The 49,153-nt window shown below is 71.1% G+C and carries 45 protein-coding genes and 3 pseudogenes; 27 read left to right on the forward strand and 21 right to left on the reverse strand.

The annotated features are described in order from the left end of the window. The 5 genes from KBY47_RS30240 to sigJ form a co-directional block, all read left to right on the forward strand. Window positions 1-272, forward strand: a 272-nt coding sequence (locus tag KBY47_RS30240) for a carboxyl transferase domain-containing protein (RefSeq protein ID WP_282108445.1), incomplete at its 5' end; no start/stop codon positions are given. 122 nt (window positions 273-394) lie between these two features. Beyond that, entirely contained in the window at window positions 395-1,900 is a 1,506-nt protein-coding gene (locus KBY47_RS30245; protein ID WP_210926722.1) for an MFS transporter, read from the forward strand. Between the two features lie 33 nt (window positions 1,901-1,933). Beyond that, a complete protein-coding gene (locus KBY47_RS30250) occupies window positions 1,934-2,434 on the forward strand; it encodes an ester cyclase (protein WP_210926725.1) in 501 nt (166 codons plus the stop codon). Next, the gene (locus KBY47_RS30255) at window positions 2,431-4,134 is read left to right on the forward strand and encodes an AMP-binding protein (protein ID WP_210926727.1); all 1,704 of its coding nucleotides are present in this window, start codon (window positions 2,431-2,433) and stop codon (window positions 4,132-4,134) included. The genes KBY47_RS30250 and KBY47_RS30255 overlap by 4 nt, the downstream gene beginning before the upstream one ends. A gap of 20 nt (window positions 4,135-4,154) precedes the next feature. Next, window positions 4,155-5,066 (forward strand): RNA polymerase sigma factor SigJ, encoded by a 912-nt coding sequence (gene sigJ / locus KBY47_RS30260; protein WP_210926730.1) that lies wholly within the window; start codon window positions 4,155-4,157, stop codon window positions 5,064-5,066. Window positions 5,067-5,087: 21 nt separating this feature from the next. Here sigJ and KBY47_RS36795 read toward each other — a convergent pair whose 3' ends face one another. From KBY47_RS36795 to KBY47_RS30300, 8 genes are all read right to left on the reverse strand, one after another. Continuing rightward, the gene (locus KBY47_RS36795) at window positions 5,088-5,387 is read right to left on the reverse strand and encodes a LuxR C-terminal-related transcriptional regulator (protein ID WP_308405346.1); all 300 of its coding nucleotides are present in this window, start codon (window positions 5,385-5,387) and stop codon (window positions 5,088-5,090) included. Then, window positions 5,294-7,147, reverse strand: coding sequence for a hypothetical protein (locus tag KBY47_RS30270; protein WP_210926732.1), 1,854 nt, complete (start codon window positions 7,145-7,147; stop codon window positions 5,294-5,296). Before KBY47_RS30270 ends, KBY47_RS36795 begins: the two co-directional genes overlap by 94 nt. Before the next feature lie 144 nt (window positions 7,148-7,291). Next, a complete protein-coding gene (locus tag KBY47_RS30275) occupies window positions 7,292-8,518 on the reverse strand; it encodes a benzoate/H(+) symporter BenE family transporter (protein WP_210926734.1) in 1,227 nt (408 codons plus the stop codon). Further along, window positions 8,518-9,819, reverse strand: a complete 1,302-nt coding sequence (locus tag KBY47_RS30280; protein WP_210926736.1) for a nucleotide sugar dehydrogenase — start codon at window positions 9,817-9,819, stop codon at window positions 8,518-8,520. Before KBY47_RS30280 ends, KBY47_RS30275 begins: the two co-directional genes overlap by 1 nt. Window positions 9,820-9,833: 14 nt before the next feature. Continuing rightward, complete coding sequence (locus tag KBY47_RS30285; protein ID WP_210926739.1) at window positions 9,834-10,787, reverse strand: UbiA family prenyltransferase; 954 nt, start codon at window positions 10,785-10,787, stop codon at window positions 9,834-9,836. Continuing rightward, window positions 10,784-11,641 carry a class I SAM-dependent methyltransferase gene (locus KBY47_RS30290; protein WP_210926741.1) on the reverse strand — a complete coding sequence of 286 codons (858 nt, stop codon included), beginning with the start codon at window positions 11,639-11,641 and terminating at the stop codon, window positions 10,784-10,786. Before KBY47_RS30290 ends, KBY47_RS30285 begins: the two co-directional genes overlap by 4 nt. After that, complete coding sequence (locus KBY47_RS30295) at window positions 11,638-12,756, reverse strand: DegT/DnrJ/EryC1/StrS aminotransferase family protein (protein WP_210926743.1); 1,119 nt, start codon at window positions 12,754-12,756, stop codon at window positions 11,638-11,640. The genes KBY47_RS30290 and KBY47_RS30295 overlap by 4 nt, the downstream gene beginning before the upstream one ends. Continuing rightward, complete coding sequence (locus KBY47_RS30300; RefSeq protein WP_308405347.1) at window positions 12,753-13,961, reverse strand: DegT/DnrJ/EryC1/StrS family aminotransferase; 1,209 nt, start codon at window positions 13,959-13,961, stop codon at window positions 12,753-12,755. The genes KBY47_RS30295 and KBY47_RS30300 overlap by 4 nt, the downstream gene beginning before the upstream one ends. Window positions 13,962-14,580: 619 nt before the next feature. On the opposite strand from KBY47_RS30300, the gene KBY47_RS30305 reads away from it, so the two are divergent. From KBY47_RS30305 to KBY47_RS30355, 11 genes are all read left to right on the forward strand, one after another. Continuing rightward, entirely contained in the window at window positions 14,581-15,615 is a 1,035-nt protein-coding gene (locus KBY47_RS30305; RefSeq protein ID WP_210926746.1) for a polyprenyl synthetase family protein, read from the forward strand. Between the two features lie 15 nt (window positions 15,616-15,630). Further along, complete coding sequence (locus KBY47_RS30310) at window positions 15,631-16,668, forward strand: Gfo/Idh/MocA family oxidoreductase (RefSeq protein WP_210926749.1); 1,038 nt, start codon at window positions 15,631-15,633, stop codon at window positions 16,666-16,668. Further along, the gene (locus KBY47_RS30315; protein ID WP_210926752.1) at window positions 16,658-17,590 is read left to right on the forward strand and encodes a sugar phosphate isomerase/epimerase; all 933 of its coding nucleotides are present in this window, start codon (window positions 16,658-16,660) and stop codon (window positions 17,588-17,590) included. Before KBY47_RS30310 ends, KBY47_RS30315 begins: the two co-directional genes overlap by 11 nt. Beyond that, the gene (locus KBY47_RS30320; protein WP_210926755.1) at window positions 17,587-18,888 is read left to right on the forward strand and encodes a M20/M25/M40 family metallo-hydrolase; all 1,302 of its coding nucleotides are present in this window, start codon (window positions 17,587-17,589) and stop codon (window positions 18,886-18,888) included. The genes KBY47_RS30315 and KBY47_RS30320 overlap by 4 nt, the downstream gene beginning before the upstream one ends. Then, window positions 18,885-20,126 carry an Ldh family oxidoreductase gene (locus KBY47_RS30325; RefSeq protein WP_308405348.1) on the forward strand — a complete coding sequence of 414 codons (1,242 nt, stop codon included), beginning with the start codon at window positions 18,885-18,887 and terminating at the stop codon, window positions 20,124-20,126. Before KBY47_RS30320 ends, KBY47_RS30325 begins: the two co-directional genes overlap by 4 nt. Beyond that, a complete protein-coding gene (locus tag KBY47_RS30330; protein ID WP_210926757.1) occupies window positions 20,123-21,046 on the forward strand; it encodes a Gfo/Idh/MocA family protein in 924 nt (307 codons plus the stop codon). Before KBY47_RS30325 ends, KBY47_RS30330 begins: the two co-directional genes overlap by 4 nt. Continuing rightward, window positions 21,043-21,480, forward strand: coding sequence for a hypothetical protein (locus KBY47_RS30335; RefSeq protein ID WP_210926759.1), 438 nt, complete (start codon window positions 21,043-21,045; stop codon window positions 21,478-21,480). The genes KBY47_RS30330 and KBY47_RS30335 overlap by 4 nt, the downstream gene beginning before the upstream one ends. Window positions 21,481-21,536: 56 nt before the next feature. Beyond that, entirely contained in the window at window positions 21,537-22,487 is a 951-nt protein-coding gene (locus KBY47_RS30340) for an alpha/beta hydrolase (RefSeq protein WP_210926761.1), read from the forward strand. Between the two features lie 23 nt (window positions 22,488-22,510). After that, window positions 22,511-23,971: an NAD(P)/FAD-dependent oxidoreductase gene (locus KBY47_RS30345; protein ID WP_210926763.1), complete on the forward strand. Its 1,461-nt coding sequence runs from the start codon at window positions 22,511-22,513 to the stop codon at window positions 23,969-23,971. Further along, entirely contained in the window at window positions 23,968-24,624 is a 657-nt protein-coding gene (locus tag KBY47_RS30350; RefSeq protein WP_210926765.1) for a class I SAM-dependent methyltransferase, read from the forward strand. The genes KBY47_RS30345 and KBY47_RS30350 overlap by 4 nt, the downstream gene beginning before the upstream one ends. Before the next feature lie 414 nt (window positions 24,625-25,038). Further along, on the forward strand, window positions 25,039-25,884 hold the full coding sequence (locus KBY47_RS30355) for an AfsR/SARP family transcriptional regulator (protein WP_210926767.1): 846 nt from the start codon (window positions 25,039-25,041) through the stop codon (window positions 25,882-25,884). Between the two features lie 119 nt (window positions 25,885-26,003). Here the strand turns inward: KBY47_RS30355 and KBY47_RS30360 are convergent. From KBY47_RS30360 to KBY47_RS30375, 3 genes and pseudogenes are all read right to left on the reverse strand, one after another. Further along, window positions 26,004-26,150, reverse strand: a pseudogene (locus tag KBY47_RS30360) (IS3 family transposase); the annotation flags it as partial. Window positions 26,151-26,747: 597 nt separating this feature from the next. Next, entirely contained in the window at window positions 26,748-27,128 is a 381-nt protein-coding gene (locus KBY47_RS30370; protein WP_210926771.1) for a phosphotransferase, read from the reverse strand. Continuing rightward, on the reverse strand, window positions 27,125-28,018 hold the full coding sequence (locus tag KBY47_RS30375; RefSeq protein WP_210926773.1) for a hypothetical protein: 894 nt from the start codon (window positions 28,016-28,018) through the stop codon (window positions 27,125-27,127). The genes KBY47_RS30370 and KBY47_RS30375 overlap by 4 nt, the downstream gene beginning before the upstream one ends. Before the next feature lie 262 nt (window positions 28,019-28,280). Here KBY47_RS30375 and KBY47_RS30380 point away from each other — a divergent pair, with 262 nt between their 5' ends. The 5 genes and pseudogenes from KBY47_RS30380 to KBY47_RS30400 all read left to right on the forward strand — a co-directional run. Next, on the forward strand, window positions 28,281-29,894 hold the full coding sequence (locus tag KBY47_RS30380) for a glycoside hydrolase 43 family protein (protein WP_210926776.1): 1,614 nt from the start codon (window positions 28,281-28,283) through the stop codon (window positions 29,892-29,894). 944 nt (window positions 29,895-30,838) lie between these two features. Beyond that, a complete protein-coding gene (locus KBY47_RS30385) occupies window positions 30,839-31,000 on the forward strand; it encodes a hypothetical protein (protein ID WP_210926823.1) in 162 nt (53 codons plus the stop codon). Continuing rightward, a complete protein-coding gene (locus tag KBY47_RS30390; protein WP_210926778.1) occupies window positions 30,997-31,908 on the forward strand; it encodes a sigma factor-like helix-turn-helix DNA-binding protein in 912 nt (303 codons plus the stop codon). The genes KBY47_RS30385 and KBY47_RS30390 overlap by 4 nt, the downstream gene beginning before the upstream one ends. Window positions 31,909-32,071: 163 nt before the next feature. Next, window positions 32,072-32,731 (forward strand): hypothetical protein, encoded by a 660-nt coding sequence (locus tag KBY47_RS30395; protein ID WP_210926780.1) that lies wholly within the window; start codon window positions 32,072-32,074, stop codon window positions 32,729-32,731. Window positions 32,732-33,274: 543 nt separating this feature from the next. Continuing rightward, window positions 33,275-33,601 (forward strand): annotated as a pseudogene (locus KBY47_RS30400) (Tn3 family transposase); the annotation flags it as partial. Between the two features lie 35 nt (window positions 33,602-33,636). Here KBY47_RS30400 and KBY47_RS30405 read toward each other — a convergent pair. Further along, window positions 33,637-34,395 (reverse strand): SDR family NAD(P)-dependent oxidoreductase, encoded by a 759-nt coding sequence (locus KBY47_RS30405; RefSeq protein ID WP_210926782.1) that lies wholly within the window; start codon window positions 34,393-34,395, stop codon window positions 33,637-33,639. 147 nt (window positions 34,396-34,542) lie between these two features. On the opposite strand from KBY47_RS30405, the gene KBY47_RS30410 reads away from it, so the two are divergent. The 3 genes from KBY47_RS30410 (at window position 34,543) to KBY47_RS30425 (ending at window position 37,207) form a co-directional block, all read left to right on the forward strand. After that, window positions 34,543-35,178: a TetR/AcrR family transcriptional regulator gene (locus KBY47_RS30410; RefSeq protein WP_210926784.1), complete on the forward strand. Its 636-nt coding sequence runs from the start codon at window positions 34,543-34,545 to the stop codon at window positions 35,176-35,178. A gap of 530 nt (window positions 35,179-35,708) precedes the next feature. Continuing rightward, window positions 35,709-36,251, forward strand: a complete 543-nt coding sequence (locus KBY47_RS30420; RefSeq protein ID WP_210926789.1) for a hypothetical protein — start codon at window positions 35,709-35,711, stop codon at window positions 36,249-36,251. Between the two features lie 110 nt (window positions 36,252-36,361). Then, entirely contained in the window at window positions 36,362-37,207 is an 846-nt protein-coding gene (locus KBY47_RS30425) for a low temperature requirement protein A (protein ID WP_247695467.1), read from the forward strand. Window positions 37,208-37,281: 74 nt separating this feature from the next. Here KBY47_RS30425 and KBY47_RS30430 read toward each other — a convergent pair whose 3' ends face one another. From KBY47_RS30430 to KBY47_RS30450, 5 genes are all read right to left on the reverse strand, one after another. Continuing rightward, entirely contained in the window at window positions 37,282-38,034 is a 753-nt protein-coding gene (locus KBY47_RS30430) for an SDR family NAD(P)-dependent oxidoreductase (protein WP_210926791.1), read from the reverse strand. 147 nt (window positions 38,035-38,181) lie between these two features. Beyond that, on the reverse strand, window positions 38,182-38,889 hold the full coding sequence (locus KBY47_RS30435) for an SDR family oxidoreductase (RefSeq protein ID WP_210926793.1): 708 nt from the start codon (window positions 38,887-38,889) through the stop codon (window positions 38,182-38,184). Window positions 38,890-39,015: 126 nt separating this feature from the next. Beyond that, window positions 39,016-39,837, reverse strand: coding sequence for a maleylpyruvate isomerase family mycothiol-dependent enzyme (locus tag KBY47_RS30440; RefSeq protein WP_210926795.1), 822 nt, complete (start codon window positions 39,835-39,837; stop codon window positions 39,016-39,018). Further along, entirely contained in the window at window positions 39,834-40,601 is a 768-nt protein-coding gene (locus tag KBY47_RS30445; protein WP_210926798.1) for an enoyl-CoA hydratase/isomerase family protein, read from the reverse strand. Before KBY47_RS30445 ends, KBY47_RS30440 begins: the two co-directional genes overlap by 4 nt. A 121-nt stretch (window positions 40,602-40,722) precedes the next feature. Beyond that, window positions 40,723-41,522, reverse strand: a protein-coding gene (locus KBY47_RS30450; RefSeq protein WP_210920869.1) for an IS5 family transposase whose coding sequence is annotated in 2 segments (ribosomal slippage) — window positions 40,723-41,174 and window positions 41,174-41,522 — 801 coding nt in all. Because the reading frame shifts where the segments join, the coding sequence is not laid out codon by codon here. A 248-nt stretch (window positions 41,523-41,770) separates the two neighbouring features. On the opposite strand from KBY47_RS30450, the gene KBY47_RS30455 reads away from it, so the two are divergent. Further along, the gene (locus tag KBY47_RS30455; protein WP_210926801.1) at window positions 41,771-42,691 is read left to right on the forward strand and encodes a LysR family transcriptional regulator; all 921 of its coding nucleotides are present in this window, start codon (window positions 41,771-41,773) and stop codon (window positions 42,689-42,691) included. A gap of 279 nt (window positions 42,692-42,970) precedes the next feature. On the opposite strand, the gene KBY47_RS30460 is transcribed toward KBY47_RS30455, so the two are convergent. Genes KBY47_RS30460 through KBY47_RS30470 form a run of 3 tightly spaced genes read right to left on the reverse strand, consistent with a single transcriptional unit; the run spans window position 42,971 to window position 46,595 of the window. Further along, a complete protein-coding gene (locus KBY47_RS30460; RefSeq protein ID WP_210926803.1) occupies window positions 42,971-44,395 on the reverse strand; it encodes an NAD(P)/FAD-dependent oxidoreductase in 1,425 nt (474 codons plus the stop codon). Next, window positions 44,392-45,888: a class I adenylate-forming enzyme family protein gene (locus KBY47_RS30465; protein WP_210926806.1), complete on the reverse strand. Its 1,497-nt coding sequence runs from the start codon at window positions 45,886-45,888 to the stop codon at window positions 44,392-44,394. The genes KBY47_RS30460 and KBY47_RS30465 overlap by 4 nt, the downstream gene beginning before the upstream one ends. A 38-nt stretch (window positions 45,889-45,926) precedes the next feature. After that, entirely contained in the window at window positions 45,927-46,595 is a 669-nt protein-coding gene (locus tag KBY47_RS30470; protein WP_210926808.1) for a DUF3556 domain-containing protein, read from the reverse strand. Between KBY47_RS30470 and KBY47_RS30475 the strand changes: the two genes are divergently transcribed. After that, on the forward strand, window positions 46,573-47,454 hold the full coding sequence (locus KBY47_RS30475; RefSeq protein ID WP_210926811.1) for a hypothetical protein: 882 nt from the start codon (window positions 46,573-46,575) through the stop codon (window positions 47,452-47,454). The two genes, KBY47_RS30470 and KBY47_RS30475, sit on opposite strands and share 23 nt — an antisense overlap. Window positions 47,455-48,540: 1,086 nt before the next feature. Next, a complete protein-coding gene (locus KBY47_RS30480) occupies window positions 48,541-48,978 on the forward strand; it encodes a DUF4259 domain-containing protein (protein WP_210926813.1) in 438 nt (145 codons plus the stop codon). Window positions 48,979-49,051: 73 nt separating this feature from the next. Here KBY47_RS30480 and KBY47_RS36800 read toward each other — a convergent pair. Continuing rightward, window positions 49,052-49,153 (reverse strand): annotated as a pseudogene (locus tag KBY47_RS36800) (IS5/IS1182 family transposase); the annotation flags it as partial.

A 49,153-nucleotide genomic window follows, 5' to 3' on the forward strand; every position in this document is an offset into this window, starting at 1 on the left:
ACGAGATCGCCGTGATGGGCGCCGAGGGTGCCGCGGGTGTCATCTTCCGCCGTCAGATCGCCGAGGCCGAGGACCCGGAGGCGATGCGCGACAAGATGGTCAAGGAGTACAAGTCCGAGCTGATGCATCCCTACTACGCGGCGGAGCGCGGTCTGGTCGACGACGTCATCGACCCCGCCGAGACCCGCGAGGTACTCATCAGGTCGCTCGCGATGCTCCACACCAAGCACGCCGACCTGCCCTCCCGCAAGCACGGCAACCCCCCGCAGTAACCGGCGTCCCGCGCCATGTCACAGTTCCTCGCCCGCGTGCGTCGGTCCTGTCAGGAGAGCACCTGACGGACGGCGGACAAGGGGGCCACGGGATGGGCACAGACGTACGAGAAGCAAGGCAGGTGAACCCCTGGCTGGTGCTGGGGGTGCTCTGCGCCAGCTTCTTCATGACCCTGCTGGACACGACCATCGTCACGGTCGCCATTCCGGAGATGGCCGCGGGACTCGACGCCTCGCTCGACGACATCCTGTGGTTCGCCAACGCCTACATGCTGGTCTTCGCGACGCTGCTGCTGCTGTCCGGGCGCCTCGGGGACCGGTACGGCGCCCAGCGGACCTTCGTCGCGGGGCTGGCGCTGTTCACGCTGGCCTCCGCGGTGTGCGGCATGGTCGACACGCCGGAGCAGATGATCGCGGCCCGCGCCGTCCAAGGGCTCGGCGCCGCGGTGATGATGCCGCAGACGCTGGCGCTCATCAGCGCCGTCTTCCCCGCGGAGCGCCGTGGGGCGGCGTTCGGCGTGTGGTCCGCCGTCGCGGGTCTGGCGACCGTCGCCGGTCCCACCGTCGGCGGTGCGCTGGTCTCCGGTCTGGACTGGCGCTGGATCTTCTTCATCAACGTACCGATCGGGGTCGTGGCCCTGGTGGGTGCCGTCCTCGTGGTGCCGGACGTCCGCTCGCCGCAGCGGTCCTCGCTCGATCTGCCGGGTGCCGTGCTGTCCACGGCGGGACTGACGCTCATCGTGTACGCCCTCATCGAGGGTGAGCGCTACGACTGGGGCACCATCGAGTCGTTCCTCAGCATTCCGCTGGTGCTGGCCGCGGGCGTGGTGCTGCTCGGGCTGTTCGCGTTCCAGCAGCGCACCCGGCAGGCGAGCCGTCCGCTGGTTCCCTTCGAGCTGTTCCGGGACCGCCAGTTCACCGTCTCGGCGACGCTGGGCGCGCTGCTGCTGTTCGGGTCCATCGGCGTACTGCTGCCGCTCACCCTCTACCTCCAGTCGGCGCTGGGACTGTCGGCGGGGGAGGCGGGACTGGCGCTCGTACCGGGTCCGCTGGTGTCCCTCTTCGTGGCGCCCGTGGCGGGGAACGCGGTCGAGCGACTGGGTGGCCGCAAGCTCCTCGTGCCCGGACTGCTGATCTTCGGCTCCGGTATCGCGCTCACCGCGCTGATGGCTCAGGCGGACTCCAGTGTGTGGGCCATCGTCCCCGGCCAGATCGTCTTCGGTATCGGCATGGGCCTGGTCTTCGCGCCGACCAGCACGCTCGCGATGCGGAACATCCCGCCGCGGCTGACGGGTGTCGCCTCCGGCATGTTCACCACGTTCCGTCAGATCGGTGCCGTGGTGGGCGCAGCGGCGGTCGGAGCGCTGCTCCAGAACCGGCTCGCCGCCGAGGGCGTACCCGAGGAGGTGCGCCAGCAGGCCGGACGCCTCGCGGACGCGGTGTACGCCGAGGGCCTCACCGACGCCGTGCGCCACGGGCTCTTCCTGACGGTGGCGGTCGCCGTCGTCGCCGCGGGCCTCGCGCTGCTGCTGCCGACGCACCAGCGGCCGAACGCTGTGGAGGCGGACGGGGAGCCGCAGGGCGGCGCGGCCGGGGCCGGGGCGGGCCTCACCCGCGCGGCGGACTAGTCGAAATGCCGGTATTCCAAGGAGGAGTCACCCATGGCTGAGAACACCGAGAACACCGAGAACACGGTCATCCAGCGGTACGTCACGGCGCTCGGCGATCAGGACTGGCCGGTCCTCAAGGACCTCTACGCTCCGGACGTCGTCCTGTACACCCCCTTCGCCTGGGGGGTGAAGGGCGTGGAGTTCCTGCTGAAGTTCTGCGAGGAGGTCCACCGCGCCCACCCCGGTGTCCGGGCCGTCCTGCACGACGAGTTCTACAGCGCCGACGGCACCCGGGCGGCCTTCCGGTTCGCGCTGCACTGGCACAACACCGGACCCTACTTCGGCCACGAACCCACCGGTGAGCGGGGGACGAGCATCGAGCAGCACACCGTACGGCTGGAGAACGGGAAGATCGTCGAACAGGTGGTCGGGGTCAGCGCCCTGCAACTGCACCTGTTGCAGAAGGAGGCCTGGGGGATGGAGCCCGTCCGGGACGTCGTCGATCCGGGACTGGAGATCGTGTCCGCCCCCGCGGCGGGCGGCGCTTCATGACGGAGCCCTTCACCGGGCTGGACGTCGCCGGGCTCCGCGTGCCCGGCGACGTCGCCCGGCGGTTCCGTGAGCGCGGCTGGTGGCGGGACACCTCCGTCCTGCACGATCTGCTGCGGGTGGCGGCGGAACGCCCGGACCATCCGGCGATCGTCGGGTACCGGGCGCAGGAGGGCCGCACGACGACCGTGCGCTACGCCGAACTCGCCGCCCACGTACGGCGGTTCAGTGCCGCGCTGACCTCCCTTGGGGTGCGCCGCGGTGACCGGGTCGCCTTCCAGATGCCCAACCGGTGGGAGGCGGCGGCGCTGCTGCTGGCCTGCCGGTGGACGGGCGCGATCGCCGTACCCCTGGTGCCCACCCTGCGCGCGCTGGAGCTGGAACGCATGCTGGCGGCCGCACGCGCCCAGGTGTGCGTCGTCCTGGACACCTGGGACGGCTACGACTGTGTGGCGGCGCTCGAGGAGATCGCGCCCCGGCTGCCCTGGCTGCGGCACAGCGTGGTCCTGGGGGACCGGGTGCCGCCGTGGGCCGTCGACTTCGGCGCGTACTTCGTGCGCACCCCGCACGAGCAGCGGGTTGCGCCGCCCCGCCTGCCGCGCGGGGAAGCCCTCGACCAGGTCTGCATGATGCTGTTCACCTCCGGCACGACCGGTCGGCGCAAGGCCGTCCTGCACACGGAGAACACCCTGTACGCGGGCACCGGCGCGGGCGGCAGCCCCCTGGAGCGGGGCTGGGCCGAGCGGGAGGTGTTCAGCACCCCGCACCCGATCACGGGCCCCGCCGGGACGCTGTACTGCGTGCTGGGGCCGATCCTGGCCGGGGGCACCGGCGTCTACCAGGACGTGTGGATACCGGAGCGGTATCTCGAACTGCTGTCGGAGGCCTCGGTGACGCAGACCTTCGTGGCCCCGGCCTTCGCCCAGCAACTGGTCGCAGAACAGGCGCGGCGGCCCCGTTCCCTGCCGTCGCTCCGGTTCGTCATGTCCGGTGCCGCTCCCGTGCGGGCCGAACTGGTCCGGGCCCTCTACGACGGACTCGGCGTCCCGGTGCGCTCCTGCTGGGGGATGACCGAGGCGGGCATGGGGTTCAGGACGCGCGAGGACGACCCCTGCGACTGGGCGGCCAAGAGCGACGGCTCGCCGCTGCCCGGCCTGGAGGCGGACCTGCGACCGGTGCCCGGCGACGACGTGTTCCGGCTGTGGGTGCGGGGCGCCTCGGTCGCCGTCGGGTTCTGGCAGCCGGGATCCGACGAGCCGTTCCGCGAGACCTGGCGGCACGACGACGGATGGCTCGACACCGGAGACCTCGTCCGCGCCGACGGCCGGGGCGGCATCCGGTTCTCGGGACGGGTCAGCCGACGGGTCGGCAGCACCCTGATGGTCCCCGTCGCGGAGGTGGAACAGGAGATCCTGCGCCATCCCGGCGTGCGGGAGGCGGTGCTGGTCGGTTACGAGGACGAGGACGGCAACGAGCGCCAGTGCGTGGTCGTGGTGGGCGACGGTGACCGCTGCCCCACGCTGGCGGAGCTGGTCGGCATCCTCGTCGAACGCGGCATGACGCAGTGGTACCTGCCCAGCAGACTGCTGGAGATCGAGAAGGAACTGCCGCGCAACGAGAACGGCAAGATTCGGTACGAGCGGTTGAAAGCCATGATTGTAGACTCGCAGGAACCGTCGGCGGCCGATCGGGAAGGGCGCTGATCCCGATGAGATGGGGAGGCATGGCCGAGGCCGCAGCCGTCTCCGGTGCGTCCGGGGTCTCCGATCCGTTCGAGCGGCACCGTCAGCTGATGTTCGCCATCTCCTACCGGATGCTCGGCAGTGTGGTCGACGCCGAGGACGTGGTCCAGGAGACCTGGCTGCGCTGGCGACGTGTCGACCGGGACCAGGTGGCTGACCCACGGGGGTACCTGGTCCGCGCCGTCACCCGCACCGCCATCGACCAGATGCGCCGCAGCCAGGCCCGCCGCGAGGAGTACGTGGGCCCCTGGCTGCCCGAGCCGCTGCTGGTCTCCTCCGACGTGGCGGTGGAGAAGTCGCTGCTCGGCGAGTCGCTGAGCCTGGCGGTCCTGGTGATGATGGAGACACTGTCGCCGCTGGAACGCGCGGTGTTCGTGCTGCACGAGGTGTTCGGCTTCAGCTTCTCCGAGGTGGCCCGGGCGGTCGACCGCTCCGAGGCGGCCGTGCGGCAGCTCGGCAGCCGCGCCCGGCGCCATGTGAAGGGGCGCAACCGGCGCTTCCGGCCCGATCGCAGGCAGGCCCGGGTGGTCACCGAACGCTTCGTCGCCGCCTGTCTCGACGGGGACGTGGAGTCGCTCATGGAGGTGCTGGCCCCCGACGTCACCCTGTGGGCGGACGGCAACGGGCACGCGGAGACCCCGCGCGTGCCGCTGCACGGGGCGGCCACCCTCGCCGAGTACTTCGCCTCCACCGCGGGCCGCTACCCGGCCGGGCTTGTGGTCCGCATGAGCGAGCAGTACGGCGACGTGCCCGCTGCCGTACTGGCGACCCCCGAGCAGGTGTTCGCCGTCGTCACCGTCGAGCTGGAACTCGTCGACGGACGGCCGGTGATCACCGCGGTGGGCGCGGTACGCAACCCGGAGAAGCTGGGCCGGGTCCCGGTCACCCGCTGAACGGCGCGACCGGGACCCGGGTCACTCGGCTCCGTTCCCCGAGCCGTTGCGGCGCTGCCGGTGCAGCACCCACTGCGCCACATGGATGCGCGAGGGCGCGTCCAGCCGGCGCATGACCTGCCGCACGTGATTGACCACCGTCCACTCCGACAGCCGTAACTGCTGGGATATCTGACGGTTGGTCAGGCCCTGGCTGACCAGCATCGCCACCTCGTACTGGCGGGCGGTCAGCTGCACCGGACGGGACAGCGCCGACGCGGGCTCGTACGAGGGCGGGTTGACGGCGAGCGCCTCGCTCGCGGCCGCGTCGGCGGACAGCACCCGGCCCTCCCGCCGTCCGGCCTCGTACTCGGGCCCGGCCAGCAGCGTGCGGCCAGCTTGCCGCGCATGGCCTGCACCAGCGCCTCGCCGCGCACGTCCCGGGCCCGCATGAACCGCGCGTTGGCCGCGTCCAGCAGATCGGCGGCGAGCTTGACGTCCAGGAGCCGACAGGCCATCGCCAGCTCCAGGGTGGCGCTCGCCAACTGGCCGTCCGCCCCGTCGTCGGCGGTCGCCCGCAGCAGCTGCCGCGCCGCCTTGGTGACCGGCGCCGGACGCGGAAAGTGCTGGGCCACGGCGAGCCGGGCCAGCACGGCCCGCTCCTGGACGTGCTCGCCCTGCTCCTGGAAGGCCGTGGCCGCGTGCCGGAAACAGTCCGCCGCCAGCCGGGTGTCGCCACGCAGCATGGCCAGTTCACCCCGGGCGGCCTCGGCACGCGGGGCGAGGTGCCGGTGGCGCGGGTCGGCGAGGAACGCCGTCGGCGCCCTGGCCAGCCACTGCTCACCCACGCCGAGATGGCCGCGCACCAGCCAGAAGCGGTGCAGGGCGAGCGAGGCCCGGGCGGCGTCGCCGTGGCGGCCACTGGTCTCCAGGTGCGTCAACGCGGCCAGCAGGTCCTCGTGGAGCAGCGCGAGCCGCTGGAGCCACTGCGGCTGCTGCGGCCCCGTCAGATGCGGCTCCGCCTGGAGAGCCAGCGACAGCAGGTGCTCGGCGTGCCGCTGCCGGGCGTCCTGGAGTCCGTCCGTCGACTCCAGCCGCTCCAGGCAGAACTCGCGGACGGTGTTGTACATCGTGAACCGAGGCTCGCCGTCGCCCGGGCTGACCCGCAGCAGGTGGAGGCCGACCAGGGTCTCGACGACCTGCTCGGCGCGATGGGCGGGCAGCCCCAGCACCTCCTGGGCCATGGCCAGGTTCATACAGCCGGTGAAGACGGACAGCCGGGTCAGCAGCGAGCGCTGCTCCTCGTCGAGCAGCCGGAAGCTGCGCTCGGTGATGGTGCCGATGGAACGGTGCAGCGGCGAGCGGGCGACGTGCTCGCCGCCCAGCACCGGCCTGCCCTCGCGCAGCCGCGTCAGCAGGCTGTCCACCCGGAACAGCCGCAGCCGCTCGGTGACGAGTTCGATCGCCAGCGGCAGACCGTCCATCCGCTGACAGATCTCCGCCACCGCCTGCGCGTTGTCCGTCGTCAGCGCGAAGGCCGGATCGATCGCCCGCGCCCGGTCGACGAACAGCTCCACGGCGGCGTAGTCCTGGAGTTCCAGGACGTCCTGCCGGTACGGCGGTGGCGGCGTCGGCAGCGGGAGCACCGGGAACAGCCGCTCGCCGTACACCCGCAGCGGACGCCGTCCGGTCGCCAGGACGCTCAGCCGCGGGAAGCGGTCGAGCAGGGCCTCGACCGCGGCGACGGCGTCGTCGGTCAGCTGGTCGCAGCCGTCGAGGAACAGCAGGGCCGGTTCCTGCGGCGGCCGGACGCCGAGGATCTCGCCGAGTGCCTCCTCGTCGGTGGTGCCGTGCAGGTCGAGACGGGTGCCCCGGGCTCTCTGGAGGTCGGCCACGGCCGCGCCGGCCAGTCTGCTCTTGCCCACGCCCCCCGGACCGGTGAGGGTGACCAACCGGTATGCCGCTTGCCGCAGTTGGGCGGAGAGGGTGAGGATCTCGACGTCCCGGCCCACCAGCGAGGTGGGATGGCCGGGTTCCTGGAACGCGGTGCCGGAGTTCAGCTCCCGGCGCAGCCTGCCGGGGCCGATCGCTTCGGACCTCACGATAATTGTCGGGTTGTGGCCCATTCGCTTTGAGGTACGCGAAGTTCATGTTCCAGCATGAGAATCCCCCTACCTTGCCCGCGGAAATGGCTCAGCAAGTATAGTGTCAACAATGTTGAGAAGTCTTCTGGATATTTAATTGGATCATTTGCGCTCCACCCGTTCTCCAGCGGTTCTCCGGTCCTGATCCGGCCGCCTCAGCACCGCCCGGCAGACGACCCCGAACACCAGGCCCCAGAAGGCCGCGCCCAGGCCGAGCAGCGTGAGACCACTGGCCGTGGCGAGAAAGGCGACAAGCGCCGCGGTACGGTCCTCGGCCTCGGTGAACGCCCCGGAGAAACTGCCGCCGAGGGCGCCGAGGAGGGCGATTCCGGCCGTGGCGGCGATCAACGCGGGCGGCAGTGCCGCGAACAGTCCGGCGACCGTCGTACCGAACAGACCGACGGCGACGAAGAGAATTCCGCAACTGAGTCCGGCCACATAGCGGCGGTCGCGGTCCTCGTGGGCATCGGGGCCCGTGCAGATCGCCGCGGTGATGGCGCCCAGGTTGAGGGCGTGCGCGCCGAAGGGTGCGAAGACGACCCCGGCCACGCCGGTGCCGCGGATGAGGGAGCCCGTGGGCACCGGGTACCCGGCGTCCCGCAGGGCCGCCACGCCCGGGGCGTTCTGTGCGGACATGGTGACGAGGAACAGCGGCAGCGCCAGGCTCACCAGCGCCTCGGCGGGCCACGCGGGCACCGTGAACACCGGTGTCGCCAGGGAGAGCCGGGTGCCGGACGGGGACAGCGAGCCGGTGACGGCTGCCACGGCGACGCCCGCGGCCAGCGGCAGCGCGATGGCGTACCGGGGCGCGGCCCGCTGGCACAGGACGTATCCGGCCAGTACCGCCGCGGCCAGGGCGGGGCTGTCCTCGAGCGCCCGGAACGCGTCGAGGCCGAAGCGCACCAGCACCCCGGCGAGCACCGCGGAGACGACCGCGGGCGGAATCCGCCGCATCAGGGCGTCGAACAGACCCGTCACCCCCACCAGGACGGTCAGCGCGGCGGCGGCCAGATACGCCCCGATCGCCGCCTCGTAGCCGATCTCGTCCAGCTGCCCGACGAGCAGTGCGGCGCCCGGCGTCGACCAGGCCGCCACCACGGGCGCGCGGTGGCGCAGGCTGAGGGCGAGTCCGGTCAGCCCGCTGCCCAGGGAGATCGCCCAGATCCACGAGGACAGCTGGGCCTCGGTGAGGTGCCCGGCGTGCGCGGCCCGCACCACGATCGTCAGCGGTCCGGCGAAGGAGACCATGACCGCGACGGCTCCGGCGGTGACCGCCGACAGGGAGGCGTCCCGCAGGATGCGTCGGGCACCGCCGGAGACGTCCGGCATCACAGAACCTCGACGTTGGCGGCCGGGGGCAGACGTCGCCGGCAGTCCAGGACGTGCCGGGCCTGCCGCTGCACCAGGCCGTAGTCGAAGTCGTCGTGGTCGGTGAGCAGCACCACGGCGTCGGCGGCGGCCACCTCCCTCTCGGTCAGCTCCACGCGCCGCACCCCCGACACCAGCGGCGGGGCCTCCCGTACATGGGGGTCCACCGCCCGCACCTGCGCCCCGGTGCGCACCAGCAGCTCCGCGACCCGCAGCGCCGGTGACTCACGGGCGTCGCCGCTGTTGCGCTTGTACGCCAGCCCGAGCAGCAGGATCCGGGAGCCGTTGGCGGACCGGTGGAGCCGGTTGAGCGCCCGCACGAGACGCTCCACCACGTAGTGCGGCATATGGGCGTTGACGTCGTTGGCGAGGTCCACGAAGCGGAACCGGCGGCCGAGTTCGCGTTCGACCCGCCAGGACAGGTACCGCGGGTCGACCGGCAGACAGTGCCCGCCCACCCCCGGCCCCGGGGTGAACGGCATGAAGCCGAACGGCTTGGAGGAGGCGGCGTCGATCGCCTCCCACACGTCGATGCCCAGCTCGCGCGCGATCACGGCCATCTCGTTGACCAGCGCGATGTTGACGTGCCGGTAGGTGTTCTCCAGCAGCTTGGTCAGCTCGGCCGTCTTCGGGTCCCGCACCGGGACGGTCCGCTCCACGATGGTGCCGTAGAACGCCGTGGCCCGCCGCAGTGACTCCGCGTCCACCCCGGAGACGACCTTGGGGGTGCTCTCCAGCGTCCAGCGCCCGTTGCCGGGGTCGATGCGCTCGGGACTGTAGCCGAGGTGGAAGTCGGTGCCGGGAACCAGACCGCTCTCCTTGTGGAGCAGCGCCCCGAACACGTCCTCGGTGGTGCCGGGATAGGTGGTGGACTCCAGCACGACCAGGGCGCCCGGCCGCAGGTGCCCGGCGAGCGTCAGGGCCGCGTCCTCCACGGCGGTCAGATCGGGTACGTCGTCCAGCAGCGGCGTGGGCACGGTGACCACGGCCACGTCGAAGTCCGCGAGCGAGGCGGCGTCGGTCGTCGGGAGGTAGGCCCCCGACTCCAGGGCCTTGACCAGGCGGGCCTGGTCCACGTCCTCCACGAAGGACTCACCCGCCCGCAGCCGGGCGATCCGGGCGCTGTCCACGTCGTAGCCCACGACCGTGTAGCCCGCCTCAACGGCCCGTACGGCCAGCGGGAGGCCCACATACCCTTGGCCGACCACGGCCACCTTGCGGCCCTCACGCCGCGGGGAGCCCTTGCTCGTCGATGGGGACATCAGGGGTTGCCCTTTCAGCCGTAGTGCACGAGGAGCAGATTGGCGACGATCAGCAGGGCGACACCCCAGCGGTGAATGGTGACGCCCTGCTTGCGGGCCGACAGCACCTGGCCCGCGACCAGCCCGGCCCGCATCTGCCGGGCGCGCAGCACCAGCACCGGGACCAGGAACGCGCAGAACCACAGCGGTACGGCGCCGACCGCCAGCGCGAGCACGATCGCGCCGGTCTCGGCGAGGGAGAGCGCGGCGACGAATCCCCGGTAGGCGCGAGCCGAGACGCTCGTGGCCAGGTTGCGGCGGCCCGCCTCGCGGTCGCCCTCCACGTCGTTGATGTTGGAGTACACCGAGACCAGCAGGCTCCACAGCCCGAACAGGAAGCACTCCAGCCAGGCGGCCCCGGTCATCCCGCCGTTCAGCAGCGCGAACGGCACCAGCACGCTGATGGCCGTGCTGAGCAGGATGACGGCCTCCTGGCCGCCCCGGTAGCTGAGCTTGAGACCGTAGGAGTACTGCACGCTGATGACGGCGGAGAACGCCGCCGCGGCCGGGGCCCACCACGGGTGGTGCGGTGCGACCACCGCGGCCAGACCCCACAGCAGCGCGCCCGCGCCCGCGCACAGCCAGCCGAAGCGCAGGGCCTGCCGGAGTGTGAGCCGTCCGTCGAGCAGCGGCTTGCGGTCGCGGGCCCGCAGGGACTCCCGGGGGTCGTAGTTGCGGGCGTCGCTGCCGTCCCGCACACCGGTGACGTCGTCCAGTGAGACGGTGGCGGCGACGATCCCCACCCAGCCCAGGTCGAACAGGACGAGCACCCACCAGGTCCGGGGCTCGTCCCAGGCCGCCGTGGGCAGCAGCGCGAGCACGACCAGGACGCACAGGTAGTAGTCGTAGAAGGAGAGCTTGGCCAGCTTGGCGTAGGCGCCGGCCCGCTCCCGGACCCCGGCGCCCGGCAAGGCCGATGTCGCCGTCATCGCCGCGTCTCCCCCCGGCCGTCCGCGCCGCCCGGCCTGCGGCCGACCGTGCTGATCAGCACCTGGCTCAGCCAGTGGTGCGCCGGGTCGGCCATCTCCGCCAGGGCCTGGTCGATGCGGGCGTCGTCCAGGAGGCCCGCGTCGACGATGCGCCGTCGCATGAACTCCAGCCACAGCATGTAGTGCCGGGCCTGCTCGGAGCCGCCGCGCACCATCACCGCCCGGCCCTCGGCCGTCGCGTCCAGACCGGCGGCCAGGACCAGCCGCAGGTCGACGTGGCCGCCGCGCGGGTCGTGGCCCGAGTCGCGCATCAGCCCGTACCCGGCGGCCCGCACGTCCTGGAGGAAGTCCTCCGACAGGAAGGAGCGGAAGAGGGTGGAGGAGTCGGTGTCCTCCAGGAAGAGGATCCCGCCGGGACGCAGGGCGCGGACCATGCGGTCCACGGCGGCGGCGCGGTCGGGCAGGTGCTGGAGCACCATGCGGGAGTGGACGAGGTCGAAGGCGGCTTCGGGCAGGTCCTCCTGCCGCAGGTCATGCCGTACGACGCTGACCTGGTCGATCTCCTCGAGTGCCGCCAGCCGTTCGGTCTGGAGGTCGGTGGCGACCACCTGGCCCGAGGGGCCCACCCGGTCGGCCAGCCAGCGGGCGACGGAACCGGAACCCGCCCCGATCTCCAGGCAGTTCCAGCCCTCCGCGACGCCCAGCCGGTCCAGGCGTTCCAGGGTGCCGGGGTCCCAGATCGCCTCGTTGGTGCGCAGACGTTCGGTCTCCTTCTCCCACGCGGGGTCGAAGACGTACTCCTGCGGGGCGAGCGAGCGGGTCATGAGGGTCTCCACGGTGTCTCGGGCGCTCATGCGAAGAACTCGCAGACGCTGTCGGCGATGAACTCGACCTCCGCGTCGGTCAGATGGGGCCAGATCGGGATGGCCAGGTTGCGTGCGGAGACCCGTTCGGCGTTCGGCCAGCTGCCGTCCGCGGGGGCCCACGGCGCGAACGCGGGCTGGCGGGGGAGGGGCACGGGGTAGTAGATGTGCGTGCCGATCTGGCGTTCCGTCAGGTAGGCGCGCAGGTCCTCCCGGCGCTCCACGAGGAGGGAGTAGACGTAGTAGCAGCGGCCGTTGCGGCCCGCGGGCGGAGCGATCACACCGCGCTCGCGCAGTGGCTCGAAGCGCTCGGTGTAGTAGTCGGCGATCCGCGCCCGGCGCTCCAGGCGCGCCGGGAAGCCCGGCAGCCGGTGCAGCTGGAAGGCCGCGATCACCTCGTCGAACCGGCTGTTCTGGCCGATCCGGTGGTGGAGGAAGCGGTGCACGCCGTCCTGACCGTGGTTGCGCACCATCCGGCAGGCCCGGGCCAGTTCGTCGTCGTCGGTGAGGACGCCCCCGCCCTCGCCCGCCGTACCGAACGACTTGACCTGGAAGAAGGAGAAGACCCCGAGGTCGCCCCACCGCCCGGCGGGACGGCCGTCGAGCACGGCGCCCTGGGCGACCGCGGCGTCCTCGATCAGGGCGATCCCGTGCTCGCGGGCCAGCTCCCCCAGCCGTTCCATGTCGGCCATGATCGAGAAGACGTGCGCGGGCATCACCGCCTTGGTGCGCTCAGTGATCAGCGACTTGGTGGCGTCCGGGTCCAGGACCATCGTCCAGGGGTCGACGTCGGCGAAGACGGGCGTGGCGCCCACGTTGGCCACGGAACTGGCCACCGGCTGACAGCAGAAGGCCGGGACGATCACCTCGTCGCCCGGCCCGATGCCCAGGGCGCGCACGGACAGCTCCAGGGCCCCGGTGCCGCTGCCGCAGGCGATGACGTGGCCCGCGCCGGTCGCCTCGCGCAGCGCCTCCTCCAGCTGGGCGGTGCGCTCGCCCAGGATGAAGCGCTGACCGGGGCCCGTACCCAGCTCGAAGACGGTCGACAGCAGGGCCTCGCGGTCCTCCTCGAAGAGGTCGGGAGGGAAGAAGGGCAGAGTCCTCATGCGGCGGCCCCCGTGTAGAAGCGGCGGACGGTGTCGCACACCCGCTCCACCTCGGTGAGCGCGAGGTCGGGGTGGAAGGGGAGGGCGACGGTGCGTTCGCAGGCGGCTTCGGCGTGCGGGAAGTCGCCGCGCCGGTGGCCGAGTCCGGCGAAGCAGGGCTGGAGGTGCAGCGGGGTCGGGTAGTAGACCTCGGTGCCGACGCCCGCGCGGGTCAGGTGGTCCACGAGTTGGTCGCGCCGCTCGACCTCGATGACGTACACGTAGAAGACCGGCTCGGTCCCGGGTCCGCGCCGGGCGACCGTGGGCAGCCGCAGCACACCGGGTACGTCCCGCAGCCGCTCGGTGTACGCCGCCGCCAGCTCCGCGCGGCACGCGATCGCCGCGTCCAGCCGGGGCAGCTTGCCGAGCAGCACGGACGCCTGGATGTCGTCCATCTTGCTGTTGGTGCCCGAGGCCCCGGAGAGGTTGGAGATGCCCGCGATGTGGTCGACGGTGCGGCCCATCCGGCCGTGGTGGCGCAGGATCGCCACGCGTTCGGCGATCTCCGGGTCGTCGGTCAGCACGGCCCCCGCGTCACCGAGCGCGCCCAGCGTCTTGGTGGGGAAGAAGGACAGCACGCCGCCGTGGCCGAGCCGTCCGGCGTGCACGCCGTTCCAGCGCATCCCGATCGCCTCGGCGCTGTCCTCCACGACCTTCAGACCGTGCCGCCCTGCCAGGGCGCCGAGCGCGTCCATGTCCGCCAGCTGCCAGAACAGGTGCACCGGCATGATCGCCCTGGTGCGCGGGGTGACCGCGGCCTCGGCGGATGCGGGGTCGAGGGCGTAGGTCTCCGGGTCGATGTCGGCGAAGACCGGCTTGCCGCGGGCGAGCGCCACCGAGGACGCCGAGGCGACGAAGCTGAAGGCCGGTACGACGACTTCGTCACCGGGCTCGATCCCGCAGGCGCGCAGCAGCAGGACCAGCGCGTCGGTGCCGCTGTTCACCGCGACCACGTGCCGTGCTCCGGTGTATTCCGCCAACGCCTTTTCCAACAGGGCGACCTGTTTTCCGTGGGAGAATTTCCCCCGGTCGAAGAGGCCATTGAGGTGGCGACTGATATCCGGCCAGCACTCCGTGAAGGTGCCCGCCTGAGTAAAAAAGGGAACCGGCGGTTCAGTTTCCGATTCCTCGGTGCTGCGTTCGGTGCTCCGGGTTGGTGAGATCACGCGGTGGTCCTCCGTGTGCCGAGACGGAGATATGGATGGCCGCAGCTAAGCCCGGTCCGCATTGCAGCGGCAATAGCAAACCCTTGCCAGGGCAGGCGGTGGGGACCAGGCAAACATCTGTCATGTATCAACCAGACAGGCCGGAGAACCCCAGGTCAGGGCCAGGGGGCGGGGGAGCGTCCGGTGAGCTGCCCCAAGGGAGGGCGCTTGACACGGCGAGCGACCTGCCCGCAGGTTTGCTCTGGGCCGCCGCCCCGCCGTATTTCGTCCGGCACCGGGAAGCCGGCCTTCCGAGCCGGCCGCCACGCCGTATCCCGCCGTATTCGTCCGCCGGACGCGGGGGGTCCCAGAAAACCTCGACCAGGCCCATGTGTGTCTGCTGAGCGGATGACGGAGGATGTGCTGTCTTGAAGACGTTGGGTAATGCGGGCGCTCCGACCGAAACGGCCGAGGACCGCGGAAACGAAACGGCCGAGGACCTTGGAAACGAAACGGCCGAAGACTACCGAAACACCGGAATCCGCACCGCACCGCGCCGCCCCCACCGAGGCGCGCGACCGGCCACCGCGTTCACCGGCGGGCGGACACCGGCCGGAACGCTCCAGAAGCGCGGCCCGGCATGAGCGACACCCCGGACCTCCTGTCCCGGTCGCTGGACGCCGTACAGCGCCGCATCGACGCCGTCCTGAGCGCGGAGAACGCGCGCTGGACCGCCGTCGACCCGCGCTGCACCCCGTTCGTCGACACCGTCACCGCGATCACCACCGCCAAGGGCAAGCTCCTGCGCCCGCGCTTCTGCCTCCTCGGCCACCTCGCCGCCGGCGGCGACGCAGCGGACCCCCGTGTCCTCGACGCGGCCGCCGCCCTCGAACTCCTGCACAGCTTCGCCCTGTTGCGCGACGACGTCCTGGACGACTCCCCCCTGCGGCGGGGCGCCCTCACCGCCCACCAGCGGCACGCGCGCGACCACCGCACCCGCGGTATGCGCGGCGAGGCACGCCGCTACGGCGAAGGCGTCGCCAACCTTGCCGCCGACCTCGCCCACGTCTACGCCGACCGGCTCACCCGCGAACTGCCCGCACCGGCCCGCGCGGTCTGGGACGAGACACGGATCGAGGTCACCGTCGGCCAGTACCTGGACATCGCCGTCGCCGCCGAAGGCGTGGCCGACCCCGAGCTGTCCCGGTGGATCGCGGTCTGCAAGTCCGGCCGCTACACCATCGAACGCCCCCTCCAACTCGGCGCCGCCATCGCGGGGCGCCCCGACCTCACCGAGGCCTTCGAGGCGTACGGGCTGCCGCTGGGAGAGGCCTTCCAGCTCCGGGACGACCTCATCGACACCTTCGGCGACTCCGAGGACACCGGAAAGCCCACCGGACTGGACGTCGCCCAGTTCAAGATGAGTTACCTGCTGAGCCTCGCCGTACGGCGCGACGAACGCGTCAGGGCCCTCGCCGCCGCACCGGCCGGGCCCCGGGGAGCGGCCACGATGCGCGACCTGCTCGTCGACAGCGGCGTGGTCGCCGACGTCGAACAGCGCATCACCCACCTCGTCGACCGGGCACGGCACGCCCTGGCCGAGGCACCGCTGGTCCCCCGCTGGCGCACCGAATTACTGGATCTGACCACAAGCGTGGCCTACCGGGATCGCTGAGAGGAACCAAGTCCCATGGAGCGGACACTGATCATCGGGCTCGGCCGGGCGGGACTCGGGCTGCACTGGGCCGTCCTGCGCAGACTGCGCGCCACCGGGCGCCACACCCACCTGCTGGACCCGGCGCCGGCCCTCTGCCTCGACCCGCTCGTCCCCGTGACGGCCCCGCCCGCCGAGGGACTGCGCCCCGTCGCCTCCATCGCGGAGGCCCGCACCCTGCTGGACCCCGAACACACCGTCGTCCACATCTGCACCCCGCCCGTCGCCCGCCTCGACCTGTTGCGCGAGCTGGCCGCAGCGGGCTTCCGCAGGATCATCGTGGAGAAGCCGCTGGCGGCCGGACGCGACACCGCGCACGACGTCCTCGACCTCGCCCGCACCGAACGGCTGCGCCTGTCGGTCGTCGCGCCCTGGCTGGCCAGCGCGCTCACCGCACGGCTCGTACGCCTCGTGGACGGCGGCACCCTCGGCGAACTGCGGTCCATCGAGGTACGGCAGTACAAGCCGCGGATGCGCCGCACCCTCGCCGACAAGGGGCACCCCACCGCGTTCGACATCGAACCCCCGCACTCCCTCGGCGTCTGCCTCCGACTCGCCGGAGACGCCCACCTCACCCACGCCCAGCTCGACGACATGCGCATCGGCGACACCGTCATCCCGAGCATGGGCCGCGCCCGGCTGGAACTCCGGCACCGGACCGCGGTCAGCCGCATCGTCTCCGACCTCACCGCACCGGTCCGGGAACGCAGCATGCGCCTGGAGTTCACCCACGGCCACGTCGTCGCCCACTACCCCAACGCCGAGGACGACCACTACGCCCAACTGCGTGTCAGCCGCCCCGGGCACCCCGAGACGTGGGAGGTCTTCCCCGACGACGCCCTGTCCGCCTATCTCCTCGGCGCCTACCGGGCGCTGCGCGACGACACCCCCCTGGAACCCCAACTCCAGCTGGGGGTCCGTGTCGTGGAACTTCTCGCGGACGCCAAGACGGCGAGCGGCGCGGCCCGGGCGGCAGCCCAGCGCAGCGGAGGGCAGGTGGCCCATGCGGGCTGAGACGGAGGCACCCAACCCGACCGCGAGCACCGCCGTGGCCGCACCGCCCCCCGGCATCCGCTTCGCCGGTATCGGAGACGAGGCCGCTCCCGCCCTGGCCGACCAGATCCGGGCCCACCAACTGCTGGGCTGGTCCGCCATCGAGCTGCGGGGCATCGACGGCGTCGCCCTCGCCGACCTCGACGACGCGGCGTTCGACTCGGCCCGCACGGAACTGCACGACGCGGGCCTCGACGTCGTCTGCGTGGACTCCCGCATCGCCAACTGGGCCCGCCCCGTCACCGGTGACTTCCGGCTGGACCGCGACGAACTGGAGCGCCTGATCCCGCGGTGCGCCGCCCTGGGCACCCGCTACATCCGCGTCATGTCCTACCCCGACGACCCCGACGGCCGCCTCGAAGAACCCGAGTGGGGACGACGCGCCACCGCCCGGCTGAAGGCCCTCGCCGGGCAGGCGCAGGACGCCGGGCTCGTCCTGCTGCACGAGAACTGTGCGGGCTGGGCCGGATCCCACGCCGACCGGGCCCTGCGCCTGCTGGAGGACGTCGACAGCCCGGCGCTGCGCCTGCTCTTCGACACGGGCAACGGCATCGCGTACGGCTACGAGGGCTACGACATGCTCACCGCGCTGGTGGACCGGGTGGAGCACGTCCAGATCAAGGACGCCCGGGCCGAGGCGGGCGAGGTGCGCTACACCCTTCCCGGCGAGGGCGGCTGCCGGGTCCACGACTGTCTGCGGCTCCTGCTCGACCACGGGTACACCGGCACCTGGACCATCGAACCCCACCGGTCGGTACGCCCTCACGAGGGCCGCACCGACCCCGGCCGGGACGGAGTGGCCGAGTTCGTCCGTTACGGACGCGCCCTGGAACGGCTGGCCGCGGACCTGCCGCACGCCGGGAAGACGGGGGACACGCGATGATCCGAGCCCGGCTGACCCAGGACGACCGCGACCTGCTGCTGGCGCTGCTCGACCTGCCCACGGCCGGGCCGCTGGAGGACGACGGCGCACCCCGGCTCTGGGAGGCCCAGCGCACCTACGCCGCGGCGGCACGCGAGATCGGGTTCGACGTCGTCCACCACGCCGCCGCCGAACCCGTCGACCTGGTGGGCGCCCCCGTGCCGCTCGCCGTACGCCGCGCCGTCGAGAACGACCCGGACTTCCTCGCCGTACAGCCCTCTTTGGTCCTGGCGCTCGGCCCCGAGCTGCCGCAGGCCGACACCGTGATGTTCAACGTGCACCTCGACACCGTCGCCGGAAGCGAACCGGTCGACTTCGACGGGCGGCGCTTCACCGGCCGGGGCGCCATCGACGCCAAGGGCCCGGCGGTGGCGCTCCTGGCGGGCGTGCGCGGCGCGCTGCACTCCGCACCCGGCCTCGCCTCCGGCACCCGGGTGCTCATCCAGGCGGTGTCCGGTGAGGAGGGCGGAGCCATGGGCGTCTTCGGGACCCGCCCGCTGGTCCGCCGCGGCTGGTACGGCAGGCTCAACCTGTTCTGCGAGCCCACCGGCATGCGGCTGCTGCCCCGTTCCACCGCGTCGATGACCGCCTGTGTACGCGTCGACGGCGACGACGCCATCGACGACCGTCCCGCCGCCGGACACAACGCCACCGTCCTGCTCGGCCACCTCGCCCAGTGGCTCGCCACCCGGCTGCCCGGGCACACGGACGGCGGACAGGTCTGCGTCGCGGGCCTGCACACCGGCCACCTCCACAACCGGGTCTACGGCACCGGCCGGTTGCTGCTCAACTGCTCCTACGCGGACACCGCTTCCGGCGATGCGCTGGCCACCCGGCTGGAGGCGGAGGTCGCCGCCGCCGTGGGGGAGTTCCGCGAGGCGTACGGCACCCACCGGGACCTGGCCAGGACCGCCGCCGACGCCGCCGCGATCACCCGCGTCGAATGGCACAAGCGCGGCCTGCCCGCGCTCCCGCCCTCGGACGACCGGTGGGCGACACACCTGCTGGAACGACAGGGCGGCCTGGCCCGCTGGCCGGACGACGAGCCCGCGTTCACCTGCGACGCGCTGTGGATGGCCGGGCTGCCCGGCGCCCACACGGCCGTCCTCGGCCCCGGCGACCTCGACCGCAACCACGCCCACGCGGCGGGGGAGTACGCCGACCTGACCGATCTCGAAGCCTTCGCCGAGGCGGTGAGCGGCATCCTCGTCCGCTTCGCCGCCCGGCACCACGCCGCCACGGGAGGAACACACCAGTGAACCAGCCCAGCAAGGCCCCGCGGTCCGACAGCATGACTGCCGCCCACGCCGAGGATGTGACCGTCGCCCACGCCGAGGGCGTGACCGTCGCCCACGACGCCCTCGTGGCCTTCACCGCCGACGTCTTCGCCGACCGTGGCGTGCCCGCGCCCCGTGCCCGTACCGCGGCCGAGGCACTGGTCCACGGCGACCTCACCGGACTGACCTCGCACGGACTCGCCAACCTCACCCGGCTCTACCTGCCCGCCCTCGACGAGGGCCGCATCGACGCGGGCGCCGAACCGGAGAAGATCACCGACACCGGCGCCGCCGTCCTCCTCGACGGACGCCGCTCACTGGGCCTGTGGGCGGCGACCGAGGCCCTGGAACTGGCCGCGGACCGCGCCCAGCAGACCGGCGTCGCCCTGGTGACGATGCGCGACGCCACGCACTTCGGCTGCGCGGGCTACCACACCGCCCGTATCGCCCGACGCGGCATGGTCGCCCTGCTCGCCTCCAACTGCGGCCGCCAGCGCATCGCCCGCCCGCCGGGCGGCCGGGCCGCCCTGCTCGGCACCAACCCGTTCAGCGTGGCCGCGCCCGCGGGCGAACACCCTCCCTACGTCCTCGACATGAGTACCACGGTCGTACCGACCGGCAAGGTCCGCGCCGCGGCCCGCGCCGGGCAGCCGATCCCCGAGGGCTGGCTGGAGGACGCCCAGGGACGGCCCGTCACCGACCCGGAAGCCCTGGACACCGGCCACGGCTTCCTGCGCTGGCTCGGCGGCGACCCGGCCACCGGTGCCTTCAAGGGCTACGGACTCGGTCTGATGGTGGAGGTGCTGGCCGCCCTCGTCCCCGGGGCCGGGCTGGGACCCGACCGGGAGGCCCTGTCCGGCGACGGACGGCCCACCGGCCGCGACGACGACATCGGCCTCACCGCCCTCGTCCTCGCACCCGGAGCACTGCGCCCCGGACCGGACTTCCTGGGCGAGGCGGACGGCATGTTCAGCGCGCTCCTCGACTGCCCGCCCCTCGACCCCCGGCGGCCGGTGAGCTACCCGGGCCGCCCCGAGGCGCTGACCGCCGGCCACCACCGCGAACACGGCGTCCCCCTGTACGCCGAGCAGTACGCCGAGCTGACGGCCCTGGCCGCCGAGCGAGGACTCACCGCCCCGCCGCCGTCGCCCCCCGTCCCCGCCACTGCCCCGGCCCCCGCCACCGCCCCGGCCCCCGCCTCCGGAAAGGACACCCGGTGACGCACCCCACCCGCGTCGGCCTCATCGGACTCGGCGTCATCTCCAAGTTCTACGTCGCCGCCTTCGACCGACTGCCCGACGTCGACCTGGCCGCCGTATGCGATCTGCGGCCGGAGGCGCTGGAGCCGTTCCACGACGTGGCGAGGTGCCACACGCGCCACACCGACCTGCTCGCCGACGCGACCAACCTGGACGCGGTGGTCGTCAACGTCCCCAACGACGCCCACGCCAAGGTGTGCGGCGACGCCATCGCCGCCGGACTCGGCGTGTGCGTGGAGAAGCCGCTCGCCACCCGGATCGAGGACGGCCGTGCTCTCGTCGCGGCCGCACGGAAGCGGAACGTCACCCTCTTCACCTCCTTCCACCGCCGCTACAACTCCGCCGTCCTGCGCCTGCTGGACGACGTGACGGCCGCCGAGGCCCCCGTACGGTCCCTGACCGTCCGCTACCTCGAACGCATCGAGGACCACGCCGGGGACGACCGCTGGTACCTGGACGCCGACCGCTGCGGCGGCGGCTGCGTCGCCGACAACGGCCCCAACGCCTTCGACCTCGTCCGCCTGTTCCTCGGCGCGACCGAACTGGCCGACGCCAAGGTGGTACGCGACGCCCACGGCACGGACCGCCAGGCCGACATCACGCTGCGCTCCCCGCACGGCGTACCCGCCCGCGTCGAACTCGACTGGTCCTACGACGGCGAGGTCAAGGACGTCACCGTCGAACTGGCCGACGGCACCACGCTGTCCGCCGACATGCTCGCCGGACACACCGAGTTCAAGGGCTCCCTCTGGCACGAGTACGCCGGCGTGCTGGCCGACTTCGACCAGCGCCTGCGCTCCGGCCAGGACACCGCAGACGACGGACTCGCCGCCCTGGACCTCGTAGACGCCGTCTACCGCGCCGAAGGAGCCGCACGGTGAACCCCCGCGAGGACGGCGCCAAACGCGCCGTGAGCGCCACCGTCGTCAAGGTGCTCACCCACCGCCGCCACGACCGCGGCATGACGCTGGAGCAGTTCACCAGCCGCTGCGTGCGGCGCGGCGAGGTCCATGAACTCGTCACCACCGACCAGGCCGAGAGCCCTCCGGGCGCCCGCATCGACCGGGTCGGCTTCCTCGGCTTCGCCGAGATCCAGGACGCCGGGGTCCTCGACCGGGGCGACGAGGTGTGGGCCGACGGCCGCCTCGTCGGCACCGTGCTCGGCTTCGACTCCTGCCACTTCCCCAACCACTACAACGTACTGATCGCCGTCGACGCCCTGGTGACGGGACCGGAGCTGAACCTGCGGCCGGAGACCTCGGTGTCCTTCCGGCAGGTCCCGGCACCCGTGGCGGCGGCCACGCCCGGGGGGTGACGGACCGCGCCCCGCGAACTCCCGCACCGAGCACCGACCACCACCAGAAGGACACCATGCGCATGCGAACCGTCGACTTCCACGTGACCCCACCACAGACCCCCGGCACCAGCTGGCGGCTGAGCGCACAGCTGCACCTGCCCGCGGGCGCCCCGCCCGACACCGTGCAACTGCTGCTGCCGGGCCTCACCTACGACCGCCGCTACTGGAGCGCCCCCGGCGCCCTCGACTACACCCGGCACGCCGTCGGCGAGGGCTACGCGGTCCTCGCCCTCGACCGCCCCGGCACCGGCGCCAGCGAGCATCCGCCCGCAGAGCAGGTCACCGTGGACAGCAACGTCGAGGCCGTGCACCAGGTGATCGACGTTCTGCGCCGGGGCGCCCCCGGCATCCCCGCCTTCCGGCACGTGGTAGCGGTCGGGCACTCCCTCGGCTCCGGTATCGCCCTCATCGAGGCGGCCCGCCACCAGGACCTGGACGCGCTCGTCGTCACCGGCCTGCTGCACGCCTTCGGCCCGCTGTACGCGGAGGCGCTCCCGGCGCTGTACCCCGCCGCACAGGACGAACTGCTCGCCCCGACGGCCCCACCGGAGAATTACCTGACCACCCTCCCCGGCCGCCGCGCCGCCCTCTACGAACACCCGCCCGGGATGGACCCCGAGCTGTCCGAGTACCACGAACACACCAAGTCCACCGTGACCGCGGGCGAGGGAATGACCCTGGAGTCCATCTACGACCCCGCCGTGGCGGCCGGGGTACGGGTGCCCGTCCTGCTGGTCATGGGCCGGTGCGACCGCCTCTTCGGCGGCGGGGACGTCACCATCGACGACGCGGCCTCCGTCCTCCAGTACGAGCGCAAGTTCTACACCGGCACCACCGACCTGGACGCCTTCGTCGTCCCCGAGGCGGCCCACTCCCTCAACGTCCACCGCACCGCGCCGAGCTGGTACACCGCGGCACACCAGTGGCTCGGCGGCCGGGTGCCCGCCCGCACACCCCGCCCATGAGCGCCGGAAGGGAGGGGCATCACATGGCCGACCGCAACACCGGTCTCCCGCACCGCGGCAGCCACGCCGTCGTCCTCGGCGGCAGCCTCGCCGGAATGTGCGCGGCGGCGGCGCTGGCGGCGCACGTGGACCGGGTCACCCTGGTCGAGCGGGACCGGTACCCCGAGGAGCCACGCTGGCGCCGAGGCGTCCCCCAGGCCCGCCACACCCACAACCTCCTGGGCGCCGGACAGCAGGCCCTGGAGCGCCTCTTCCCGGGCCTGCTGGGGGAGTTGCGGGACCTGGGCATGGTGCCGGTACGGATGCCGCGGGACATGCTGCTGCTCATGGCGGGCGGCTGGGTGGACCGCTTCGACAGCCACCACGTCGTCCTCTCCGGCACGCGCGACCTGCTCGACTGGGCCGTGCGACGACGGCTTCGCCAACTCCCCAACCTCGAGATCCGCGAGGAGACCGAGGCGGCCGGACTCGTCGCGGGCTGGGGCGACTCGGTGCGCGGCGTCCTGCTGCGCGAACGGGACAGCTCGGCCCGCACCGGGTGGGGCGCGCCGTACGAGCAGCGGACGGACCTCGTCGTCGACACGACCGGCCGCGGCTCCCGGGCCCCCGCCTGGCTGCGGGACCTCGGCTACGACACCCCCGAGGAGACCACGGTCGACGCGGGCTGCGCCTACGCCACCTGCGTCTTCGAACCGCCCCCCGGCCACACCGCCGACTGGAAGTGCGTCCTGCTCCAGTCGACCCCGGACGAACCCGGCTCGGGCATCCTCAACCCCATCGAGAACAACCGCTGGATGGTCTCCGTGGCGGGCCTCGGCGGTGAGCGCCCGGCACTGGACCACCAGGGCTTCCTCGACTTCGCCAAACGCCTGCGCAGCACCGTCCTGTACGACGCCGTCCGCGACGCCAAGCCGCTCGGCGAGGTGTACGGATCGGGCCGTACCGAGAACCGCTGGCGCCACTACGAGCGACTGAAGCGCTGGCCGGACCGCTTCCTCGTGCTGGGCGACGCGGTCGGCGCCTTCAACCCGGCCTACGGGCAGGGCATCTCCGTCGCCGCGATGAGCGCGCTCACTCTGGAAGAGGCGCTGGAGGACGCCGGAGCACGCCGCTCCGGCCGGATCCCGACCGGATTCGCGGGCCCCCTGCGCCAGCGCATCGCCCGGCACGTGCAGGCCGCGTGGATGCTGTCGGGCAACGCCGACCTGGCGTACCCGGGCGCCACCGACGGCCCCCTGCCACTCGCCGCACGTCTCGGCAAGCGCTACACCGACCGACTGCTGCGGGTGGCGACCACCGACCAGTTGGTGGCCACGACCCTCTTCGACATGACCCACCTACTGGCCCCGCCGCAGGTCGTGTTCCGCCCGAGGGTCCTGGCCTCGGTCCTGCGCGGCCCGCGCCCAGGCTCCTCCCACTCCTCCCACTCCACCCCACCACCCGGTCCACCCGGACCGGCCGACCTCACCGGGGGACGCACATGACCACGACGGAGTCCCACCGCATGGTCGAGGTCTACCGCAAACGCGCCAAGCGGTACGACCTCACCTCGAACCGTCTCTACCTCATCGGCCAACGCACCATGGCCTACAAACACCTGGCCCTCGAACAGCTCGCGCTGCGCCCCGGCGACACCGTCGTCGACGCGGGCTGCGGCACCGGCCACAACCTCCCGCTCCTCGCCGAGGCGGTCGGCCCGACCGGCAAGGTCATCGGCGTCGACCTCACCGACGCGATGCTGGAACAGGCCGAGGACCGCGTCCGCCGGGCGGGCCTGTCCCAGGTCTCCCTGGTCCAGGCCGACCTGACGGCGTACGAGTACCCGGAGAACGTGCGCGGCATCATCGCCTGCTTCTCCCTGACCCTCATCAGCGAATACGCCAAGATCATCGAACGCGGCTACGAGGCGCTCGCCCCCGGCGGCCGGTGGGTCGTCCTCGACTACCGGCTGCCCCGCTGGTGGCCGGACCGGCTGATCCCCGCCCTGGGCCCGATGATCGCCCCCTTCGGCGGCGACACCAGCATGGTCAACCGCCACCCCTGGGAGCCGATCGAACGGGGCGCCGCCCGCCACCGCATGCTGACCCGCTACGGCGGCTGGGTCTACGTCTCGGTCGGAGAGGCCCCGGGCGCGTGACGGCCGTCGACGCCTTATCCCGCTCTCCATGAGCACCGAACCGCCCCGCACCCAGGCCCACTGGTGCGGGGCGGTGTCTTCCGGCAGTGTCCTGTTTTGATGGGGCATGAGGGTGACTGAACGGCGGGGCGGGTCGGTTATTGGATGGGTGGGGCGGCCGGTTTTCACGTGAGCGCCCGTTTGTCGGGGGTGGCTGGCCGGGGGTACGAGGTGGGGTCGGTGGATGGTTGCGAGGGCGATGAGTTGAGGGTTTTGGCTGGTGGGCGGTAGTGTCGAGGTGAGGTGAAGGTCATTGCCGAGTCGGAGGTCGGGCGGGTTGAAAACAGCGCGGGTGGTTTGCTGTTGACAAACCGTGCGGACTGTTTTGTACTCGTGGGGTGCCGGTTGCCAGCACTCGTCTAGGGGGAAAACGGCGTGCAGATCGATGTACTGGGCATATTGGATGTGCGGGTGAACGGGGTTTCGGTGGCGCCGACGGCGCCGAAGCCGCGTCAGGTGCTGGCGTTGTTGGCGCTGCATGCGGATCAGGTGGTGCCGGTGGCGGCGTTGATTGATGAGTTGTGGGCGGGTCGTCCGCCGCGCAGTGCGCGGACGACGTTGCAGACGTATGTGCTGCAGTTGCGTGACCTCATCACGGTGGCGCTACAGGAGCAGGGGTCGGCTGCGGGCGGGGCGCCTGCGGTGTCGGCGAAGGATGTGCTGGTGACGGCGCCGGGTGGGTATCTGCTGGTGTCGGGTGAAGGGACCAGTGACGTACGGGAGTTCGAGCGGCTGACGGGGCAAGGTTACCGTGCCATGGACGCCGGTGACTTTCCGGGCGCAGCCGGCTTGCTGCGGCAGGCGCTGGACTTGTGGAGTGGTCCGGCGTTCGCGGATGTGCAGACGGGTGCCCAGCTGGAGATGGAGGCCAAGCGGCTGGAGGAGAGCCGCCTGTGCGCGCTGGACCAGCGGATCGAGGCGGACCTGCGGCTGGGCCGTCACCGCGAACTGCTGGCAGAGCTGACGGTGCTGACGAGCCGTTACCGGGCACACGAGAACCTTCATGCGCAGTTCATGCTCGCGTTGCACCGTTCGGGGCGGCGGGGTGAGGCGCTGGACGTGTATCACAAGCTGCGGAGTACGTTGGTGCGGGATCTGGGGTTGGAGCCGTCGGCGCGGTTGCGTCGGTTGCAGCAGTCGATTCTGGTGGCGGCGCCGGAGACGCCGCTGGGTGCGGAGGGGCCGCTGGCGACGGCGCGGGCGGCGAGCGACGCCTGCTGACCGTCGCGGCCCGTGGGCCTCTGGTGGTCTCCATCTCGCAGCTGACGGAACCTGTCGCCCCTGCCTTCCACACGCGGCCGGTCAGGCTGGTGACGCGCCTGCCACCCACCTACACCGGGCTGGTGTCGGCGGCGTCGGTGGTAGGTCCGCTCGATCCACGTCACGATCGCGGTCCGCAGTTCTTCACGGGTAGCCCGGATGCGGCGGTCGAGGACGTTCTTCTGCGGCAGGCTGAAGAAGGACTCCCTGGCCGCGTTGTCACACGCTCATCTCCAGTAGCGTGGCCTTCAGGGTGGCGCGTCGAAGATCTGCTCTCTGTCCCCGCGGTGGGCTGCGTGGCCATGCTCGCCTCGACCTACTCGCTCGCAGTGCCCCTGGAGGCGCGCGACCAACTGAACGCCGCGCGTCGGGACGGGCGTCCTGGTAGGCGGCCAGGAGCTCGGACAGCCCGGACAGCCATGCCTCCCAGCCCAGGAGGAGGCTGCGCGGATCGCAGGCGATGCGGGCGATTTCCCAGGCCGCGTAGCGCGGGTTCGGAGGCTGGAAGTCGAATGATGGCGGCCACCTGGGCGCCGTGCAGCAGAAGGTTCGGGCTGGCGAGATCGCTGTGCAGGATCTGGAATGTCAGTTCCGGGGGCCTGCCGAGGATCCGCCCCAGTTTCCCCCACAAGCCCTGCCGTTCGCGAGCCGCCTCAAGAGCCCAGGCCTCGAATCCGCCGAGGGCGGGCTTGCGGCCGTACGCGGCGATCAGGCGTTCATGCCGGGCCCGGTTCGTGCGCAGGTCACACACGGCGGATCCGGCCCGCAGTTCGGGACGTGCGGCGGGATGCTCGGCGAGACGGCAGTGCAGGCGGCCGGCGGCCTCACCCACCGGGACGCCAGCGATCGTTGGTCATCGGGCCTTCCGCGGTGTGCACGTCGGGGATGTACTCCCACAGGGACATGCTCAGCCGTCCGCCCGCTTCGACAAGATCGCCGTCGACGGTGCGGCGTACCGCGGGAACGGGAACGGCGCCGTGGCGGGCGTACTCGGCGAGCTCGACCGCTGCGCGCTCGCGCGGCAGCTGAGCGACGTCACGGTAGACCTTCGCGAACCATGGCACGCCGCCGTCGTGCGTGGTGACACGGTAGTTGTCCGTCGACGTCCCGCCGTGGATCTGCGTCACCTCGGCCGGCTCGAGGCCATAGGCCCGCATGAGCGTGCCGGCCAGTGCGGTGATCTCCTTGTCGTCGTCCGGCGTCACCCGCGCGCCTCCCGCCGGCCGGCATGCTCGCGGCCAGTGCTTCGTCGGCATCGGCGGCGACCGGTGTGGACGCGGATGTGGGTGAGGTACGCGAAGGAGCCGTCCCGCACGAGGGCGGCCGCGTCCGAGCCCCGGGGCAGCTCGGCAAACCGGGATCCCGTGGTGCCGGCTAGGCGGCAGAAGCCGGGCAGCGTGGTCGCGAGGTAGAGCGGCAGGGTCTCGAACGACTCCTGACCGGCGACGGTCACCCCGGTCGGCACCTCGCACCGCGGCGCCACCAGGGCGTCGTCCGCTCCGGCGCTGGCCGGCACGGGGCCGTCTTCGAAGCGCAGCTGCAGCTGCCCGTCGGCGAGGTCGACGGTGGGCGTGGGGCGGGCGGCCGCGCCGAGGTCGCGGACGAACCCGCAGAGGGTGAAGCCGGTGAACCGTCGGGTGCGCTCCACGACCCAGCCGTCGATATCGACGCTCACGACCCGTCCGTCGGGGGCGACGACGTGGGCGATCAGTTCGGCGTTGTATCCGCCGGAGCCGACTTCGAGGACCGTCATCCCTGGCTTCAGGCGCAGGCTTTCGAGCATGCCGGCCTGGAGCCACGGCGCCGAGACCGAGCTCGTCGCCCGCCCGGCGTCGTCGCGCCGGGTGACGGGGGAGCGGTCGTCGTCGTACGCGATCCGCAGGGGGCTTTCCGGGGTGTAGCGGTGGCGGGGCACCTCCCGGAGAGCGTGCTGGACTGCGGGGGAGGGCGCCCATCCGCCGTCGCTGCAGCCACGCTCGGCACCGAAGCCGGGGCCCTCGGACCGGCCGAGGCTGGTGTCTCCCGCGCTTGCCTGTCCAAGTGGAAGCGAGCGTTCGAACTTTCGATCGACGTTCGGAAACTCCAGGCGCCCCACGGATGCTAGAGAGACGGCAGGTCATGTCAACACCCCCTCACTGAGCGGGATTTGTCGCGTGATCGGCGAGGGGCAAGGCTGAGTCGCGCCTACCCCGCGCGAGCCGCTTCGAATATTGCGAAGCGGCGCACGACTTATGCGAGGAGGGTTGACGGGCCATGCTGGCCTCCTATCATCCAGACTGCTCGACAAGTCGCACGATGTTCGGTATCTCGAATGCGATAGGGCCCCTCCGACCGATGAACCAGAGGTGAACACCTCCATGGACCTGTCATGGGCGCATCAACCCCTCACGCGTCGCCGCACGCTCGCGGCTGCCACCGGCCTGGCCGCCGGCGCCCTCCTCCCCCCTGGGCCCGCCCTCGCGACCGCCGCGGCGCAGTACACGAACCCGGTGATCTGGCAGGACTTCGCGGACATCGACATCATCCGCGTCGGCGACACCTACTACGCCTCGGCCTCGACGATGCACTACTCGCCAGGCGCGCCCGTTCTGCGGTCCTACGACCTGGTGAACTGGGAGATCGCCGGTCACTCGGTACCCGTCCTCGACTTCGGCGCCAAGTACGACCTGAACGGCGCCCGCGGCTATGTCAGAGGAATCTGGGCATCGTCACTGGCCTACCGGCCCAGCAACAGGACCTTCTACTGGCTCGGCCAGATCGACTTCGCCCGGACGTACCTCTACACCGCCACCGCGGTGGAGGGGCCGTGGAGCAGGCTGACGACGATCAGCACCCCCTACTACGACGCCGGGCTGCTCGTCGACACCGACGACACCCTCTACGTGGCGTACGGCAACACCACCATCAGCGTGGCCCAGCTCTCGCCCGACGGCCGCAACCAGGTCCGTACGCAGGAGGTGTTCAGGACACCGTCCAGCGTCGGCACCTTGGAGGGCGCCCGGTTCTACAAGATCAACGGGCAGTACTACATCTTCCTGACCCGCCCCGCGAACGGCCAGTACATCCTCAAGTCCTCAAGCGGTCCCTTCGGCCCGTACACGATGCGGCAGGTCCTCCTCGACCTGCGCGGACCGATCCCCGGCGGCGGCGTCCCCCACCAGGGCGGGCTGGTACGGACGCAGAGCGGCGCCTGGTACTACATGGCGTTCGTCGACGCCTACCCCGGCGGCCGCATGCCCGCCCTGGCACCGGTCACCTGGACAGCGGACGGCTGGCCCGTCGTACAGCTCGTCAACGGCGCGTGGGGCACCACGTACCCCAGTCCGGCCGTTCCCACCCCGCCCCGCCAGGTCACCCCGATGACCGGCGTCGACACCTTCGACGGTACGGCCCTGAAACCGAGATGGGAGTGGAACCACAACCCCGACAACACCAAGTGGTCGGTCGGCGACGGCCTGACGCTGCGGACCGCGACCGTCACCCACGACCTCTACTGGGCCCGCAACACCCTCACACACCGCATCCAGGGCCCCACCTCCACCGCCACGGTCCAGCTCGACCACTCCGCGATGCGGGACGGCGACCGGGCCGGGCTCGCGCTGCTGCGTGACTCCTCCGCCTGGATCGGCCTCAAGCGCGACGGCGGTGCGACACGGGTGGTGATGGTGACCGGGCTGACCATGGACAGCAACTGGAACACCACCGGCACCGGCACCGAGATCGCGAGCGCGCCCGTCTCCGGCGGCCACGTCTGGCTGCGCGCGAACGCGGACATCCGCCCCGGCGCACCGCGCCCCGGGACCTTCTCCTACAGCACCGACGGCATCACCTTCACCCGCCTCGGACCCGCCTTCTCCATGGGCAACGACTGGCGGTTCTTCATGGGCTACCGGTTCGCCCTCTTCAACCACGCCACCCAGGCCCTCGGCGGCGCCGTCCGCGTCACACGGTTCGAGCTGTCCACACCCTGAACCAATCCATCGACCGCACCACCCGGCCTGGTGCGAGGGTGGCGTTCGGCCAGACCGTCGTCACGTCGTCGCCCAATTCGCACGAGGCGTTACCCAGACGGGAAGCCCTTGACCTCCAGCTGACGGCGCCCTGGCGTGAAGCCCGTGCGCGCGCTGACGGACGCTCCCCACAGGGGTGCAACTGGCGCCCGTTTTCGTCCGCTTGGTCACGGCTGGGAAAACCGGCTGTCCGGTCAGAGCACAGTGGTGATGATCGGGGGACGGCAGGTCTCGGGGGACGCCGCCGGCGGCGCTACTGGCAGTTGATCGGTGTCCTGGGCACCCTGATGGTCGCGGTGAGCACCGTGCACGCGGTCCGGCCGATCATCCGCGGCGGTCTGCAGCCGACCGACACCGCGGGCATGCTGAGCCTGCCGGTGGGCGTGGCCGCTCTCGTACTCGCGATGTGGGCGCTGCACAGGCCGGTCCAGGGCAACGACGCCGAGGTCTCCCGCGCCCTGGGCGGCGACACTGGCCGGCCAGGTCCAGGACGGGGAGAGCAAGGTGTGGCGGCAACTGCCGGGCGACGACACCCGCCGCATCAACCTTGCCTACGTTCCGCACGCCGCCATGGTCCGCCCGGGCACCGCCCGGCCGCCGGGCGACTGACCGCCGACAGTCCAGACGCGGTGGCACCGCCGGACATCGTCACCTACTACCGCACGGTTCGGCCGCTATCCATGATCACGTGGCGTGACAACTCCGCTACCGGTAATCCTGGTTGACCTTCCCGGCCACCGCGGACTCGGCACCCGCGGCGGCCCGGAAGTTCCCTGCCAGCGCTCCGGATGGGACTGGCGGGTGGGAAGCGACCAGCTCTCCCGGGTCGATGCTCAACCAGGAGGTCCCTTGTGGAAGTTCGTTCGATAGGGATCATTACCTGTGCCGTTCTGGCGTGGAGTGTGGTGATGGTCTTCGTCGGCCAGGCCGTGGCGATCGCGGCCCTGGCTCCGGCGCTGGGGGTGACGGCGCAGCAGATCGTCCGCGCCGCCCGCCCCCGCAGTGGCCCGGCATCCGGGCACCGGGTCGAGGCAGTACCGGACCGCGAGGAGGACACGCCATCATGACGTCCTTCTACCCGGTCGATCCGGACGAGCCGCCCGGGCCGCCGGGCCGGGGACGGCTCGGACGGCCGCTCGGGCCCATCGTTGCCCAGTGCCCGGCCGAGCACCGCGCCTGGCTGGAGCTGGTGCGTCAGGCCTACCTGGAGTCCGGCCTGACGATGACGGTGCTCAGCAGGCGCGTGCACATGGCCCGCTCGAAGATCTCGGAGCTGATGAGCGGCCGCAAGTACCCCCGCTGGGAGCTGCTGGCGACGATCGCGGCGGAAGTGCGGCTCCCGGCCGGCCCGCTGTACCGGCTGTGGCGGCAGGCCGCCCCGGAGATCCGCCGCAAGTCCCGCGCCTGGTCCGCGGAGACAGCCGCCACCGTCGCCGTCCAGCACAGCCCGCCCCTGCACCACACCGGCTTCCGCGACCTGACCGAGTCCGGCTACGGCTTCTACGCCAGCGTCTTCCTGCCCGGCCCGGCCCGCGCGGCCGCCGTGGAGGAAACCTACGACCAGCTCTGGCTGGCTTGGGCCAAGGCTCTGAGCAGCCCCGACATCCGCCGCCACGGGTGGGGCGTGCTGCGCACGAGCGTGATGTCCCGCACCCCCCACATCGACAACTGCCACCACTTCCTGCACACGGCATTCGACACGCTCGCCCTGCACAACCTGTCAGGCCTTGAGCATGCCCAAGCCGCCTCGGAACAGCTCGCTGAGACGCAAGACCTGCTCCGCGCGATGAGCAGGCTGCCCGCCCCTCAGCTCGACGTCATCGTCCTGCGCTTCCTGGGCGGCATGACCGAGGACGAGGTCAGCGATCTGCTCGGCGTACCGCTCGCCGCCGTCCGCTCAGACGAACGGCACGCGATCCGGTTCCTCGACAGCGTCCTGTGCCCCCCACCCGACACCGAAGGAACCCCTTCATGAACACGATCGAAGGCATCCTGTCGCGCGCTCTGCTGGTCTGCGACCGCACCGTCCCCGAGACATCGTCCCGCCCGCCTGCGACACCGCCCACCAGCCCCAGACACCGCACCCCCCAGCCCCCGCGCAGGCGACCGGCAGTGAGGCCACCGAAGCCGCCGAAGACTTGCGGGTCCTGTGCGAGACCGTCCTCGCCCGCACCCCGAACACCGATGTCGCCGACTTCGTCGCCGACCAGCTTCCCGCACCCCGCAGCGCTCTCGCACTCGCCTGCGTCATGCAGCTCACCTACACCGACGACGGCGCCCGCTTCTGGTGGCAGTACGCCGCCGGCGCTGGCCAGAGCGCCGCCGCCTACTGCCTCTACCTCCACCACCTGGCCAACGGCGAAGAAGACCTCGCCCAGTGGTGGCACCAGCAGACCGACGCCACCGCCACCCCCGCCCCTACCGACGACGAACCCCTCCCGGACACCGATCCAGAACCGGAAGAGTGGGCGCCCGCCACCTACCCGCTCAGCACCAGCCCCACCACCATGCTGCGCGTCCTGCGCCAACTGGCCCGCAGCAGCAGCCGAGCCCGCACTCTCAACCGGCTCATGACCTATCTGTCCACCGCCGTCGACGTCGGCTACCTCCGCCACGACTTCGAGATCCCGCTGCCCGGGCCGGACTTCGCGCACCGCATCACCACCCTCGTCCACGACGCGCCTGGGGGACCCGCCGTCCGCGGGGAGTGCAGCCGACGGCGTTCCGGTGGACTGCCCAGACGGCACGATGCACCCGTCCCGGCGGGCCAGAATCTGCCGGCACCAGCCGATCACTGACAGCCCGAACGCCGGCAACCGGGATGCACCACCCAGCGGTGCAACATCGTCCGCTGGTGCCCGAGCAACGGGCCAGCGGCTTACCGCCCTCGGCAAAAGGGGGCAGACTGCTGGCCGGTTGCCCGGCGGCTGCGGCCTGCCCCGCCGACTGGTCAACTGCCGCCCGAACGGTGCGGACGCCGAGGCGGCCCGGAAGTGCACCACGGAGCACCGGTCGACAGCCGCGGCTGGAGCGGCTGCGCGAAGGAGCGGCGGACCGGACCGAGGCGGCCGTCCCCGCGTAGCGGCGCATCGGCGCGGTCGTATGCCGCGACGGCCGCGAGCCGCTCGGGCTCGGCAACGCCATCAGCCGGTGGATCCGGCGTCGGCGACCTGGGCGGAAGCCGTGAGCTGACAGGGACCAGCGCCCCACAGCGGTCCCCCCAGCCTGGCCACCCATCCGGCCGGCGCGAGCGAGGCGCCGCTCAGTCTGCGGCAGGGCGGAGGGAGGCGGAGGCAGCCGCTGACGGCTGGTTGGCGAGCAGGCCTGGCAGCCTCCCGGTGAGGGACGTGTGCCACGGCAAGCGCGGCACCATCCACCAGGCGTACCGCGACTGGATGGAGGACCAGCTCGGCGCGCTCGGCCTGGTCCTCAACGCCATCGTGCTCTGGACCACGAAGTACATCGACGCCGCCGTCGCCCAGCTCCACGCCGAGAGCCACGAGATCCGGGACGAGGACATCGCCCGCCTGTCCCCGCTCAAGCACCGCAACCTGAACCTGCTCGGCCGCTACAGCTTCACCGCCTCGACCCCAGCCGCCGGCGCCCTGCGCCCGCTGCGCGATCCGGACGCCCCAGAGCTGGACGAGGACGAGACCGGCGCGGAATGAATCCGGGGCGGCCTGGGACAGGCTCGCCCGGTCGCTCAGAGGAGGGCGCCGCCGGAGACCTCGATGCGCTGGGCGGTCATCCAGCGCAGGCCCTCCGACGCCAGTGTGGCGACGGCGTCGCCGATCTCCTCGGGTTCGCCGACGCGGCCGAGCGCGGTCTGCCCGGCCAGACCCTGGCGCATACCGGCGTCATCCCGCATGGCACCGCCGTTGAAGTCGGTGGCGGTCGGCCCCGGGGCGATGGAGTTGACCCGGATACCTCGGGGGCCAAGCTCTGCGGCCAAAGTGCGGCTCAGGGCCTCGACGGCGGCCTTCGAGGCAGAGTAGACCGAGGTCGCGGGGCTGGCGTGGCGAGTCAAAGACGATGAGACGTTGATGACGCGGGCGCCTTTCGCCAGCATCGGCACAAGCGACTGGATGAGGAAGAACGTGCCCCGCACGTTCGTGCCGAATACCGTGTCGAAGTCGTCGGCCGTGACAGCTTCCAGGGGGCCGAAGACACCCACCCCCGCGTTGTTGACCATGATATCGAGCCGCGAAGCCCCCCAGCGCTCAAGCAGTGCGCTCAGCTCGGAAGTGAAGGCTCCGAAAGAGGAGACGTCGCTGATATCTAGACGCATGACAGCGGCGGTCCCACCCGTAGCGTGCACGTGCTGCGCCGTCTTCTCGGCCCCGGCCGCATCACCGCGATGAGTGACCACGACCCGCACCCCGCGCGCCGCCAACGCAAGAGCTGTACTCCGGCCCAGACCGCGGTTGGCACCGGTCACCAAAGCGATCCTGTCGGCTGTCATCCGCTACTCCCTCATCACGTGGCACCAAAGAGACATCGGGCACCGCCATCGGATGCGAGTCGCTCGACTCGCCTTTCCATTGCAGCGTAGGCAACCCCAAAGAGGCGAGTCAAGTGACTCGCCTCGGATCTGGGGCATACTGCACACATGGCAGCAGAGCTCTCCGCACACCACCGCCGTCTCGCCCAGCAAAAGCGTGAGGCGATCATCTCCGCAGCCACGGACCTCTTCCTGAACCACGGCTACGACGGAACATCCCTCGCCCGCATCGCCGAAGGGGCGGCCGTCTCGAAGTCCACCCTGTTCAAGCAGTTCCCCACCAAGGCAGCCCTCTTCGAGGCCATCGTCACCGAGTCATGGCAGCGTGACGCCACCGGCGCCGTCGCGCGACCTCAGGCCGGAGACCTGCGTTCCGGCCTGACCTCCATCGGCCACCGCTACGCCGACCTGATCGGCCGGCCCAGCATGACAGCCCTCTTCCGCATCGTCATCGCCGAGCTGCCTCGCTTCCCCGAACTGGGACGGATGCAGTTCCAGCTCGGCAAGCTGCCCTACTTCACCTCTGTCCAGCGCTACCTGGAGTCGGAACACGAGGCTGGCAACGCCGACGTTTCGGACGCCGAGAGCGCCGCCAACCAGTTCCTCGGGATGATCGCCAATTACGTCCTGTGGCCCCGCATGCTGCTGACCGACTGGAACCCCACAACCTCCGACATCCGCTACGCCGTCGAGCAAGCGGTAGAGACCACGCTCGCCCGGTACGCCTCCGATCGACCGGCCTGATCCAAGGGCTGGAATTTGTGGGCCGCCGCCCTGCGCGGTAGGGCCCGTGGCGGAGTCGCGAGCGCGTTGGAGCCCCGTAGCCGTCGTCAAACGATGGCACCCGCGAAGAGAATCTGCGCTGGTACGACGCGCAGATCGCCGCCGAGGCCGACGAGGAGCGGCTGAAGCACCTGTGCGAGGGACGGGCGTACTGTGCGGCGGGGCACCCCGTCGACGCCCGCGAGGGGGCACTGCGCTCCTATGACGCAGTCCGCGCCCAGCTTCCCGTCCTGCTCGAACTGCTCGACGACCAGGACCCGGAGATCCGCACCAAGACCGCGTACCTCCTCGGCTGGTTCCCCGACGGGGCCGACGCCACCCTGCTCCCATTGCTGGCCTGCCTTGACGGCGAGCGGGACCCAGTCTGCGTCGCCACGGTCCTCGTCTCGGTCGGGCTGATCGCCGACCACGACCCGGACGGCCGACTGCGGCATCACCTCGACCACGAGCACCCCTTGCCGCGCTGGGCCGCCGCAACCGCCCTGGCCCGCTTGCTGGTCGCACACCCGGCCACCGCATCCGGCCTGCCGCCGGCGGAGCGCATTGCCGCCGAGCTGGCGGCCTTCGGCGCCGGGCCGGCCCCCGAGACCGCCACCGCCCACCACGCGGGCGACCTGCACAGCTACACCGTCCGCAGCCTGCTGCACCTGATGGGCGCTGCCGAGGACCCGGACGGGGTCCTCCTGGAGATCGTCCGTGCCCTGCCTCGTATCAAGGAGACCGGAGTCGTGCCCCGCCCGCTGGCGGTTCGCGCCGAGAACCTGCTGGAAGCCCTGTTCGACCCCGCGGACACCGTACCGGTGTTCGCCGAGCTCTCCCCTGGGCGCCGGGAGTTGCTGAGGGTCCTGGCCGAGCTGCTGACCGCCGCGGACTTCCAGCCCGTGCCGTTCGGCTCCGACCTCCACGAGCGGTTCACCCAGTACGGCGTCCCCGGTACCCGCCCCGCCCTACGCGCCTACGTGGGACTGTCCACCGAGGGTGAGGACCCGAGCGCTCCCCTCCCCGACCCCTGGGCACCGTTCCGCAACCACTGATCCCACCGCCCCTCACCGAGCGCCGACCGCTGGCCGAGATCGCCGTCGTCCTCGCAGGCAGTGCCCTCCTGCCCGCTCACAGCCGGGTGCTGGTGTAGGGGACGCTCGCCATGGCCTACCTCGCCGGGTGCGCCGCCATGATCGTCACGTCACCGCCCGCCCGGGTGGCGGCCACCCTCACCATCACCGACGCGCTCACCGAGCGGTTCGGACTCCTCGTCATCATCATGCTCGGCGAAACCGTCAAAGGCGTCGTCGACGGTCTGGCTGGCGCGCCTGGCGCTCTTTCCATCACGACCGGACTCGTCGCCGTCGTGGTCGGATTCGGGGCGTGGTGGACGTACTTCGACTTCGCCGGACACCGCCGGCCCAGAGCGACCCCCCTGGCCACCGTGCAGTGGATCCTCACCCACCTGCCGCTGGCAGGGGCGATGACCGCCATGGCCGCCGCGATGCCCACGCTCGTCGAGTACGCACACGACAGCCGCACACCCGCCGCGGCCGCCTGGGTGCTGTGCGGGAGTGTCGCCGTCGTGCTGTGCGCCACGATGGTGCTCGTGGTCGGCCTGCAGGCCTGGGACGAGACCCCCGGCCTCTACCGGCCGCTCGCCCGCACCAGCGTCGTGGTGGCCGTCATCGTCGTGGTCCTCGGTACCATCATCCCGCTCCGCTGCTGCTCGCCCTCGCGCTCGTGCTTCTCCTCGGCGTCCCCTGGGGCTTCGCCGTGGCGTACAGCGTCGCCCGAAAGGAACCGGACGGCCTCACACGGGAGGAACCGGAGCGGGAGCGGCATGCCCCGCCCTGCTGACAGACCTGCGGGGCGGATCGCCGGCAGGGCTAGGGAGGCCGGGCGCGGCTCGGTCCGGTCGGCCATCAGCCGTCATTCGGCGCACAGCCACCCGCCGTCGGCGTTCCTTGACACGTCCGCCGAGAGTGAGCGGATGGAGGCGATGTGACCTGCCGCCCCCGGCGCCGGGAACCGGTGCCGAATGGGCCTCGAGGCGGGCCCGAAACATGCGCCCAAGGGGTGTCAGACGGCGGTGCGGCCACCGTCCACGGGCAGAAGCACGCCCTGTACGAAGCTTGCGGCGGCGCTTGCGAGGTAGAGGACGGCGGAGGCGATTTCCTCGGGTGTCGCAGGGCGGCCGACCGGTGCCTGTGCGGCGAGGGCGTCGAGGTCCTCGCCCATGAGGGCTGTGCCCTCTGTGCGGGTCGGGCCGACGCCGACGGCGTTGACGCGAACCCCGTGGGGGCCGTATTCGGCGGCCCACGCTTTGGTCAGCAGGTTGACTGCCGCCTTGCTGGATCCGTACAGCGACATCCCCGGCACACCGTACGACGCGACCTGTGTGCTGATGTTCACGATGACTCCCTCGCCGCGCTCGGCCATCGCCGGTGCCAGCTCGGCGACGAGGAAGAACTTCGCCTTCACATTGAGGTCGTAGACGGCGTCGAACTCTTCCTCGGTCACCTCGTGGGTGGGCCGGAACGGGTATGCACCCGCGTTGTTGACGAGGATGTCCACCCGGCCTCCGCCTGCCTGGCGGGCGCGCTGTGCCAGTGACCGTGCGGATGCGGCGTTGCGCAGGTCGGCCGCGAGGAAGTCGGCTTTTCCGCCACGTGCGCGGATCGCGGCCACTGTTTCCTCGCCGCGTGCGGTGTTGCGGCCCGCCACGAGGACGTGAGCGCCGTGTTCGGCAAGCGTCGCCGCGGTCGCCGCGCCGATGCCGCTGGTTGCTCCGGTCACGAGGGCTACGCTGCCGTTCAAGAGGGGGGAAGTCATCGCATGTCCTTTCGGATTGGGGTCGGTGTTTCAGGGGTTGCGCGGAGAGGGAGCGGCGAGCGCTGGACGGCCCCGCACGGGCGCACGGCAGCCGTGACCGTTGCCGGGTCTGGAGCTCGGGCGGCAGTGCGTGCCGCTGCCGGTGGGTCAGCCGGTGCTCGCGCCGCCGTCAACGCGCAGGATTTGACCAGTGATGTGTGCCGCTTCCTGCGAGAGCAGGAAGCACACGGCCGCGGCGATGTCGTCCGGCCGGCCCAGCCGCCCGGAGGGTATGCCGGCGAGGTAGCGCTGCTCCGAGGGGGACCCGGCAGGATTGTTGGCACGGAACAGTTCCGTCTCGGTCGGTCCGGGGGCAACGGCGTTGACGGTCACTCCCGTCGTGGCCAGCTCGCCCGCCCAGGCTCGGGTGCAAAAGTCCAGCGCCGCTTTGGCCGCTCCGTAAGCCGTGCGTTCCGGTTTGCCCACGGTGACCAGGCTGGTGATGTTCACGATGCGGCCCCAACCGTGCGCGGTCATGGCTGGCAGGGCGGCCTGGACCACCTGGACGGCGACCCGCACGGTCATGTCGTAGACCGCGTGCAGATCGTCCAGCTCGACTTCGTGTACGGATGCGGGTCGAACCAGACCGACATTGTTGACCACGGCGTCGACGGGGCCCTGGGCGAGGACAGCCCGAAGGGCTGCGTCTGTGGCTGCCCGATCGGACAAGTCGACCTCGTGGAAGTCCCCGGGGAAGGCGTTGGTCGAGGTCCGAGCGAGGCCGATGGGCCGATGTCCCTGACGGGCCAGGCGTTCGGCCACGGCCAGGCCGATGCCGCGTGAGGCTCCCGTGATGAGCACGCGTCGAGAGGCCATGGTGGGAAGAGGTCCTTTCTCGTCCCCGCATCCCAGGGCGGTTGCTCCTGCGGTGCGGGGAGGGGAGGGGCGAAGGCCACGGGTGGCCGATGCCATGGGGCTATCGGCCACCTGGGCCGGGCGAGGTCAGAATCCGGGGAAGAGGGCCGTCAGGTCGGTCAGGGTGACGGCGCCGCTCACCTGGACTTCGTCCGTGGGCTGGTGGCGGCCGTAGACGAGACGCAGCACAGCCTCCGCTGCGCCCGTGACGGAGCCGGCCGGTTCGGCCGGCTCACACGGGTACAGGTGCAGCTCGGCACCGAGGTCCAGCAGCACGGTCCGGGCCGGGCTGGTCAGGGCGATGGTGAGCTGTGCCGGAGCGAGCCGGGCGAGAGTGGTGGCGTCACGGAAGCGGGTGGCGACCAGGTCCAGCCGCTCCCACAACAGATCCACCTCTCCCACCGGAATCGTCGCGCCCGGAGTGAGGGCGGCTTCGATGTCCCAGGCGTGGACTGAGTGCTCCGAGAGCCGGTACCCGGCGTAGGCGGGAAGGTTGAGCAGGCCGGCGAAGTACGGAACACGCACCCGCATCTGCTGGGACATGTCGAGCGAGCCCAGAAGCTGCAGGTGTCGCGTATCAGCTTCCTGCCACGCCTCCCGCTGCGCCAGCGGTGGCAACGTGTTCCACCGCTGCCACACCGGCTCCAGGTCCTCCCGTACCGGCCCCCTCTCATCGCCCGCGATGCCACGCTCAAGCAGGCCGGTGGAGATCTCGGCGGCGCTGCCGACATGGGACAACACCTGCGCAATGCTCCACCCGGCGGCCATCGAGGGCTGTTTCAGCTCCCGCTCGGACAGGGAGGCAACGGTGTCGGCCAGGCGGCGGGAGCTTGTGTGGAGGGCTTCGAGCCAGACCTGCAGGCTGCCGGCCCCGTCGGTGGGGGAGGGTGCCATCACATCCTCGCTCACTGCTGCTGGTAGGCGAGGTCGGCAGCGGTGAGGCCCTCGAGAGCCATACCGAGCTGAAGACCTTCGGCCATGCGGCGGCTGATGCGCTGGCGCAGGGTGACGGCGAGATAGCGGGTGAGCAGCTGCGGCTTGGCGGCCAGGTCCTCGGCGAGCTGCTGGGCGCGGGGCAGGACCTGCTCCAGCGGCAGTACCTCGGCCACCGCGCCCCAGCGCTCGGCCTGCTCGGCCGTGAAGGAGCCCTGCGTCAGGGTCAGATAGCGGGCCCGGTTGACGCCTAGGGCCTCCTCCCAGGCGATCTGGATGCCGTCCCCGGGGACGATGCCGAAGGTCAGGTGGGGGAAGTCGGAGAAGACGGTCGTGTCGGCGGCGATGACGACGTCCGCCAGCAGGGCATACTCGCTGTGGACGGACGCGGGACCGTTGACCGCGGCGATGACGGGCATCTCCAGGTCGACCAGGCGCTGGAGGACGCGGCGGCCCTCGGCGACAGTGCGGTCCCACTGGGCGGGCTTGGTGATGTCGCCCAGGCTGGCGCCGTCGATGTCGGTCATGAACCGGTCACCGGTGCCGGTCAGCACCAGAACCCGGTTGTCGCGGTCCTCGCCGATCTCGAAGAGAGCACGAGGGAAGTCGGTGTGCGTCTCACCGGTGAAGGTGGCCGGACCGTCGTCGGTGTGGAAACGCAGCGTGAGCACGCCCGACTCCGTGCGGCTCATCGCCAGGTTCTTGAACGCGGTGAAGTAGGAAGGGTTCTGCTGGGACATGGAAGGCTCCTGAAGTGGACTCGGGCGGTCGCTCCGCCCTGTGCCCTACTCAACTCCTGCCGCAGCAGCATGCATAGCGCCTGGCCAGAGGGCTTGCCGAGGGCTGTCATAAGACGCCATCTCATTTGGTGAGTCGGCGATAGCAGATGAGGGTGCAGGCGATGCTGGTGAAGGCCAGGAAGTGCTCGGCTTTGCGCTCGTAGCGTCGGTGCAGTCGGCGGCATCCTGCGAGCCAGGACATCGTGCGTTCTATCGTCCAGCGGTGGCGGCCCAGGCGAGTCGAGGACTCGATGCCCTTGCGGGCGATGCGGTGCCTGATGCCTCGCCTGCGTAACCATCGCCGCAGGTGGTCGTAGTCGTATCCCTTGTCGGCGTGGAGCTTTCCCGGTTTGCGCCGCCGTCGTCCGCGCCGGGAGCGGATCGGCGGTATCCCCTTCACCAGCGGGATCAGCGCCTGACTGTCGTGCAGGTTCGCCCCCGAGATCCCGACGGACAGGGGCAGACCGGTCCGCTCGGTGATCAGGTGGATCTTCGAGCCGTACTTGCCCCGGTCGACAGGATTCGGACCTGTCAGCTCCCCCTTTTCAGGGCCCGCATGTTCACCGAGTCGATCGCACAGCGGGACCAGTCCAGCTCGCCGCGGGCACCAAGCTCATCGAGGACCAGGCGGTGGAGTTTTGCCCACACCCGGGCCTTCGACCACTCGGAAAAGCGCCGGTGAGCCGTCGCTCCCGATGGCCCGAACGACGCGGACGGCAGCTGCTGCCACGTGCAGCCCGACGTGGCCACGAACACGATTGCAGCCAACACCTCCCGGTCGCCATGCCGACGCCGACCGCCGCCCTGAGGCCGCGAGGGAGCCTCCGGGACCACCCGCTGGAACAGCTCCCACAACTCATCCGGCACCAGCCGCTCAACGATCGAAACCACGACCGATAGGCTACCGATCCAAATGAGATGACGTCTAAGAATGGGTGATGGCGCAGCGCGGGGCATGCCGCCGCACGGCGCAAGCCCTTACCGGGTTCCCGCGGACCGCCTCAGCGGCGGCCGCACCGCCCTGGACCCGCCCGGAAACCGAAAGCGCCGCGCTGCACGGACAGCCACGCCACCATCGGGCCACGCAGCGCGCCTGACCCGCCGCTCGCGGCTCGTGATGCGATAGGGGCATGGAAATCCGAGCGATGCGCGCGTTCGTCACCGTGGTGGAAGAAGGCGGCCTGTCGGCGGCGGCACGACGGCTGCACATCAGCCAGCCCGCCCTGTCCCAGACCATGAGCGCCCTGGAACGCGAATTCGGTCAGCAGCTACTGATCCGCTCCTCCACGGGCGTGCAGGCCACGGACACCGGCCTGCTGCTGCTCGCGGAATCACGTGCCGTACTGGCCCGCTACGACCAGGCACTCGCGGTCATGACCGCGCGCACCGGGGAGAGCGCGACCACGCTTCGGATCGGCATCCCCCTGGAACTACCCGCGGACCTGCTGTCCAAGGCACTGCTCGAACTGTCCGCCGCCCACCCCGACACGCGGGTCCAAGCCCGGCACCTGTCCACCTCGGCGCAGGTCACGGAACTGCACCAGGGCAACCTTGAGCTCGGCCTGCTACGCGAACGCCCCCAGGGGCAGGAACTCGACGCCATGCTGGTCGTCGAGGAGCGCCTGGGTGTTCTGCTCGCGGCCGAGCGGGCCGCGGAGCTGGCCGGCCCCGACGGCATCCGCCTGGACGCGCTGAACGCACTCGCCTGGGTCGGTTTCCCCCGTTCCGGCAGCCCCGCCTGGTACGACGAACTCACCGCCATCCTGCGCAGCCACGGTATCGACCCAGGCCCACAGGTCCCCGACGGACAGCCACTGATCGCCGAGGTCAAACTCGCCTCCGTCAGCGCCGGACACGCCTTCACCCTGGCACCCCCAGGCTGGTCCCAGCCCCTGCCCGACTTCGTCACCTGGTTCCCGCTGGTAGGTCACCCCATCGTCCGGCGCACCTGGGCTGTGTGGAACGCAGGCTCTCGCCGCCGCGATCTCGGCCATCTGGTGGCGGCCCTGGACCAGCCCGCCAGGAAAGCGGCGCCCGACGCGACGCTCTGACGCATGCAGCCCGCCAGCCGAGACGGAGGACGGACGGGACGAGGGCCGACCACGGAGAACCCTGTCCACGGTTTCGGCCCGGATCTCCGGTCTTCGACAGGCTGCCGCGCAACGGCGAGCCGGACTGCGGGCCCCAGAACAACGAGTCCCACAGCTGGAAGCCACGACTTGTTTCCCGGCAAACCCTTACAACGGCTAACACAATGACGTGGCTCTGCCGCCTGGTGGCCGTGTCTCGTCGACGAGTTCAGCGTCAGCTCGCGGCCCATCGGAGCGCCACTACTTTGCGGTTTCGACCTTGCGTAGGGCGGCCTGTGCCGCCCAGTATCCCGACATGCCGTGTGCACCGGCTCCAGGAGGTGTGGCGGCCGAGCAGATGAAGACCCCGTCGACTCCGGTGGCGTAGGGGTGAAGCGTGACGCGGGGGCGGAACACGAGCTGCAGCGGGTGGTTGGAGCCCGCCACGATGTCGCCGCCGACGTAGTTGGCGTTTTTGCGGGTCATCTCGGTGGTGCTACACACGGCCGTGCCGCGGATGCGGTCGCGGAAGCCGGGCGCGAAGCGCTCGATCTGGGCGACGACTGCCTCCGTCGCGTCCCCGGTGTAGCCGGCCGGCACATGGGCGTAGGTGTAGAACGGGTGCACACCGTCGACGGACCGCGACGGGTCGGCGACGTACTGCTGCGCCGCCAGGACGAATGGCCGGTCCGGCATGCGGCCGCGGGCGACGGCCGCCTCGGCTGACGCGATCTCCTCGAACGTCCCGCCGACGTGCACAGTGCCGGCGTGCCGGCTCGGCTCGTGCGTCCACGGCACACCACCCTCGACGGCGAAGTCGACCTTGAAGGCGCCCGGGCCGTGGCGGTAGGCGCGGTACGCGCGTGCGACGTGCCGTGGAAGTCGGTCACCGATGATGTCGGCCGCGGCGCCGGGAGCGGTGTCGAGCATGACCAGGTCGACGGGTCCGAGATCGTCAAGGCTGGTGACCGTGCGCCCGGTCTCGAACAGCACGCCCCGCTGCTGCGCCGCGGCGATCATCGCCGTGGAGATGGCGGCCGAGCCTCCGACGGCGGCACCCCAGCCGTACCGGTGAGCGGCCGTGCCGAGTGCCACGCCGATTGCCGAGGACGCGACGGCGTCGAGCGGGCGGAAGGCGTGCGCGGCGAGCCCGGCGAGCAGAGCGCGGGCCTCGTCGTGGTGCCAGCATTGGGCCAGTAGTGAGGCAGGTTGCCCGGCGTACAGTCCGAAACGGCCGAGGTGGAGCGGATGCCTTGGAATGTGGAGCACCGGTTGCAGGAACTCGTCGGCGATCGTGTCGAAACGGTCGTTCAGCGAGCCGAACACGCGGGTCCAGGTGCGGCCGTCGCGCCCTCCGAGGTGACGGCCGGTCTCCTCGACCGATCGGTAGGCGGCGGCGCCGCGTCCGTGGTCGAGCGGGTGGGAGTACTGCACTGGCGGCTCCACCCACGACAAGCCGTGTTCGGCTAGGTCGAACGCCCTGGAGAACCGCGTGGCAACCGCCAGTGGGTGGATCGCCGTGCACACGTCGTGCACGAGTCCCGGAAGGGTCAGTTCCGCCGAGCGTGTGCCGCCTCCCAGGGTGTCGGCAGCCTCGACGACGCGCACCCGGATCCCGGCATCGGCCAGTACGAGCGCAGCCGCAAGACCGTTGGGACCCCTGCCGACGACGACTGCAGTCGTCACGATGTCTCCTCACTCGACCTCACGGTTGATGCGCTCGTCGATGCGGTGGTGGTGCGCAGACGCGGCTTGTCGAACTTGCCGAGGGGATTCTTCGGCACCTCGTCGATGAAGGTCACCAAAGTCGGCAGCTTGAACTTCGCGATCCGCTGCGTCAGAAACGCGACGAGTTCGTCCTCGTCGAGGGTCGCGTCTTCCCTCAGGGCGACGAACGCGACGGGCTCCTCACCCATGACAGGGTGGGGGCGGCCGACCACCGCGGCCTCGAGGACGGCGGGGTGCGCGTGGATGGCGTGCTCGATCTCCTGGGGGCAGATGTTCTCGCCACCGCGGATGATCATGTCCTTCACCCGGTCGACGATCCGCAGGTAGCCGTCCTCGTCGAGGACGCCGACGTCGCCGGTGTGCAGCCAGCCGTCCTTGAGGGCCTTGGCGGTCTCCTCAGGCCTGTTGAGGTAGCCGCGCATCACGGCAGGCCCCTGGATGACGACCTCGCCGCGCTCGCGCCGCGGCACCAGGGTGCCGTCGGGGGCCATGACGGCGGCCGTCTGGCCGGGGAGGACGAGGCCGACCGTACCGGGCTTGCGGACACCGTGGAGCGGGTTGCTCGTCGAGGCGCAGGTACCCTCGGAGAGGCCGTAGCCCTCGATGAGCACCACGCCGAAGCGTTCCTCGACCCGAGCGATGAGTGCGGCTGGCATCGGTGCTGCTCCGCAGGCGACGAAGCGCAGCGAGCTGGTGTCCGGCTCGACCTCCAAGGGCAGGTTCGCGAGCATCGTGTAGATCGCCGGGACTCCGGAGAAGTAGGTGGGACGCGCGGTCTCGAGGGTCGCGAACAAGGTCTGAGGGTTGAAGCGGCCGGTGATGGTCGCCTGCCCGCCCGCGCGCAGGGGCGACAGGACGCTGACCACGATGCCGTTCACGTGGAACAGCGGCAGGATGAGCAGGCCGTGGTCGTCCTCGTCGAGTGCCAGCGCCTCGACCATTGTTCCCGTCATTGCGTCGAGGTTGGCGTGGGTGAGCTCGACGCCCTTGGGGCGTCCGGTGGTGCCACTCGTGTAGACGAGCAGGGCCAGGTCGTCGAAGTCCGGTTCGGCCGGGCCGTCGTCGACTCCTGCACAGGGAGCGGTGAGGTCCTCGGGCGCGAGCGTCGTGACGCCCTCCAGCGACAGGCCGTCGTGGGTGACCAGCACGCGCGACCCGGAGTCGGTGACCTGGTACTCGGCCTCACCGTGGGCCAGGGCGGGGTTCACCGGTGTGACGGCGGCACCGAGGCGCCAGGCGGCGAAGAGCGTGACCACGAGGTCCACGCGGTTCGGCAATCGGACCGCGACCACCGTGCCGCGAGCCACTCCGTGGGACGCGAACACGCAGGACGCTGCCTCGACCCGTGCCGCGAATGCCTGGTTGGTGAGCGTGCCGACGGTCTCGTCGGACAGACACGGGCTGTCGAACCGGGCGTCGGCGCGCGCCGAGGGAAGAGATGCGAAGTGCATGGAACGTCCTTCAAGGGTCGGGGGCAGCCGGCGAGGGGTCAGACGGGTGTCTCGTCGGGCCGGTTCGGGTTTGCTCCCAGGGGCTGCCGACGGTGGTAGCCGGCGGCGGTCCAGGTGACGCTCAGCGGAACGGGACCGTTGGGCAGCCACGGCTGCTCCGCCACGCAGTCGGCGACCTTCCATGTGCCCCGCTCGACGACGCCCAGCGCGGCGTCGATCACCTGGTACCGCTGGGTGCGCCGGTGGATGGGCTGGGACTCGAGCCAGACCACGACCAGGTCGCCGGGCTTGAGGCCGAGGCGCCTTTGCCCGGCCGCGACGAGGCGGGCGTCATGCATGTGGCCGTCGCCGAAGTTGAAACCGAGGATGGTGTTGCACACGGACTCCCCCTCGCGGACGGTGCGTGTCTCGATGTCGGCGAGGTGCGCGTACAGGAGCGAGAACAGGCCACGCCCCTGGCGGTGCATCGAGCGCCAGGCGAGTGCCTTCTGCAACGTCATCTCGGCATCGTCATGCTCGTACGGAGTCGGAATCATGCGCTGCAGCTGGTCGACCTGGTTCTCCACGCCGGGCAGCTCGTTGAGCCGCTCCTCCACGCCGGGCTTCATCGCCCACACGGCCGAGGCCCAGTTCCCGGCGTACTGGCGCATGGAGGGCAGGAAGGAGACGAGGTCGGGACGCAGGTTGCCCAGGACCGGCCCGAACATCAGCAGTGCGAAGACCGGGACGAGCAGGAGCGGCTCGGAGAAGTTCCTCGGCCACCGGCGCGCCCTTGAGTGGGTGGCCGGGGAGCTGGCCGGCGTCGAGCCGGACGGCAGGATCTCCTTCGCGGCGTTGCAGATGCTCCAGGATGCCGCCTTCGCCTACATCGACCGGGTTTCCGAGCAGGTCGTTGCGGAGTACGAGACTGAGCGGGAGCGGTGGCTGGCGAATCGCAGCACGATCCGCACGGTCACGCTGAGCATGCTCCTCGCCGGAGACGAGTTGGACACGGCCGCGGCGGAGCAGATCCTTGGCTACCGACTCCGCCAGGAGCACCTTGGACTCGTCCTCTGGGCGGACGAACGGATGACATCACCAGGCCCGCTGGAGTGTCTCGGGCAGCTGACCAGCTCCATAGCCCAGGAGGTTGGTTCGGAGTCCTCGCCGCTGTTCGTCCCGCAGGACCGCTCGCTCGGCTGGGGCTGGATACCGCTGCGGGCAGGGACACGTGTCGACCTCGACCGCCTGGCCCGAGTCCTCGGTGAGGCAGGAAGTGAGGTGAAGGCCGCGATCGGCGCGGTCGGGACAGGACTCGCGGGCTTCCGTGCGACACACCGCCAGGCCCTGCGAGCTCACCAGGTCGCCGTCATCGGGGCCGAGCGGGCCCACCAGGTCACGTCGTTCACCGCTCCCGGAGTCAGGCGCAGGACGACGAAGGTGTCGCGCGGCTGCGGGAGACTCTCACCGTCTTCCTTCAACAGAACCAGAGCTTTGTCGCGACCGCCGCGAAGGTCCACCTGCACACCGGCTGGGGCGGGCGGGCAAGCAGTGGAGACGCCTCTTGCGGGGGAGGGTCGGGGCTGAGTGGCGAGTTCCAGCGGCGTGGCCGGGGAGAAGCCAGCCCGGACGCGGCGTGATACGGCCCACCGCCGAGATCGGCTCGGTTTGGTCGGCCTGACGCTGCAGAAGCTGGTAGACGGCGGGCGGCAGCGGCACGGGATGCTCGCCAACGCGCAGGTGAGGCGTGCTGCCGCCCGTGAGGTCGGAGCGCGTGAGAACAGCGATGCGTGTGATCGGCGTTCCGTACAGCAGCATAGGGCCCCTGTCACCCGCACATCCAGGGGCAGCGTTTCGTCATGCAGACAGCGTCGCAGGTGCGTCCAGTGCTCGGACTCGCTGCACCAGCAGTGGGGTTCATCGGGAGGGCGGTCGCTCAAGGTCCCCAGTGAGACGACGCTCGTGGGCCCAGCGTAGGAACAGCCGGACATGGCGGCGATCCCGGCGCTCAGACAGCCACGTGTCGATGTCGCCTTGAGTCAGGCTGGCCAGCAGTATGTCGTGGTCATCCAGCCAGGTGAGAAATGCGGCAGTACCGCGAATGGCATTGCGTACCGCTGCCGCGCTGGCCGGCGTGAAGCGCCCTCGGGCCGCCCGCCGTCGGGCCCGTCGCAAGAGGGCCTATCTGCGTAGATGTGCAGGGTTCGGCGGTGTTGCGCCGGTAGCGGCGTGAGCGTGTGCTCCATCCAGGGATGCAAGCCTGCCAGGGACTCATTGCGTGCCGGAAGGGCACCGATGTGGACCGGGTGGACCAGGGTGGCTCGCAGAAATGCCAGCCCCTGCCCGGGCCCGGCCGAGTCAAGCGTTTCGTGGGTGAGTGGGAGATCGTCATCGACCAGGTGACGCCGACATCCACCACCAGCCCGGCTTCAACCAGGACGATGTCCAGCGTCTCCCGGCTGCCCCAGCCCGCGGATTTCCTGTCACGTCTTGCGTGTTGATTCCGCCCTGGAGAGAGTGCCCTCGTAGATCACCGGGACCTGAACCACATCAAGCGCCAGGTGTTCGGTCGCGCAGGCTTCACCTTCCTGCGGAAGCGCGTCCTGCCTTCCTCATGACAGCCGCTGTCAGTGGTCGCTGCAATGATCGCCGCACGTCAGCGAGGAGACCACCATGGGAACTTGGGATATCGGCCCCTTCGAGAACGACATGGCTGCGGACTTCGCCTACACCCTGGACGAGACAGCCCCGGACAAGCGCAAGGGCCTTGTTCGAGCGACGCTCAGCAGCACCATCCAAGCCCGGGACTACCTCGAAAGCCCAGAAGGCGCAGAGGCTGTCGCAGCTGCCGCCCTTATCGCGGCACAGTGCCCGGGCGGTGAACCGATCAGTACAAGCTACGGGCCCGAGCAAGCCCTTCCGGCTTTCGCCGACGATCTTCGACCGCTTGCTGTCGAGGCACTCGACCGGGTGGTCGCCGAGGAGTCTGAGCTCGCCGAACTCTGGGATGAGACACCAAGTGGCCCGACGTGGCGGCTGAGTATCAGCCGCCTTCGCGCCGTCCTCGCACCCGAATCCAATCCTCAGGAAGAGGCACTGTTCAACATTTAACTTGATGACCAACTGTTACTGGGCACGGCTTCGGGAGGCACCTGGCGGCTAGGGCCTGTTGTGAAAGTGCTGGTCACAGCCACTCGTTGATGGCTGCGATCAGCACGGTCGCTTCGTAGCGGACGGCGAGTTTGTCGTAGCGGGTGGCGACGGCCCGGTGGCGCTTGAGCCGGTT

The sequence above is a fragment of the Streptomyces sp. B93 genome (assembly GCF_018070565.1).
Taxonomy (GTDB): domain Bacteria; phylum Actinomycetota; class Actinomycetes; order Streptomycetales; family Streptomycetaceae; genus Streptomyces.

Bases quoted from the DNA above. Each gene is read 5' to 3' on its own strand.
- KBY47_RS30310 (WP_210926749.1), top strand. From the start codon at position 15,631: ATGGAGCGGACACTGATCATCGGGCTCGGCCGGGCGGGACTCGGGCTG.
- KBY47_RS30430 (WP_210926791.1), bottom strand. From the start codon at position 38,034: ATGACTTCCCCCCTCTTGAACGGCAGCGTAGCCCTCGTGACCGGAGCA.
- KBY47_RS30470 (WP_210926808.1), bottom strand. From the start codon at position 46,595: ATGTTCGGGCCGGTCCTGGGCAACCTGCGTCCCGACCTCGTCTCCTTC.
- KBY47_RS30345 (WP_210926763.1), top strand. From the start codon at position 22,511: ATGGCCGACCGCAACACCGGTCTCCCGCACCGCGGCAGCCACGCCGTC.
- KBY47_RS30305 (WP_210926746.1), top strand. From the start codon at position 14,581: ATGAGCGACACCCCGGACCTCCTGTCCCGGTCGCTGGACGCCGTACAG.
- sigJ (WP_210926730.1), top strand. From the start codon at position 4,155: ATGGCCGAGGCCGCAGCCGTCTCCGGTGCGTCCGGGGTCTCCGATCCG.
- KBY47_RS30275 (WP_210926734.1), bottom strand. From the start codon at position 8,518: ATGCCGGACGTCTCCGGCGGTGCCCGACGCATCCTGCGGGACGCCTCC.
- KBY47_RS30480 (WP_210926813.1), top strand. From the start codon at position 48,541: ATGGGAACTTGGGATATCGGCCCCTTCGAGAACGACATGGCTGCGGAC.
- KBY47_RS30435 (WP_210926793.1), bottom strand. From the start codon at position 38,889: ATGGCCTCTCGACGCGTGCTCATCACGGGAGCCTCACGCGGCATCGGC.
- KBY47_RS30290 (WP_210926741.1), bottom strand. From the start codon at position 11,641: ATGAGCGCCCGAGACACCGTGGAGACCCTCATGACCCGCTCGCTCGCC.
- KBY47_RS30390 (WP_210926778.1), top strand. From the start codon at position 30,997: ATGACGTCCTTCTACCCGGTCGATCCGGACGAGCCGCCCGGGCCGCCG.
- KBY47_RS30295 (WP_210926743.1), bottom strand. From the start codon at position 12,756: ATGAGGACTCTGCCCTTCTTCCCTCCCGACCTCTTCGAGGAGGACCGC.
- KBY47_RS30405 (WP_210926782.1), bottom strand. From the start codon at position 34,395: ATGACAGCCGACAGGATCGCTTTGGTGACCGGTGCCAACCGCGGTCTG.
- KBY47_RS30340 (WP_210926761.1), top strand. From the start codon at position 21,537: ATGCGCATGCGAACCGTCGACTTCCACGTGACCCCACCACAGACCCCC.
- KBY47_RS30255 (WP_210926727.1), top strand. From the start codon at position 2,431: ATGACGGAGCCCTTCACCGGGCTGGACGTCGCCGGGCTCCGCGTGCCC.
- KBY47_RS30445 (WP_210926798.1), bottom strand. From the start codon at position 40,601: ATGTCCCAGCAGAACCCTTCCTACTTCACCGCGTTCAAGAACCTGGCG.
- KBY47_RS30320 (WP_210926755.1), top strand. From the start codon at position 17,587: ATGATCCGAGCCCGGCTGACCCAGGACGACCGCGACCTGCTGCTGGCG.
- KBY47_RS30285 (WP_210926739.1), bottom strand. From the start codon at position 10,787: ATGACGGCGACATCGGCCTTGCCGGGCGCCGGGGTCCGGGAGCGGGCC.
- KBY47_RS30455 (WP_210926801.1), top strand. From the start codon at position 41,771: ATGGAAATCCGAGCGATGCGCGCGTTCGTCACCGTGGTGGAAGAAGGC.
- KBY47_RS30465 (WP_210926806.1), bottom strand. From the start codon at position 45,888: ATGCACTTCGCATCTCTTCCCTCGGCGCGCGCCGACGCCCGGTTCGAC.
- KBY47_RS30380 (WP_210926776.1), top strand. From the start codon at position 28,281: ATGGACCTGTCATGGGCGCATCAACCCCTCACGCGTCGCCGCACGCTC.
- KBY47_RS30280 (WP_210926736.1), bottom strand. From the start codon at position 9,819: ATGTCCCCATCGACGAGCAAGGGCTCCCCGCGGCGTGAGGGCCGCAAG.
- KBY47_RS30410 (WP_210926784.1), top strand. From the start codon at position 34,543: ATGGCAGCAGAGCTCTCCGCACACCACCGCCGTCTCGCCCAGCAAAAG.
- KBY47_RS30350 (WP_210926765.1), top strand. From the start codon at position 23,968: ATGACCACGACGGAGTCCCACCGCATGGTCGAGGTCTACCGCAAACGC.
- KBY47_RS30425 (WP_247695467.1), top strand. From the start codon at position 36,362: ATGGCCTACCTCGCCGGGTGCGCCGCCATGATCGTCACGTCACCGCCC.
- KBY47_RS30315 (WP_210926752.1), top strand. From the start codon at position 16,658: ATGCGGGCTGAGACGGAGGCACCCAACCCGACCGCGAGCACCGCCGTG.
- KBY47_RS30250 (WP_210926725.1), top strand. From the start codon at position 1,934: ATGGCTGAGAACACCGAGAACACCGAGAACACGGTCATCCAGCGGTAC.